The sequence below is a fragment of the Acidovorax sp. Root219 genome, assembly GCF_001428665.1.
GTDB lineage: Bacteria > Pseudomonadota > Gammaproteobacteria > Burkholderiales > Burkholderiaceae_C > Acidovorax.
This window is the reverse complement of record NZ_LMIJ01000024.1, coordinates 1-56,686: the sequence shown is the minus strand read 5'-3', so window position 1 is coordinate 56,686 and position 56,686 is coordinate 1. Positions and strand designations below refer to the sequence as shown.

The following is a 56,686-nucleotide window of genomic DNA, read 5'->3' as shown; positions in this document are numbered from 1 at the left end:
ATGCGTCCATGCGCGATATCCGCTTTGAAGACATGCACCTCTTTGTCCGCGTAGCGGACCTGGGCTCACTCTCGGCCGTGGCGCGCGAGCGCGATGTGCCGGTGAGCCAGGTCTCGCGCACCCTGGCGCGCATCGAGAAGGCCTGCAATGCGCGGCTGATCCACCGCTCGACGCATGGCCTCACGCCCACGGCCGAAGGGCTCACCTTCCTCGAGTACTGCCGACGCCTGACCAGCACCATGGACGAGCTCGAAGGCGAGTTCGCCAGCCAGAGCGGCCAGGCCAGCGGCTCAGTGCGCGTGGCCGCCAGCTCGGTGTTGGCCGAGCACCTGCTGATCCCCAGCTTCGACAGCCTGCAGCAGGCACACCCACTGCTGCGCGTGGAGCTGGTGGTGGACGACCGCATGGCCGACATGGCGCGCGACGGCATCGACATCGCCATCCGCACCGGGCCGCCCACCAGCGATACCGTGGTGGCGCGCCCGCTGGGCACCCTGGTGCGCAGGCTGTATGCCACGCCGGCCTACCTGCAGGCCCATGGCGAGCCGCAGCACCCGGATGAGCTGCACCGCCACCGGCTCATCACCAACAGCGCGATGGCCCAGCTCAACCGCTGGCCCTTCATGGTCGATGGCGAGCCCCACGTGGTGGTGGCCGACGGGCATTGGCGCTCCGGCAGCACCGGCATCACGGCGCGCCTGGCGCTGCAGGGCCTGGGCATTGCCCGGCTGGCCACCCTGGTGGCCGAACCGCTGGTGCAGCAGGGCGTGCTGGCACCCGTGCTGCGCGACTGGGTGGACGAGGAGCCCTCGCCCATCCACGCCATCACGCTCACGCGCAGGCACCGCCTGCCCAAGATCAAGGCCTGCATCGACCACTGGGCGCTGTGGTTCGGCAGTGGCGGCAGCGCCCTGGGCTGAAGCGGCCAGGGCGCGCTCTGGTCACAGAAACACGGCAGCGTCCAGCGGCTGGATCACGCCCACCAGCTCGGCCAGGCCCTCCGTGGCGATCGGCAGCTTGGCCACCGCCGCCAGGAAGGCGCCTTGCGTGGCATAGGCCTTGCCGGGGCCGATCATCGACGAGAACTCCTGCACCTGCTGGGCCGTGGGGGCCACGCCCGTAACACGCTCGAAGAGGAAGTTCACCAGACCATCGTTGCCGATGCCGGGGGCGAGCATATCGATGAAGGACTGGGCCAGCGCGTCCAGGCCCGTCATGCTGTCGGCCTTGTGCACCCACTGGCTCAGGGCGGCGGTGTCCGGCTTCTGGCCGAAGATGGTGTAGGCCAGGGCCAGCATCTGGCCGGTCTTGCCGCCCTCGCTGGTCGCCGAGGGCAGCGCCACGTCGAAGGCAAACAGGCTGCCCTGCAGCTCCACGCGTTCTACGCCGCTCAGGGTGACAGGGCCCGTGGGGGTGTTGATCACCACCTTGCCGCTGCTGTCCTGGCTGATGCCCAGGCGCAATACATCGGCCAGCGTGGCCGAGACCACGACCGTGTCCACGCCACCGCCACCCGTCACCGTGTCGGCGCCGCCACCCGTGACCACACGGGTCAGGGGCAGGTCGGGCACGACGATGGTGTCGTTGCCGCCGGAGCCCTGCAACGTGGCGGGCGCGCCAGGCGCCGTGGGGGGAATGACAGGGATGGTCGGCGTGGTGGGCGTGCCACCACCACCGCCGCCGGCCGCAGGCGTGCTGCTGAGGTTCAGACCGATCAGGATCGGGTTGTGGTCGCTGGAGCGGTAGGGGTCGGCATTGAAATAGCTCGCGTCCTGCGCGTCGTTCTTGTTCTCCATGTTGTAGTCGAGCACGGCGGGCTCTTCGGCATTGATGCCCCACTTGTAGGTGCCGCTCACCTGGCCCGCCAGGCTGCCGCTGGCCAGCGCATGGTCGAGCGATCCCCACAGGCCGTCGAACGAGTAGGAGTTGCCCGTGGACACCTTGCTGTAGCCGTTGGCGGCGAGCTTGGTGATCGGGTCTTCCTTGCCGTAGGCGTTGAAGTCGCCGACCAGCAGCACGTCGCTGTCGGTGGTGCCAGTGGGCTTGGTGGCCAGCCAGGCCGACAGGTCTTCGGCGGCCTTCACGCGCGCCAGGTTATTGGCGCCCTGGCCGTCGCCGATGTCCGGGTCGTTCACGCTGCCCTTGGACTTGAAGTGGTTCACCACCACGGTGAACTCCTCGTTGTCGGCATTCGATTTGAAGGTCTGCGCCACCGGCACGCGACTGCCAAAGGCCGCCGAGAAGGCGGTGTACACCGTCGGATCGGCCACGGCGGCCTGGCCCACGGGGGTAACCTTGGCGGGCTTGTAGAGGATGGCCACCATGATGGCGTCCGTGCCTGCGGTCGCCGCATCGCCCGGGGCCGCGCCGTTGTTGTACGGCGCCTTGATGTAGGCATAGGTGCCGGCACCGGCCTTGGCGTTGAGGGCGTCCACCAGCGAATCGAAGGCACTGGTGCCGTCGCCAAAGCCGTTGTTCTGCACTTCCATCAGGCCCAGCACATCGGCATCCATGCCCACCAGGTTCTCGACCACCTTGGCCTGCTGGCGCGCCAGCTCGGCGGGGTTGGTGGCGCCACGGCCGGACTGGGCCACGCCGTCGGGCGTGGTGAAGCTGCCGGTGCCCAGCGTGGTGAAGTAGTTGAGCACATTGGCAGAACCGACCTTGATCTCGGCGTTGCGGATGCTGGCCGGGATGTCAGCGGCGGTGGGGCGTGCATCGCCCGTGAAGTTCACGGCCTGCGTGGGCTGTATGCGGTAGCTGGTTTCGTGCGGGGCCGCCGCCGCGTCCACCAGTTGGTCCACGATGCCGGTCACGCTTGCCACACCATCGCCCGCGCGCAACGTGTTGCTGGCCGACAGCGGCTGGCCGCCGCGGCCGAGGTGGCTCGTGGGGTTCTGCGTGCTGCTCAGGTCATCCAGGATGATCTGGTCCTTCTTGAGATCGGCCAGGTAGTCGGTGTTGCCACTGATGCTGGGCGCGTTGTGCTCGGTGTACTGCCCCTGGATGGCATCCGAGGTCAGCGTGACCTGGCCGTACTGGCCCAGGTTGTAGTTGTCGGTGACCACCAGTTGGCCGCCAGCCGTGCCGGACTGCACGGTCACCAGCATGCCTTCATATGCCTCCCATTGGATGGCGCTGGCCACGGGCAAAGTCACCGCGGTGGCAGCGGGCAGGCCGGCGTTGTCCTGCACCAGCGTGAAGCCCGACAGGCCCGTCAGCTGGGTCTGGCCCTTGAAGTCGGCCACCGTACCCTTGATGCGGACCTTGTCGCCCACGCTGTTCGCGTCCAGGCCGGCGATGGGCGCGCCGCCGTAGTAGACGAAAATGCCTTCGGAGGTGCTGGCATTGCCATCCTGGTCGGCCGTCTCTTCCTGCACATAGAAGCCCTGCAGGTTGGGTGCGTAGCCCGTCACGATGCCTTCGATGGTGACCGCGTTGCCCATGAGCAGTGCGGTGTCGTTGCTGCCCTGGATCTCATGGATCCTGGTGATCGGCGCTTCGTCGGTGCGAACCAGTCCTTGTGCGGTGCCGCCACCGATGATGGTGGTGCCGACGGACGCGCCCGACAGCGTGACGGTGAAGGCCTCGTCCTGCTCAAGGCTGGTGTCGCCTTGCACGCCGATGGTGAGGGTCTTGCTGGTCTCGCCGGCCGCAAAGGCCACGGTGCCCGAGGGCAGCGCACCGCCCACGAAGTCATCGGCCGCCACGGGCGAGCCGCCCGAGCCCGCCACGGCCCATTGCACCGAGGCAGCGGCCGAGGCATCGCCCGCACGCGTCACGGTGAAGGTGTACTCGGTCGTGCCGCTGTTGCCTTCGGGCTTGTCGGCGCTGGTGGCGGCGATGGACACCACCGGGCCCGTGAAGCTCTCCAGCTTGAAGTCGTCCACGCGCCAGCTCGAGGAGCTGTTGCTCGCCGTGCCAGAGGCCTGGTACTGGAAGCCGAAGTGGACGTTGCTGCCCTGGATGGCCGACAGGTCGATCAGGCCCGAGGGCGTGGTCACCTGGCTGTCTGCCGGGGAGTGGGTATAGGACAGCTGCGTCCAGGTGGCGGCCGTGGGGTCGCCCGAGCCGCTGTAGTTGGTGGAGTAATAGAGCTTGACTTCGGGGTCGGCGATGCCGGTGTCGGCAAAGCGCGTCCAGGTGTTGAAGCTCAGGAACTCGGCGCTCGTGCCGTCGAGGTTGAAGGCCTTGGAGACCAGCCAGTCGTTGGCATTGGCGGTGTCACCGAAGCCGTTGACTTCGGCGGTCTTGGTGGCCGTGCTGTAGTACCAGCTGCTGGCCGCATCGGCATCCTTGCTGAACACCGTGAACTCGTTGAAGCCTGCCGCGTTCTCGAACGTCTGCGTGTAGCTGGGGGCGACGCCCGGTGGAATGGCCGGGGCGCTGGTCAGGCCGGGCGAGCCGATGTTGGCCGGGGTGCCGGTCTGCGCAAACGCGCCCAGCTGGCCGACCACGGCGGCCTTGTAGGTCGGGTTGGTGGTGGACAGGCCATCCCACACGGCCGAGGTGGTGGCCGTGCCGCCAAAGGCCACTCCCGCATGCTCGGAGCCGGTCACCGCCCCGCCACCGGTCTTGGCCATGGGCGCCACCACCGTGCTGCCATTGGTGAAGGCCGTGCCGCCGTAGTTGATGGCCGTTGCCACCTGGCCGTTGGCGTCGAGGATCACCACGCCATCGCCCTTGCCCAGGCCGGGGCCGCCCACGGCCACAACGCTGGTGTTGGCGTCGAGCCCCCAGGCTGCCTTCAGGGCGGTGGGGTCGGTGACTTCACCGGCCACCACCAGCTTGCCGCCGGCTGCGATCTTGGTGCCCGCCGCAAACGTACCGAGCTTGGCGGGGTCGGCAGCGGAGTCGGTCCACTTCCAGCCGGAAAGGTCGATCTCCGTGGTGCCGTAGTTGTACAGCTCGAAGAAGTCGCCCGGCGTGGCGTTGGAATTGACCTCGGTGATCAGCAGCTTGGGCTGCGCTACCACCAGCGTTCCGGGGGAGCCGATATTGGCAGGGGTACCGGTCTGCGCAAACGCACCCAGCTCGCCCACCACGGCCGCCTTGTAGGTCGGGTTGGTGGTGGACAGGCCATCCCACACCGCAGACGCGGTGGCCGTACCGCCCACGGCAAGGCCCGCATGCTCCGTCACGCTGACCACCCCGCCGCTGCTTTTGGCCAGCGGGTTCACCGTGGTGCCGCCATTGGTGAAGGCAGCGCCACCATAGTTGATGGCGGTCGCCACCTGGCCGCTGTCGTTGAGGATGACCACGCCATCGCCCTTGCCCAGCCCGGGGCCGCCGACGGCGACGACATTCGTGCCGGCATCCAGGCCCCAGGCCGTCTTCAGGGCGGTGGGATCCGTGGTTTCACCGGCCACCACCAGCTTGCCACCGGCCGCGATCTTGGTGCCGCTGGCAAAGCTTCCCATCGAGCCGACAACGCCTGAGGAATCGGTCCATTTCCAGCCGGTGAGGTCGATCTCCGTGGAGCCGTAGTTGTACAGCTCGAAGAAGTCGCCGGGGGTGGCGTTGGAATTGACCTCGGTGATCAGCAGCTTGGGCAGGGGCGCGGCCGAGGTGGTGAAATTCAGCGCCGCGTTGACCGACAGGCCGGCCCAGTTGTTGCCGTAATGGTCCTTGAGGGTGCCGGCAGCCGCTTCGACGTAGTAGGCCGTGCCCACGTCCAGGTCGCTCGCCGGGTTGATGGTCACCGTGTTGAAGGCCACGGTGACCTTGCTGGTGTCGGTCACGGCGATGGTCGCGACCACGCTGTTGTCGCTGACCTTCTTGATCACAAAATCGCCCGTGCCGCGCGCCACGCCCTCGTTGAAGCGCAGCACGATGTCGGCACCCTTGCCAAAGTTGGCGGCATCGTCGGCAGGCGTGCTGCTGGCCAGCGCCGGGCCGGTGCTGTCGGTGACATTGGCGCCGATCTGCACCCAGTTGCCCACGAACTTCTGCTGCGCTGCAGGCAGGTCCTTGGACGCAGTGGAACCGCCCCAGGTGCTGTCGCCGTTGTCCTGCAGCAACTGCACCAGGGTGCCCTGGGCCGTGCTCTGCACGTCGACGATGGTCTCGAAACTACCGCCCGTGCCGTCACGCAGGGCGTCGAGGTTCACGTCCAGCTCGGCGGGTGTGGTGCTCACGCCATCCCAGCGGAACAGGCGGAAATCATGGGTGACCTCGGTGCTGGCCGAGCCCGAGGGGCCGGCCAGGATCAGGTAGCTGCCGTCGCCGGCCTTCTCGATGGAGCGGATGCCACGGCCGCCCAGGTTGAGTTCGAACACGGCACTGACGTTGGGCGCGCTGCCACCCGTGGCGTCGACGAGCCCGGCCACGTCCAGTGCCAGCACCACGGCCTTGTCGCGCGTGTTGGCGTCTGTCTGTGGCGCGCGGAAGGCCACCAGGAGCTTGCTGCCGTCCTGCGAGGCGGTCATGCCCTCGATGGAGAAGCCGTTGACGTTTTCGGGAATCACCCCGACCGACGAGGCGGCGAAGCCAAAGTAGTTCGCGCCCTTGCCGTGGACGTTGCCCTGGTCCCAGGCCACAAGCTGGTCTTCCAGGCCGCTGTGCTTGCCCAGGTAGGTGAATTGCGTGTCGGCGCCCGTGCCCTCGATCTTCACGGCCAGGATGTATTCGCGGTTGTTCTGCTCCGCGCCGCTCTTGTTGTTGCTGTGCGAGCCGGTGAAATAGAAGGTGTCGCCGATGCGGGTGCCGGCCTCCAGGTCCAGCTCGCCGCCATTGCCCAGTGCGGCGCCGTAGTTCCACTCCTTGACGGCAGCGCCGCCTGCACGGTCGTAGACACGCAGCACGCTGGCTTCATCGTCGCCCACCACCATCCAGTTGGCGTCGAGCGCCAGCGCGGCCGATGCGTCGGAGCTGCCGAGGGTGGTGCCCGCGTTGGGCGTGAAGGTCTGCGCGCTGCCTGCCGCGCCCATGTCGGCGAAATTGACCTTCAGGCTGTTCTGGGTGGCGTTCGCGACACCGGCAGCGGAGCCGCCGGTGAAGGCGCCATCGGCGAACGTGACCGTGAGGTTGCTGACGTCGTTGGCATTGGCATGGCTGGTGGCCGTGCCGGTAAAGCCCAGCTCGGCCGTGGTGGCGCTGGTGCGGGTGAGCACCGCCGTGAGGCCGGCAGGCACGTTGCTGACGGTGGCGGCCGACAGCAGGCTGGCGCCGTCGGTGCCGGTGAAGGTCTCGCCCGTCAGGGTGATGGTGATCTTGGCACCTGGGGCCATGTGGCCGTCGAAGGCCTGGGATTCGTTGAGGGAGCCGCTGTAGGCCAGGCTGGGGCCGACAGGGCCGGCCGCGGTGGAACTCACCACGATGTCGTCGATGCCGGTCCACTCGTCGCTGCTGGCCGCATTGATGGTGATGATGCGCAACTGGATCTGTGCAGCACCGTTGGCGTCGGCCGGCAAGGTGGCCGACACGGCGGTTTCCTTGGTCGCCGTGCCGCCCTCGGACGCATCGGCCACGTAAGCGGCAGGCACATTGGTGAAGTTGCCACTGTTGCCCAACCGGTATTGCAGGGCCACGGGCTGGATGGCGTTGTCTGCCGCGCCATCGACGTCGCGCAGCTTGTAGTTGACAACGATGTCCTTGCGCCCCGTGGCATCGAGGTGGATCACGAGGCCGGGGGCATCGGCCGTGCCCGAGCCCTGCAATGCCACAACGGGGTTGGTGAGATGGAATTCCGCCACCCCGCCCGACGTGTTGGTGCTGGGATTGGTCTGATTGGCGATCACGTCCACGGCACCGCTGCTGGCGCCCAGCACCGTCTGCGGATCACCACCGGCATAGGGGGTGGTGGAGGCCGCATCGATGTCACCCAGGTAGCCGACGACGGAGGGCACGCCATCCCAGTTGTCATTGGCGGTGATCAGCCCGGTATCGGTCCAATCCTGGGTGAAGTTGCTGGTCGACAGGGCGTGGTAGACGGTGGTCATGCTCGTTTCCTCCGCATGCGTGCGGGTGGGGTGTGAAGGGAAGGCGCGGGGGAAAGCCAGTTTTCACCGCGCAGTTGCAAGAGGCCTGCTGGCTCTGGGTCGAGCCGGGCACGAAGCGGTGACTCTAGGCACCGTGTGTTGCAGAGATATGTCACGCTGTCGGTGCCAATGGACACGGGGCACGCCACAATCGACCCATGGGTGAATTCGATCTGATCGCACGCTATTTCACGCGGCCCGTGTACCGCGCCGCGCTGGGCGTGGGGGACGACTGCGCGCTGCTGGCACCTGAGCCGGGCATGCAACTGGCCGTCTCCAGCGACATGCTGGTGGAGGGCCGCCACTTCTTTGCCGAGGTGGCGCCCGAGGCACTGGGCCATAAGGCGCTGGCCGTGAACCTGTCGGACCTGGCGGCCTGCGGAGCCCGGCCCCTGGCCTTCACGCTGGCGCTGGCGCTGCCACGCGTGGACGAGGCTTGGCTGGCCGGCTTCTCGCGCGGGCTGCTGGCCCTGGCCGATACCCATGGCTGCGAGCTGGTCGGTGGTGACACCACCCAGGGTCCGCTCAATATCTGCATCACGGTGTTTGGCGAAGTGCCTGCCGGCCAGGCGCTGCTGCGCAGCGGCGCGCGCGCGGGCGACGATCTCTATGTGAGCGGCACCCTGGGCGATGCCCGGCTGGCGCTGGAGGCGCTGCTGGGCCACACCACGCTGGCACCCGAGGTGCTGGCCGCCGCGCGCCAGCGGCTGGAGCAGCCCACGCCGCGCGTGGCCCTGGGCCTGGCGCTGCGCGGCGTGGCCAGCAGCGCGATGGATGTGAGCGACGGGTTGCTGGGCGACCTGTCCCATATCCTCAAGGCATCCGGCGTGGGGGCACGCATCGACACCTCGCTCACGGGCGCCCTGATGGCCCATGGCAGCACCGTGGCGGATACCGAGCTGCTGCGCCAGTGCACCCTGGCCGGTGGCGACGACTACGAACTGGCCTTCACCGCACCGCCATCGCAGCGTGCGGCTGTGCTGGCTGCTGCGCAGACCAGCCAGACACCGGTGGCACGCATCGGGGGGATCGAGGCGGAACCCGGCCTGCGGCTGGTGGATGGGCAAGGCCGGCCGGTGGACCACCGCTACGCCTCGTTCGACCACTTCGGTTGACAATTTTTTTCTCGCAGCATGAATCCTTTGGCCCCAAGGCCCGCTCTTGTCAGGGAAGGCGCCCCGTGCCGGCGCTTTCTCTTTCAACCCCCAAGGAGCTTTGCCATGCTGTACCGCAAGAACATCACCCGTCCCGAAAGCCTGCTGCGCGTCGTCGCCGGGGTAGCCCTCATCGCCGCCAGCCTCTTCTGGCTGGGTGCCACACCGCTGGGCCTGGTGCTGGCGGCATCGGGCGCCATGGGCATCGTGACCGGCATGTTCGGCTACTGCCCAGCCTGCGCCATAGCGGGCAGAAAGCCGGTGGAATGAGCACTGCCTCGAACACCTTGGCGCAGCTCCTGCCCGCCGCGCGGGCGGGCGACACCGAGGCCATGGAGCGCCTGCTGGCACTGGCGCGGCCCGACATCCGCCGCTATGCGCTGCGCCACTGCGCGGCCACCACCGCAACCGATGATGTGGTGCAGGAGGCGCTGATCATCGTCTACCGCCGCGTGGGCGCGCTGCGCGAGGTGGCAGCCTTTGGCGGCTGGGTGGTGCGCATCGTGCAGCGGCTGTGCATGCGCCCGGCGCTGGCCTGGCTCAGGGGCGAGCCGCTGGCGCAGGTGGAAGATGCGCTGGCCTGGTCGCACCGACCCGACCACGAGCTGCGCCACGACCTGGCCCTGGCCATCGATTCGCTGCCGCCCCTGTACCGCGACGCCCTGCTGCTGCGCGACTTCGAGGAGCTCACCATCGAGGAGATGGCCCAGCGCCTCTCCACCACGCGCGAAGCGGCCAAGAGCCGGTTGCACCGGGCGCGCAGCCTTGTGCGTGAGTACCTGGTGCCCTCGCCGCCCGGCTAATCCCGCAGTAGCTGCGGTTCACTCCGGCTGCAGCCCGGTCTTGCGGACCACGGCGCCCCAGTGGCCCACCTCGTCGCGCATGAAGGAGCGCAACTCGTCTCGGGTGGACCCCTTGAGCTCGATGCCCAGCGTGGTGAGCCGCTCGCGCGTGGCAGGGTGCTCCAGCGCGGCGATGGCCTCCTTGCGCAGGCGCTCGATCACCTCGATGGGCGTGGTGGCCGGCGCCACCAGGGCCCACCACTGGTTGAACTGCATGCCCGCCAGGCCTGCCTCGCGGGCCGTAGGCACCTGGGGCATGGACGCCAAGCGCGCAGGCCCGGTGGTCATGAGCACCGAGATCTTGCCCGCCGAGAGCAGCGATGCACCGCTGGCCAGCGTGGCGAAGTGGCCCGCCACCTGCTCGGCCGCCACGTCGGTGAGCGCCGGGGCCGAGCCCCGGTAGGGAATGGCGTTGACCTTGAGGCCACTGGCCCCGGCCAGCAGTTCGGACGAGAGGTGGCTGATGGAGCCATTGCCGCTGTGGGCCAGGGTAACGGGCGTGGCGCTGGCGCGCCCGTCCTTCAGGAATCCCTTGATGTCGCCAGCCTTGTACCTGCTGCCGTTGACGAACAGCAGCAGCGGCGAGGTGCCGACCATCGAGATCGGCGTGAAGTCCTTGAGCAGGTCGTAAGGCAATTTGGCCGTGACGGCCGGCGCAATGGCATGCGGCAGCTCCACGATGGCGATGGTGTAGCCATCGGGCGCCGCCTTGGCAGCGGCCTCGGTGCCGATTCGCCCGGATGCGCCCGAGCGGTTGTCCACGATAACGCTCTGCCCCAGCGACTCCCCCATGCGCTGGGCGATGGCGCGGGCAATCGCGTCGGTGCTGCCGCCGGGTGCCCACGGCACGATGAGGCGAACGGGTTTGTCGGGGTAGGCGGCAAAGGCGCTGGTGCCAAAGAGGCAGGCGCAGGCCAGCAAGAGGGTGCGGCGAGGCAGGAAAGTCATGGCAGGGTCCTTGGTCAGGCGAAGAGATACGAAAAAAGCGATCAGGCGTCTCGGTCGCCCTTGGCGGTGAGCAACAGCAGCACGTGGTCCTCTGGCGCAATGCGGCCCTGCCGGCGCAGCTGTGCCGCCGCAGCCACGCAGGCGCCTGCACACAATTCCACCCAGAGGCCCTGGGCACCGAGCTCGGCCACGCCACGGGCCGCATCTGCATCGCCCACCACGACAGCGCCACCGCCCGAGCGCTGCACGGCGATCTGCTGCTGCAGGGTGACGGTGCTGCCGGCAATGGAGAACTGCGCAGTGCTGCCGCTGAAATCGGCCTGTGCCGGTGCGCCGGCCAGCACCTGGCTGAGCCGGGCAAAGGGCTCCACGGCCCACAGGCGCGGCATGTGCGTGATCAGCCCTGCGGCCAGCAGGTCGCGCAGGCCGCTGAACAGGCCCCAGAGCAGGTCGCCACGCGCCGTGGGTACGAGCACATGGTCGGGCACGCACCCATCGGCCACGCATTCGAGCGCCACCGCGCGGTAGCCTTCCACGCCGAAGGCCGGGCTGCCCACGGCCGGCACGCTGAAGTTGGTGAGCGCAAAGGCCCCCTCGTCCAGTACCTGCCGGCGCACATGGGTCCAGCGGTCCAGCCCCTGGTCGAACGCAACCCGGCGGGCACCCAGGCGGTCCAGCGCTCGGGCAAAGGACTCCGGCATGTCCCGGTAGGTGGCGATTTCGCACGGCAGACCCGCCGCCGCACAGTAAGCGGCAGCGGACACGGCCGCATTGCCGCTCGATGCCAGCACCACCTTGGAGGCCCCCACCGCCAGCGCGCGGGTCACGGCCTGCGCCGACATGCGGTCCTTGTGCGAACCCGTGGGGTTCATGCCCTCGTGCTTGGCCGTCAGTTCGCGGATGCCCAGCGACCGGGCCAGCCGGGGCAGCGCCAGGCAAGGCGTGTTCCCCTCGCCCAGCGATACCCCATGGGTATAGGGCAGCCACTCGCCCCAGCTATAACCCGAACTACTTGCTACCAGCATGCGGGGCCGGTCGCTGTAGGCCGCCTCCAGGCTGGCGGGTGTGCCTTGTGCCGCACACACAGGGCAGCCGGCGGGCATGTCCTGCACCGGGTAGCGGGCCCCGCAGTGGATGCAGCGCAGGCCCTGGAGCCACGCGTTGGCGCGCAAGGCGGGCGCCTGGGTCGAAGAGGGGTGGTGCAACTGCACACCGAACGGGACATCGGGATTCATGCCTGCATCGTAGCCAGGCACAGGCCGGCGCGGTACCATGCCGCAGCCGTTTCCATTAAGCAAAACTTATATGAAAAGCCCGCAATTGCACGATACCAAGGAGGCCAGCACCCGCCAGATCGAGGTCTTCCGCATGGTGATGCGGCTGGGCTCGGCCAACCGCGCGGCGGCAGCATTGCACGTGAGCCAGCCTGCCGTGACACAGCTGCTGCAGCAGCTGGAGCTGCGCTCGCAACTCACGCTGTTCGACCGGCCCAAGGGCCGCCTGGTGCCCACACCCGAGGCGCATGCGCTGATGGAAGAAGTCGAGCGTGTGTACGAAGGGCTGGAGGCGGTGCAGCGCAAGATCGTGGCGCTGCAGTCGCTGGAAGACCAGGTGCTGCGCATCGGCAGCCTGCACGCCCTGGCCGCGAGCATCATGCCCGGGGTGCTGGCCGGGTTCCAGCGCCACTACCCGCGCACCCGCTGCCTGCTGATGGTCGACAGCTCCAAGCTGCTGCGCGAGGCGCTGTTCCAGGGCGCGGTGGACCTGGCCTTCCTGGGCGATGAGGCGGACACCAGCGGCCTGGTGTCCTCGACGTTCTACGAACTGCCTGCCGTGTGCGCCGTGCCCGCCGCCCACCCGTTGGCGCGCAAGGCAACCCTGGAGCTGGCGGACCTGCGCGATGCTCCGCTGATCGGTCTGTCGGCCACCGACCCGGCCCAGCAGCGGCTGGAGAGGCTGTTTGCCGCCGCAGGGATCGCCCCGCGCTTCGTGATCGAGACCCCCTACAGCGCGACACAGTGCGCGCTGGTGCTGGCGGGTGCAGGGCTGGCCGTGACCAACCCGCTGGTGGCCGCCGAGCATGCGCCCCTGGGCCTGCGCAGCGTGCCCCTGGCCGCCGACGGCCTCTTCTTCCGGGCCTTGCTGGCCTTCAAGCCGCGCCAGGCCCAGTCGCGTGCAGTGCAGGAGTTCGTGGCCCTGTGCCGGCGGCGCCTCATGCACTGACCCGGCCACCGGGCCCCGCAGCGCCAGCGCCCATCACTTGGAGATGATGGTCAGCAGCTCTTCACGCGTGGTCGGGTCGGCCATGTACTTGCTGTACAGCGGCGCCATGCGCCGCACGAAGGGGGAGACGTCCTTGACCCGCACGAACTGCGCCCCCTGTTTGGCCGTGCTCTCCAGCGCCTGGGCCACGCGCTTGTTCCACATCTCGCGCATCAGCAGGGCCGACTGGGCGCCCGCGTCCGAGAAGGCCTTGCGGTCCTCGGGCGAGAGCCTGGCCCACAGTGTGCTGGACACCATCAGTGCCTCGGGAGAGATCACATGGTTGGTCATGTACACGCTCTTGGCCACCTTGAAATGCCCGGTGGACTCGTACGAGGGCATGTTGTTCTCCGCACAATCGATGGCACCCTGCTGGAAGCCCCCCAGCACTTCCTTGAAAGGCAGGGCCACGGGTTTGGCATCGAGCAGCCGGATCATCTCCATGAACACCTCGGACTGCTGCACGCGGATCGACGCCCCCGCCAGATCGCGGATGCTGGCCAGTGCGCGGTTGGCGCAGTAGAAGGAGCGCCCGCCCCCGTCGTACCAGCCCAGCACCACGAAGCCGGCGGATTGCAGGTTGGCGGCAAAGCGCTGCCCCAGCGCACCATCGAGGTGGCGGAACATGTGGGCCGAATCGGTGAACAGGAACGGCAGGTTCAGCACCTTGATGCCGGGTACTGCGTCGGACAACGGCGCGGAGCTGAACTCGGCAATGTCGAGCTCGCCGCTCTTGAGCATCTGCACCGCCTTGGGCTGGTCGCCCAGCGTGGCGTTCGAGAACACATCGATCTGGTAGCGGCCCTGCGTGGCCCGCGCCACCTGGGCGGCAAAGCCCTTCATGGCCTCGGTCACCGGGTAGCCATCGGGGTGGATGTTCCAGGCGCGCAGCCGCATGGGTGCCTGCGCGTGGCTGGCCTCGGCGCACAGCAGGGCCATGCACAGGGCGCCCAGCCATGCCATGCGGGATCGGGTCCATCGGTTCACAGGTCTCCTCCTTTGTTGTAGTGCAGGGCCGCTCGAACCCAAGGTCTCAATGCCAGCCTTTTTTGCGTCAATTCATATGACGTCATATAACCAATTCGCTTTCAATGGTGCCCGCAAAGACATCCGCCCGCCCCATCCGGACGCCGCCAAGTCATTTTGCTGCAACATCTGCACACAAGAAGTTCGGGTAAACGCCAGCACGCCAGCGGGTCGCGTTGCAGAGAATCACGCCCAAGTTGTACGACATCATCTGTCATGGATGCCCCGCAACGGCAGGACAAGAGCCCCACGGGCCAGCCTGCGACGGCAGCACGCCAGGTGCTCGCCAGCCCTGTTCCCAACCTTCGAGGAGACACACCGATGAAGCGCAGAGACTTTGCCATTGCCACCACCTTGACCCCGCTGCTGCTGTCAGCCTGCGGCGGCAGCGACTCCGGGCCTCCACCCCTGACCGGCCCCCAAGCCGAAGCCGCCGCTGGCCTCAAGCGCGCAGCCCAGTACATGGACGAGGTGGTGTCCTACCAGGGCGGCTACGTGTGGTCGTACTCCCCCGACCTCAAGCAGACCTTTGGCGAGATGGAGGCCTACCGCACCATGTGCTGGATCCAGCCGCCCGGCACGCCCTCCGTCGGCCACGTGTACCTGGACGCCTACCACGCCACGGGCGATGAGCGCTACTACCAGGCGGCCGAGCGCACCGCGCTGGCCATCGTCGCGGCGCAGCACCGCTCGGGCGGGTGGAACTACATCCACGACTTCGCGGGCGAGGATTCGCTCAAGCGCTGGTACGACACCATCGGCAAGAACGGCTGGCGGCTCGAGGAGTTCCAGCACTACTACGGCAACGCCACCTTCGACGATGCCGGCACGGCCGTGGCGTCACAATTGCTGCTGCGCATGTTCGTGGAAAAGCGCGACGCGCGCTTCTCCGGCCCGCTGCAGCGCGCCATCGACTTCGTGGTGCAGTCGCAGTTCGGCCCCGAATACGGCATTGCCGATGGCGGCTGGCCACAGCGCTTTCCGCATTTCCCGGGGGCCATCAGCAGCATGCCGCTGCCCAACCCGCAGCAGGTGCCGCCGGGCGCTCGCGTCGGCATGGCCGATGGCGACTACACGCTGCACGTGACCTTCAACGACGACGTGATGGGCGAGAACATCAAGTTCCTCACGCTGTGCGTGACGGCGCTGGGCGAGACGCGCCTGATCGGCAACATCCAGCGCGCCATGGAGTGCATGCGCCTCATGCAGCAGCCCGGCCCCCAGGCCGGCTGGAGCCTGCAGCACCTCTCGCGCCCCACAGGCGGGCGGCCGGCCGGTGCGCCCGCTGGCGCGCGCAGCTACGAGCCACGCTCGCTGGCCACGCACACCACGCAGACCAACATCCGCCAGCTGTTCAACTACTTCCAGCTCACCGGCGACAAGAAGTACCTGGCCCGCATCCCGGAGGCGATTGCCTGGCTCAAGTCCTGCCCGCTGCCGGCGGATGCGGCCACGGTCAATCCGCTGCTCGGCGGCGGGCGCACCCATCCCACCTTCGTGGAGCTGGGCACCAATGACGGCCTGTACATGCACCGCTACGGCTCCAACATCCACAACGGCGCCTACTACGCGGACAAGGACTACACCAACACCATCAGCCACTACTCGGCCGGCCGCCCCATCGACATCGCCGGGCTCGAGTCGACCTACCAGTCGCTCAGCCGCATGGGCGACACGGCGATTGCCGACATGGTGGCGCGCTCGCCGCTCAAGTCCACGGGCGCCACGCGCGCCTTGCCGCGCTACTTCTCGATCCGCGAGGTGGACTTCCCGGACCTGTTCACCGGCGCCGCCATGCCCACCCCGGTGGTGCCCGACAGCGAGGCGCAGACGCTGCTGGCCGAGCTGGGGACGAAGAACTACTGGACCTCGGCAGTGCCCGAGATCGTCAACACCTACCGCGGCGATGGCCCCACCACGCCCTACACCGGCACGGCCTACCGCAGCAGGCATGTGGGCGACGTGTACGACACCTCTCCCTACCCGGCCGACACCCCGCCCGAGATCGAGCCCTACGTGAAGCGCGAGAAACCGCAGTTCATCGTGACCTCGGAATGGATACGCCGCATGGGCCGGTTGATCGCCTACGTGGCCCCGCAGGCCTGAGCCCCGGCACGGTTCAAGTCTGCAGCAGGCGCGCCAGCGGCCGGCGTGGCGTGGCAGGTACCTCGCCCTGCGGATAGCCCAGCCGGCACAGCATCTGCACCGTAGGCTCGCCGGCGCCCTTGGGCGCGCCCCGCCCCAACACCAGCTGGTGCGCACGCTCGTAGTGCGGCGCCATCTCGGCAAACTCCTGCAGGGCCTGGCTCATGGGGTGCATGCCCACGCCCAGCTCGGTGGCCTTGAGCTGCAGGCGCACGTAGGCGCGGCCGGCCGCGATCTGGTCGGCGCGGGTGTTGCCCCCCGTCAGCCACACGAAGCCCATCGCCGTGCGGCTGTGGCCCTCGAAGCGGTCCATCGCGCCCTTGTAGCCTGCACTGCCCTCCTCGGGCGGGGCGGAGCGGTCGAAGAAGCCGAGCGCCGCTGCGGCGCGTATGAACGGTGTGTTCAGCGAGATGCCGTCGCGGTGCTCCAGGATCTCGGAGGGGCCGACACGGGTGAGGCGGATGCTTTCCATCATGGTGCGCGGCGTGCGCAGCTCCACCTGGGCCGACTGCCAGCACAGCGCGCGCAAGGCGTCCAGGCGGGCGGGCTCCACCGTTCCACCCGCCTGCGGGCTGCCCGACCGGGACGCACTGGCCAGCAAGGCCTTGAGCAGATCGGGTGCCACGGGCCGGGCCAGGTCGAAATCCACCTTGGGCGTGCGGCGGCGCAGCACCTGGGTGAACAAAACCTCGGGCTCGCTGCCGGGCCGCAGTACCACGCGGGCCACGGGGCGATCATCCCAGTCACGCAGTTGCGCCGGCAGCGGCCCCTGGGGCCACAGCGTGACTTCGCTGGCCATGCCCTGCTGGGCCAGTGCCAGCACCAGCAGCTCCAGGAAGGCGCCGTGGCCGATCAGGATCTGGCGGCCCAGCGGGTCGGTCTCGGGCAGCACGCGCTCGCGGTCGGTGCGCAGGGTGATCACGCCCTCTTCGCGCAGGTCCACCACCCAGGGCTGCAGGTTGTGCGGGTTGGGCGCGGTGATGGCATAGGCCACGGCGCGGCGGCGCAGGTCGGTTTCGCCCACCGGGCCTTGCCAAGCCTCCACGGCCTGGGCCGGATAGTGCGGACCCGAGCTGCAGGCAGCCAGGGGGGCGATGGCGGCGGCGATAGTGCCACCGCCGGCCAGGCGGATGAAGGTACGGCGTTGCATGGTGAGAATCTCCTTGCGGTTCATGCCAGGGTGGCTTGGGGAAGGGCCGGGGCCAGCAGCCCCAGGTCGTGGAGCGCACGGCGAACCGCCTGCTCGAAAGGGGTGTGCGGCTCCTCGCCGATCAGCGCGGCGAGGCGCGTGTTGTCCAGCCGGTGCGGCGTGCTCCAGAGGTAGCGCATGTCTGCCAGGGCCGCCAGATGGGGCACCACCAGGCCGGCCATGCGCAGCAGCGGCCAGGGCAACCGGCCCACGCGCAGGGCCTGGGCGTCTGCTGCCCAGCCCTGCTCGGCCGCCACCACGGAGAGCACCTGCACCCACTGGTGCGCCGTGACCTGGTGGCCGGCGAAATGCAGCGTGTCGAACGCGGACAGGCGGTGGCGCGCATCGGCCACTCGCACCAGGGTGCGGGCCAGGTCAGGCAGATAGGCCCAGGGCCGGCTGATATCCAACGGGCCGGGCCAGGTGACACGGCCTTTGGGCAGGTCCTTGGCGATGGACTGGTCCAGCCAGCTGCCCACGCCACTGCCGAAATAATCGCCTGCGCGCAGCACCACGGCGCGCATGGTGCCATCGCGCGTGGCGGCCTGCAGGCGCTGCTCCAGGTGGATGCGCATCAGTCCCTTGAAGTCCAGCGCAGTCTGCGGCGTGTCTTCGCGCAGCACCGGCGGCATGGCACGGCCATAGTTGTAGACACTGCCGGGCAGCATGAGCGTGGCGCCCAGGGTGCGGGTGACTTCGATGGCTGCGTCCATCAGCATCGGCGCCTCCTTGCGCCAGGCCTTGTGCGTGTAGGCCGGGTTCATGGCATGCACCACCACCTGCGCGCCCTGCGCGGCGGCGGCAAGGGCTGGAGTGTCCTGCGGTGCGATGGCGACCCACTGCACGCCAGGCACAGCGGGGCCGCTGGCACCCGGCCGTACCTGGGCACGCACCTGCCAGCCCGCCTGGGCGAAAGCGCGGGCGGCAGCAAGGCCCAGGCGCCCGCGGGCCCCGAGGATGAGAACGGTGGATGCAGCGATCGACATGGCAGGGCTCCTGAACAAAGAGGGAATGGAGCGATTGTGGAAATGCGGCCGCCGTTACACAATTGGCTAACTGTCGATAGCAGCAATGCAAAAATGAATACCTGTGCCGGCCATGAAACAACGCTTTGACTGGAGCCTCATCCAATCCTTCCTGGCTGCCCTGGACCAGGGCAGCCTGCTGGGCGCCGCGCGCGTGCTGAACGCGAGCCAGCCCACCATCGGGCGCCACATCGCCGAGCTGGAGGCCCAGCTCGGCGTGGTGCTGTTCGAGCGCACGGGACGCGGCCTGCTGCCCACGGCGACCGCACTGCGCCTGGCCGAATCGGCCCGCGCCATGGAGACGGGTGCCGACCAGCTGGCACGCAGCGTCTCGGGCGGCGAGGCCGGGGTCAGCGGCACCGTGCGCATCACCGCCAGCCAGCCGGTGGCCTGCATGCTGCTGCCACCCCTGCTGGCGCGCATGCGCCTGGAACTGCCCGAGGTGCAGGTGGAACTGGTCTCCAGCAACGAGGTCACCAACCTGCTGCGCCGCGAGGCCGACATCGCCCTGCGCATGGTGCAGCCCACGCAGGCCAGCCTGGTGGCCAAGCGCATCGGCAAGGTCACGCTGGGCACGTACGCCCACCGCGATTACCTGCGCCGCCGGGGCACGCCGCGCCAGCCGCCCGACCTGCTGCAGCACGACCTGGTAGGCAACGACCGCTATGGCGACATCGCGCGCGGCTTTGCCGCCATGGGCTACCCGGTGGAGCGCCAGCACTTCGCGCTGCGCACCGATGACCTCATGGCGTACTGGCAGGTGGTGCGCAACGGCCTGGGCATCGGCTTCGTGGCCGACCACATGGCCCGCACAGACCCGAACCTGGTGGCGCTGCTGCCCATGCTCAAGCTGCCCGAGCTGCCCATCTGGCTCACGGTGCACCGCGAGATACGCACCAGCCAGCGCATCCGCGCGGTGTACGATTTTCTGGCCGAGGCCGTTCCCGACGCGCTGTAAAAAACTTCCCACCATGACCATGCCATTCACCTGTCTGTCACGGCTTGTGGCGACCCTCCTGGTCTGCATGCAAGGGGTCGCCCTGGCCGCCGACACGGCGACCTTCGAGCCCGCGACCGCCACGCTGCGCCTGCCTACACTGCAGCTCGACGCGGGCGACCGCTACCGCGACGTGGTGGTGCGCCTGCTCGACCCGGGCCAACTGCGCGTGGACGACCCAGCCGTGGGCACTGAGCTGCAGTACCTGACCACGGGCAGTGTGCTGCGCCTGCCGCAGGTGGTGATCGGCACTGCCACCTACCCCCGGGTGAGCCTGACCCGGCCGGGGCTGGAGCTGCTGGGCGCGGGCGGCCTGGTGGGCCCTGCCAGCGCGGCGGACGCGAGCGTGCCCGGCGCCGTCACCACGCCCTTCCCCACGCTGGAGAACATCACGGTGGAATGGGACTTCACGGGCGATGCCAACCGCAATGCGGTGGTCGGAGTGCGCTACCGTGCGCAGGGCAGCAGCGCCTGGCTCACCGGCATGCCGCTGCGCCGCATCCACAATGAGACCTCGGGCCAGGGCCGCACCTGGCCGCTGCGCCATTCGGGCAGCATCTTCGACGTGGTGCCCGGCACCACCTACGAGATCGAGCTCACACTCACCGACCCCGATGGCGGCAGCACCGTGCGCACGACCACGGCCACGACCCGCAGCGTGCCCACGCCTGCGCCTGGCGCGGTGGTCAAGCCCGCCACGCCGGCCACGCTTGCCAGCGTGCTGGCCGGCGCGAATGCCGGTGAGGTCGTGGAACTGGGGGCCGGGCACTACAGCGGCTTCAGCGTGGCGCGCAGCGGCGCTTCGGGACGGCCGCTGGTGATCCGGGGCACCCCGGGCGCGGTGGTCGAAGGAGAGATCAACGTCTTCAACCAGCGCCATGTGATGCTGACCGAGATGACCCTGAACGGCCGCGTGCGCTTCAACGGCAGCAACGACTTCAGCATGACGCGCAGCACCGTCAACGCCACGGCGGCACTGGGCGGGCACGGCATCATCACCTTCACGCGCGCGGAGAACGCCTACATCGCCGACAACACGGTCACCGGCACGGTGGTCTGGTCCGAAGCGGCCCTCGGTGCATCGGGCGGCAACGCGGGCGAGGGCATCGTCATCACGGGCCCCGGCCATGTGCTCATGAACAACCGCGTGGCGCGTTTTCGCGACAACATCTCGCTGCTCGAAGACGAAGAGGCGGTGGACCAGTACAGCATCGACATCCTGAACAACGACCTTTCGGAGGCTGCGGACGACGGCGTGGAGGCCGACTTCTGCATGCACAACTGCCGCATCATGCGCAACCGGTTGACCAATGTGTTCATCGCGCTGTCATCGCAGCCGGGCCTGGGCGGGCCCACCTACTTCGTGCGCAATGTCGTCTACAACGCCGTGCACGTGGCCTTCAAGCTGTACCGCAGCAGCTACGGCGACGTGCTGCTGCACAACACCGTGGTGAAGAACGGCGACGCACTCGGCATCTATGCCGGCGCTACGGTGGGGCGGCTGTATGCACGCAACAACCTGTTCATCGGCGGGCCGGGTGGTACCTATGGCGCTTATTCCAGCGGCACCGGGCGCGTGCTGTCGATTGCCGACCTGGATGCCGCCAGCGCCGACCTCGACTTCGATGCCTATGGTTCCACCGTGGGCAGCTTCACCGGCCGCTGGGGCGCCACCAGCTTTTCCAGCCTGGCCGAGCTGCGGGCCCGCACCACCGAGCGCGCCGCCGTGCAGGTGGGCATGGACTCGTTCGCCTCCGTTCCCGTTTTTCCTGGCTCGCCCATCACGCTGTACACCGTGCCCGACCTGCGCCTGCAACCCGGCTCGGCCGCAGTCGATGCAGGGCAGGCCATTCCCAACATCAGCCAGGGTTTCCAGGGCCGAGCCCCTGATGCAGGAGCCTATGAACTCGGCCAGGCCCTGCCCGTGTACGGCCCCCGCTGAGCAGGATCAGAACAGCGGAGATATCGGCTTCACCACATACAGCATATTGCTGTCGGGCTTGCCGTCGTACAGGTACTTCTGCTTGATGCCGCCCAGGTTGTCCGGGGCGATCACGAAGTCGGCATCGTTGATGATGGCCAGCCGGTTCGCGTCGATGACCCACATGCCTTCGAGCTTGTCGTGCGGGTACTTCTGCGAGGCAATGGCGTCATACGCCAGCACCTTGGTGATGGGCTTGATGCCCAGCGCCGCCAGTTGCGCCCAGCCGGCGGCGTAGTTGTCGGCGGTGCCGCCGTCCTTGACCACCAGCTCCAGGGTCTTGCCGTCCACCAGCAGGCCGTTGGCGGCATTCACCGTGAGCGATGCGTTGGCGCTGCGCAGGGCGGTGCTGGAGCGGTCCACATTGGTCGCCTGGCCGATGTCGATCTTGTAGATGTTCTTGCGGACCACCCCGGTGTCGATGCCGTAGAACTTGGTATCGCGCTCGACCGCCAGGAAGCTGGTGGCGGAGAGGGCCACGATCTCGGAGTTGGCCAGGCCCGCCGCATCCTGGCGGTACAGGTACTGCGCCGTGGCACCGGTTTCGATGTTCACCGTGACGAGGCGAACCAGGTTGATGCTGCCAACGGCGCTGGTGGGGTTGTAGAGGTTCGATTGCATCATGCCCACCAGCGTCTTGCCGTCGGGCGTGATGGTCAGGCCTTCCATGCCCCGGTTGGGCCAGCGCGTGGACAGCTCGGCCGGCAGGGTGCGCCCGGCCTTGTTGCGCGGGTCGGCCGCAAAGGGGTTGATGCGCTCGATCTCCTTGCCCGTGGCGTCGAAGTGCACGATGTGCGGGCCGTACTCGTCGCTGATCCAGAACGTGCCATCCTTCATCGCCACCAGGCCTTCGGAATCGAGCCCGCTTTCATCGAAGCCCTTGATGCCATCGCCGTCCGGGTCCAGCGACACGACGCTGCCGTCCAGGTTGTAGGGCGTCTCGCCGGTGCCGCCGAATTGGCGGTTGGGCAGGCCGGTGATCGGGCGGCCCTTGGGGTCCTTGAGCAGGATGGTGCTCACCAGTTCGGCCTTGCCTTCAGACGTGAGCTTGAACAGGCCGATGCGCGGGGTGTAGTCCGGCTTGACGAAGATGATGCTAGGCGGCGAGCGGGTGGCCTCGGTAGCGGCGTTCGGGCCGCGGTCGCTCAGGGCATAGAAGTACCCTTCCTGGGTGGGGTGCGGCGCCATGGACGAGCCGTAGCTGCCGTTGCGCAGCTCGGTCTTTTCGGCATTGTCCACCCGGCCCATCACCTCGTAGGGCAGGCTGGTCCCGTTGGCGCCGGGGTACTGGAACCCGTCGTCGGAGCCGCCGCAGGCGATCACACCTACTCCCAGGGCAAGGAGGGACAGGGCGCGGGGAACGAAATGCTTCATGGTTTGTTGGGGGGTGAGAATGGAAGACTTTTCGAGGGTATGAAGGTTGCGTGACAATCCCATGAATCCACCCAGGTTGGCGCCGCCGATCGCCCATGCGCCGCCGCACGACGGCCTGCATTTGCGCTACAAACGCTGAAACGATTCCTGCGCTGCCGCCTTCGGCGCGCCCCGAACCACACCAGGAGGCATCCTTGACCCCTACCATCGGTTTCGCCACCCGGCTCGCCGTCTGCGCCAGCCTGTTGCTGTGCGCAGCGGGCACCTCGCTCGCGCAGGACAGCAGCGCCAACTCGCGCATTGCCCGCGTCACCGTCTATTCAGGCACCGCCACCGTCGAGCGCGTGGCCAAGGTCGCGATGGGTGCGCGCAGCTTCACCTTCAGCTGCCTGCCGGCCTCCCTGGATGCGCAGAGCCTGCAGATCAGTGCCGATGCCAGCGTGCGCGTGGGCGAATTCAACGTGCTCACCGAAGACCGCGACGTGGCCCCGGCATGCGCCAGCCCGCTGGACGGCCGCATACGCGACCTGGAAGACCAGATCGCTGGCGTGAAGGCCGAATCCGGCGCGCTGGGCCTGGTGGACAGCTACCTCAAGGGTGTGGCTGGCGGCCGAGGCACTGGCGACGAGACGCCCGGCGGCCGTCTACAGAGCCCCACGCCAGCGCAGATTACGGCCATGGCCGACGTGCTGCGCAAGTCGGGCCAGGACGCACTGGCCCGCACGCACCAGCTGCAGCGCAAGCAAGAGGCGCTGGAACTGGCCTTGAAGCCCCTGGTGGCCGAGCGCAACCGTGTGGCCAGCCAGCGCGCGCGCGTGGTGTCGGTCAGCATCAACCTCGCGGCCGAGCGCGAGGGCGAGCTGCGCCTGTCCTACCAGGTGCGCGGCCCCGGCTGGCAGCCCACCTACCGCGCCACGCTGGACCCGGCCAAGGCCACCGTGCTGCTGGAACGCCAGGCCCTGGTCGCACAGAACAGCGGCGAGGACTGGAGCAATGTGCAGCTCGTGCTCTCCACCGGCCAGCCGGGACGCGCCACCCAGGGCCGCCTGCCGCGCCCGTGGACGCTGGATGTGGCGCCGCCACCGCAGCCCATGACCATGGCGGCTCCGGCGATGGCCATGGCCCCTGCCGCGCCTCCCGCCCCTGTGGCTCGGGAGCGGTCCATGGCCGAAGAGGCCATGCCCAGCTTCGACGTGAGCACCACCGACAGGGGCTTTGCCACCGAGTTCGCCGTGCCCCAGCGCATCACCGTGCCCTCCAGCGGCCAGCGCGTGACCCTGGCGCTGGGCAACCACAGCGCAGCGGCCACGCTGCTCACGCGCACCGCGCCGGCGGTGGAGGATGTCGCTTACCTGGTGGCCGAAGTCGCCACGCCGCCCGGCGTGTGGCCTGCAGGCGCCGTGGGGCTGTACCGCGACGGCGCCTTCGTGGGCACCGGGCGGCTGGACTTCGGCGCGCCCAGCACCGCACCTGCGGGCAGCACCAGCCTGTCGTTCGGCAAGGATGACCTGGTCACCGTGCGCGCCGAGGCGCCGCAGGACCTGACCAGCGCCGCGGGCTTCACGGGCTCGCGCACCGAGCGCCGCACCCGCCGCGCCTACAGCGTGGAAAACCGCCACCGGAGCGGCATCACGCTGCAGGTGCTGCATGCGGCCCCCGTCTCGCGCAACGAGAAGATCGAGGTCGAGTCGCGCTACCAGCCGCAGCCCGCCGAGATGGCCTTCAACCGCACACCGGGCACCGTGGCATGGCAGCAGCCCTTGGCGGCGGGCGCCACGGCGCAGTTCAGCGCCGAGCACACGATCCGCTACGCCAAGGAACTCCAGCTGCAGGAGCGCCAGTGACAGCCCCCACCATGGATCCGACATCCCCCAACACTCCGTCTGCGACGCGCCGCGCCACGGCGGCCTTCATGCTCTCGCACCCGGCCCACTGCATTGCGCTGGGCTTTGGCGCAGGGCTCTCGCGCATCGCCCCCGGCACCGTGGGCACGCTCTGGGCCTGGCTCGCCTTCCTGGCGCTGCAGCAGTGGCTGAGCCCCCTTGCCATGGGCCTGCTGATCGCCGCCAGTACCGTGGTCGGCTGGTGGGCGTGCACGGTAGCCGCGCGCAACCTGGGCATCGCTGATCCCGGCAACATCGTCTGGGACGAAGTGGTGGCCTTCTGGCTGGTGCTGTGGCTGGCCATGCCCATGGGCTGGTGGGGGCAACTCGCTGCGTTTGCGCTGTTCCGCTTCTTCGATGCCGCCAAGCCCGGCCCCGTGGCCTGGGCCGACAGCCTGTTCAAGGGCTTTGGCTGGCGCGGTGGCTGGGGCATCCTGTGGGACGACTTCGTTGCCGCCTTCTGCACGCTGCTGGTGATTGCGCTGTGGAGGTTCTGGGCATGAGCGACCCGGCAAACCAGGCCCGGCTGCTGGCCGACATCGCGGCCCAACTGCTCGCGCGCGGGCAGATGCTGGCCACGGCCGAGAGCTGCACAGGCGGCATGATCGCTGCGGCCTGCACCGACCTCTCCGGGTCGAGCCAGTGGTTCGAACGCGGCTTCGTGAGCTACTCCAACGAGGCCAAGGCCGAGCTGCTGGGCGTGCCGCCCGCACTGATCGACGCCCACGGCGCCGTGAGCGAGCCAGTGGCCCGCGCCATGGCCGCAGGCGCGGTGGCGCATTCGCGCGCGCAGGTGGCAGTGGCCGTCACCGGCGTGGCCGGGCCCACGGGCGGCAGCCCGGCCAAGCCCGTCGGCACGGTGTGGTTCGGCTGGGCCGTGGGTGGCGCCGTGCACACCGAACTGCAGCAATTCCCAGGCGATCGCGCCGCGGTGCGCCATGCCACCGTGGCGCACGCGCTGCAGCGGCTGCACCACTACCTGGGTTGACGCGGCAAGCGCGTCGCCCAGGCGCCAGCGGGCCTGCACAGCGCCGGTGTAGCATCCTCCGCCCGGGCTCCAGAGCCCGCATTGCCCCTACCGGAGCCTCCATGCACCCCAACGCCCAGACCCTGCAGCGCTTTTACACCGCCTTCGGCCAGCTCGACCATGCCACCATGCAGGCCTGCTACGCGCCCGACGCCAGCTTCGACGACGAGGCCTTCTCGCTCAAGGGCCGCGAGCAGATCGGCGGCATGTGGCGCATGCTTGCCACCGCCACGCGCAAGAACGGCGCCGAGCACTGGAAGCTCGAATCGAGCGGCATCGAGGCCGATGACAAGGGCGGACGCGCCCACTGGGAGGCACACTACCTTTTCAGCGCCACGGGGCGCAAGGTGCACAACATCATCGACGGCACGTTCACCTTCACGCCCGAAGGGCTGATCGCCACGCACCGCGACCGTTTCAATTTCTGGCGCTGGTCGCGCCAGGCCCTGGGCACTCCCGGGCTGCTGCTGGGCTGGTCGCCCTCGCTCAAGCGCAAGGTGCGCAGCACGGCGGCGGGCAACCTGGCCAAATTCCTCGCGCAGGAAAAGAAGTAAGCCAGCGCAGGCTGCGGCAGCAGCCCGACCTCAGCCGCTGCGCGGCGCCGAACCCATCCGGTCGATCAGCACCGCGCTGGCCTGGTTGAGCCCCAGCACCTGCACCGTGCAGCCATGGTGCTGCAGGCGCTGCACCACCTTGTCGAGCGCAGCCACGGCGGTGACGTCCCAGAAATGCGCGCCCGAGACGTCGATGCACACGGGCCGGCCTTCGGCGCCCAGGATGTCGAAGGCGTCGATGAAGGCATCGGCCGAGGCAAAGAACACCTGGCCCGTGACCTGCCAGGTGCGCAGGCCGCTGGCTTCATCATCCGTTGCGCGCACCTGCAGCATGCGCGCCACCTTGAAGGCAAAGAACACGCCGCTGAGCAGCACCCCCACCGCCACGCCGGCTGCCAGGTTGTGCGTGGAGAGGGTCATGGCCACTGTGGCCAGCACCACGGCGCTGGACATGCGCGGGTGGCGCACCAAGGTGCCGAGCGACTTCCAGTCGAAGGTGGAAGCCGACACCATGACCATGATGGCCACCAGGGCGATCACCGGCACCTGCGACACCCACGGCTTGAGCACCACCATGAGGATCAGCAGGAACACGCCGGCGAACAGCGTGGACAGTCGCCCGCGCCCGCCGTATTTCACGTTGCCCACCGCTTGGCCGATCATGCCGCAGCCGGCAATGCCGCCGAACAGGCTGGCTGCCACGTTGGCCACGCCCAGGCCGGCGCATTCGCGGTTCTTGGAGCTCGGCGTATCCGTCATCTCGTCTACCACGGCAGCGGTCAGCACCGATTCCAGCAGGCCCACCATGGCGATGGCCAGCGCGGGCAGCGCAATGATGCGCAGCGTGTCGAACGCCAGCGGCACCTCGGGCAGGCCGAACAGGGGCAGGGAATCGGGCAACTGGCCCAGGTCGGCCACGGTGGGCAGCGGCAGGCCCATGCCAGAGGCCACGAGCGTGAGTGCCACCACGCAGATCAGCGGCGAAGGGATGGCCGTGAGCGCGCGCCAGCCCAGGCGCTGGCCCAGCGCAGGCAGTCCGTAGATGATGGCCAGCCCCAGGCCCAGCATGGCCCAGGTGGCCGTACCCGCGCCGGCAAGGTGCGGCAGTTGGGCCGAGAAGATCAGGATGGCCAGGGCGTTCACGAAGCCGGTGCGCACCGAGCTGGAAACGAATCGCACCAGCACCCCCAGGCGCAGCAGCCCGAAGGCCAGTTGCACCAGGCCTGCCAGAATGCCTGCAGCCAAAAGGTACTGCAGCCCATGCGACTGCACCAGCGGCGCCGCCACCAGGGCAACGGAGCCAGCCGCCGCCGAGACCATGGCCGGGCGCCCGCCCACGAAGGCGATCACCAGGCTGATGACGAACGAGGCAAAGAGCCCCACCGACGGGTTCACCCCCGCGACAAAGGAAAAGGCGATGACCTCGGGGATCAGTGCAAAGGTGGCAACGGCACCGGCCAGCAGTTCGCGCGGAATGCTGACCGGCGCCCATTCGGCGCGCAGGCGGGACAGGGTGGAGGCGTTCATGGGACAGGCGCACGCCGCAGGCGCGCTCGGTCAACGGGGACAGGATAGAGGAAGCAGGAAACACACCCACGGGCGCCGCGCCCGTGGAAACGGCGCACCGCAACCGCGTGCGCCGCAGGACAAGGGCTCAACCGCCGCTCAGTTGGCGCCGTGGCACTTCTTGTACTTCTTGCCGCTGCCGCAGTGGCAGGGGTCGTTGCGGCCAGGCTCGGGCGCCTTGCGGATGGTTTCCACGCGCGGGCCCATGCTCTTCCAAATCTGGCGCAGGTCGTACACGGCCCAGATGGCCTCGCCGAAGGCCTCTACCCGGGCCTGGCTGGTGCTGGGCGGGCCGTTCTCGTCGAACATGCAGACTTCGGGCTTGCCGGTGTCGTCCTCGGTCAGGGCGACGATGCTGTCCAGCGCGTCGTTGAGCCATTGGGCGGCCTCCTTGTCGCGCGGGGCCGCCCAGTCCTCGGGCCAGTTTTCCACCGCGAACATGAAACCCAGCGCCCAGACCTGGCCGAACGAGGGGATGTCCTGCTCGTCCGAGTCCATCTCGGCGCGCTGCTCTTCGGTCAGGCTGGCCACCGCGCCGCGCATGTCCATGGCCTCGGGCTGGAAGGTCTGATCGTCGTCCAGGCGGTCGACCTTGGCATCGAGCTGGCGCACCACCTCGTCCCAGCGGCGTGTCCACAACTCCAGGAACCGCGCCTGCTGCGCTGCGTCGGCAAACGCCGGCAGCAGCGGCAGGGGCTCGCCCTCGGCCACTTCGAGCTCGGCGCCATCGCCCAGCAGCATGGGCAGGTACTCGGCCGGCGCGATGGGGCGGCGGTTGCAGATGACGGCGGTCATGAAGCCATCGCAGAACTCCCACTGGGGAATCTCGTCGCCGCGCGTGCGCAGGTCGTCAAGGAGGTTGTCGATCTCTTCGAGCTCGTCAGGGCCCAGGGCCGGGGCCAAGGCAGCGGTTTCGGGATCGGTTTCGGGCTTTTCAATGGGGTCGGTCATGGCGGGGCTCCGTGGTGCGGCTGCTGGAAGCAAAGTTTTACTTTTATGATGCGCAAGGCCTGCGCCCGAGCGCAACACCCGGGCACAGTGCGGTGGGCGGCAACGCCACCCGCGCAAAGGCGGCCAGTGTAGCCCTCCCGCTTCGCCCGCAAAAGAACCAGGACACCCGATGATCCACCAACTCAACTCCCTGTACCCGGTGCGCTACACGGCCTTTGCACTGTGCGTGCTGGGCCTGCTGGCGGCGCTCTGCGCCCTCGTGGCCTTCGGCCCGGGCCTGGCGCTGGTGCTGGCCGTGGGAGCGCTGGGGGCGCTGGTGGCCGTGGGCGTGTACGACCTGCGCCAGACGCGCCATGCCATCCTGCGCAACTACCCGGTCATCGGGCACATCCGATTCATGCTCGAATACGTGCGCCCCGAGGTGCGCCAGTACTTCATCGAGAGCGACAGCGAGGCCGCCCCCTTCTCGCGCGCCCAGCGCTCCCTGGTCTACCAGCGCGCCAAGGGCGAGCCCGACAACCGGCCCTTCGGCACGCACCTGGACGTGGGCGCACGCGGCTACGAGTGGGTGAACCACTCCATGGCGCCTTCGCACCTCACGTCGAGCGACTTTCGCGTATGGATCGGCGGCAGCCCCGATGCGCCCTCGCCCTCCGTGTCGCCGTGCACCCAGCCCTACCACGCCAGCGTGTTCAACATCTCGGCCATGAGCTTTGGCGCGCTGTCGGCCAACGCGGTGCTGGCGCTGAACAAGGGCGCGCAGTTGGGTGGCTTTGCCCACGACACGGGCGAAGGCTCCATCTCGCAGCACCACCGCGTGCACGGAGGCGACCTGATCTGGGAAATCGGTTCGGGCTACTTCGGCTGCCGCAACGACGATGGCAGCTTCAGCCCCGAGCGCTTTGCCACGAATGCGCAGGACCCGCAGGTGAAGATGATCGAGCTCAAGCTGAGCCAGGGCGCCAAGCCCGGGCACGGTGGGGTGCTGCCCGCGGCCAAGGTCACCATCGAGATCGCGGCCGCACGCGGCGTGCCCGTGGGCAAGGACTGCATCTCGCCCTCGCGCCACAGCGCGTTCGCGAGCCCGGTGGAGATGATGCAGTTCATTGCCCGCCTGCGCGAGCTCTCGGGCGGCAAGCCCACGGGTTTCAAATTCTGCCTGGGCCATCCCTGGGAGTGGTTTGCCATCGTCAAGGCCATGCTGGTCACGGGCATCACGCCCGACTTCATCGTGGTGGACGGGGCCGAGGGCGGCACGGGCGCAGCCCCCGTGGAGTTCAGCGACCATGTGGGCGCGCCGCTGCAGGAGGGCCTGCTGCTGGTGCACAACACGCTGGTGGGCGTGAACCTGCGCGAGCGCGTGCGCATCGGCTGCGCTGGCAAGGTGATCACCGCCTTCGACATCGCGCGCATGATGGCGCTGGGTGCCGACTGGTGCAACGCCGGGCGCGGCTTCATGATGGCGCTGGGCTGCATCCAGGCGCAAAGCTGCCACACCGGCCATTGCCCCACCGGCGTGACCACGCAGGACGCGCAGCGCCAGCAGGCCCTGGTGGTGCCCGACAAGGCCTCGCGCGTGGCGCAGTTCCACCACAGTACCCTGCATGCGCTGCAGGAGCTGGTGCAGGCCGCCGGCCTGCAGCACCCCAAGGACATCACAGCCCACCACATCGTGCGCCGCATCAGCGATACCGAGGTACGTCTTCTGTCCAACCTGATCACGCGCATGCAGCCCGGCGCCTTGCTGGGCCCGCTGGAGGCGCAGCACAACGTGTTCCGCCTGTACTGGCCGCTGTCCAGCGCGCACAGCTTTGCCGCCAGCGAACCGGCGCTGGAACCGTCGGTGCCCCACCATGTGGAAGTGGCCCACGCGGCCGTGGCCGCCGTCAGCGATCTGCCCGCCAACGCCGCCGTATGACGATGGAGGCAGGCAAGGTCCCTGACAGCAACCCCGGCAGCAACACCGTCGATTACGCGGCCTATCTGCGCCAGCAGCTCGTGCAGCAGCAGTTCAACGTGGCCAGCTACCGGCTCGGCGAGGAGCAGGTATGGCTCAAGAAGGCCGGTGCACCCCACGGCCCAGGCCGCTACCGTGCCATGGCGGCAATGGCTGCGGTGCTGCGGCTGGAAGTGCTGCGCCCGGTGCCCAACCGGGGCGGGCGCGAAGCCATCGCCACCGAGGTACGGCGCCTGCGCGACCTGCAGGCGCGCGGCCTGCGCGTGCCCACCGTGCTGGCGGCGCAGGAGGATGGCTTCTTGATGCGCCACCTGGGGCGGCCCGCGCAGCAAACGCCCTCGTTGGGCAATGAAATCGACCATGCCGTGTCCGCCGGGCCCGCCGCCGTGCTGGCGCTGTGGCAGCAGGGCCTGGTGGCCATTGCGCAGGTGCACGCCAGCGGCACCTGCCTGAGCCAGGCGTTCGCGCGCAACCTGGTGCGCTGCCCCGATCGCGTGGTGGGCTACATCGATTTCGAGGACGACCCGGCTGCCGTGCTGCCGCTGCCGGTATGCCACGCGCGCGATGCGCTGTGCTACGCGCACTCCACGGCCATCTACCTGCGCCTGGTGGGCGCGCTCGACGACGCCCGCGCGATGTGGACCGCCTGGATCGCGTCAGGCAGCCCGGAGCTGCAGGCCATGCTGGCCACCAGCATCGGGCGCATGGGCTGGATGCAGCACCTGCCGCAGAACCGCAAGCTCGGCCGCGACATGCAGCGCGTGCGCGCGGCCTACGACCTGCTGCGGCCTTGAACCATGCGCGTGGGCATGGGCTGCGCGCAAAGCGGGCCCGTCCTTAGCGGGCTGTAGGCATTGGCTGACAGCGGCAGATCGGGCGCCCGCCTATCGTGCAGGCGGTGCTCCCGTTTGCCTCCTTTTGCCTCTGCCCAATGTCTACTCCTGCCGCCACCCTTTCAGCACCACCCGCTCCCGCATCGCCGCCGCCGGCCGCGAAGAAGCCCCGTCGCCGCCGCCCTCCCACCCTATCGCTCTCGGCATGGAAGCAGTTCATGAGCGTGGCCCGCCCCTACTGGATGGGCGAGAAAAAAAGAACCGCCTGGGGCCTGCTCGCGCTGCTCATCGGCCTGATGGTCTGCGAGACACAGCTGGCCGTGATGCTGATCGACAAGACCGGCGAGATGACCTCGGCCCTGGCGGCCAAGCAGGCCGATCGCTTTTGGGACGCGGTGCGCGCCAGCCTCATCGTGCTGGCCTTCGCGGTGCCGGTGTACGCCTTCTACTACTACATGCGCGACGCGTTTTCCAACCACTGGCGGCGCTGGCTCACGCACCGCTTTCTGGATGGCTACCTGGGTGAGCGCAAGTACTACGAACTCGGTACCGGCAGCGACATCGACAACCCCGACCAGCGCATCAGCGAAGACATCAACACCTTCACCGGCCGGTCCACGCACTTCCTGCTGATCTTTCTGGGCTCGCTGATGCAGCTCGTGGCCTTCAGCGCGGTGCTGTGGTCCATTTCCAAGGTGCTGGTGGCCTTTCTGGCGGTGTATGCACTGCTGGGAACCTTCGGCGCGCTGTACCTGTTTGGCGCACCGCTGATCCGGCTCAATTTCTGGCAGATCCGGCGCGAGGCGGACTTCCGCTTCGGGCTGATGCGGCTGCGCGAGAACGCCGAGTCCATCGCCTTCTACCGCGGCGAGCCGCAGGAGCGTGCGCAGATCGACCACCGCTTCGAGGCGGCCTTCACCAACTATGCGCGGCTCATCAAGAAGCAGCGTTCGCTCAACCTGTTCCAGCGCTCGTTCAGCCAGCTCACGCTGGTGCTGCCGAGCATCATCCTGGCCAATGGCGTGCTTTCGGGCGAACTCGAGGTGGGGCGCGCGATCCAGGCGGCGGGCGCCTTTGCTGCGGTGCTGGGCGCGGTGTCGCTCATCGTGGACAACTTCGAGAGCCTGAGCCGCTTCGTGGCCGGCATCGACCGGCTGCATGCGCTGTCGCAGATGGTCCTCAAGACCCCTGCAGCACCCACCCCCTGGGCCGAACCTGCCGCCGCACCGCGCACCGACAGTCCGCAGGATCCCCCTGCAGAACCCGCGCCGCAGATCTCCTCGCGCATTGGCGAGGCCATGGCCATCGAGGGGCTCACCCTCTACACCCCGCAGTTCGGCCGCCTGCTGGTGCAGGACCTGTCACTGCAGCTGCAAACCGGCGATGCCCTGCTGATCACCGGCCCCAGCGGCTGCGGCAAAAGCTCGCTGCTGCGGGCCATTGCAGGCCTGTGGCGCACCGGCAGCGGTGCCGTACAGCACCCGCCGATGGAGGACGTGTTCTTTCTGCCCCAGCGCCCGTACATGCAGATGGGTACGCTGCGCAGCCAGATCATCTACCCCATGAAGGAGACCGACCTGGCGGACGAACGCTTGCTGGAGCTGTTGCAGGAAGTGCAGCTCGAATCGCTGGCCGAACGCGTGGGCGGGCTCGACGCCTCGCACGACTGGGAAAAGCAGCTGTCCATCGGCGAGCAGCAGCGCCTGGCCTTTGCCCGGGTGCTGGCGCGTGCGCCGCGCATCGTGATCCTGGACGAAGCCACCAGCGCCCTCGACAGCGCCAACGAGGCGGCGCTTTACGAGCGCCTGCGCGCCAACGGCACCACGCTGATCAGCATTGCCCACCGCCCGGCCGTGCTCAAGCACCACACCCATGTGCTGGAGCTCAAGGGCGAGGGCGCGTGGCAGGTGCACGCGGCGGGCGATTTCAGCTTCGACCGCTGACGGGAATATCAGGCGCCAGCGCTGGCGGGTTCGGCCGCCACCTCCCACACCAGCGCTGTCGCCACGTGAGCGTCCAGCGTCAGCAGGCGCTTGCGCATGCAGATCACGGCCTTGTCCTTGCTCAACAGGATGGCGCGGTGCGCGGCGGCCAGGTCGATGAACTTCTGGTCGTCGGTGTCCTTGCAGACGTAGGCCACGCGCGGGGCAATCGCCACCAGGCGGGCCTGGGCGTCGAAGGCAGCCAGCACCTGCGCCGCGTCCACACGGTAGTAGTCCATGCGGCCGACGATGTGCGGGTAGGCCAGCACGCGCTCGAGTTCGTCGCGCATGACCTGCGTGGCGATCCAGGCCAGGCGCCCTTCGGCGAGCAGTTGGCGCAGCGGCACGGTGGCCGGGTCCGAGAAGATCAGCAAGTCCAGCGCGACGTTGGTGTCGACGACCACAGGGCGCACGGGTTCACCCGCCGGCGCCTGGGCCGGCAGCGCCAACTCAACCCGCATCGCGCGGGCCGGCCGGTGGCGTATCGGACGATGGCTTGGTGCGCACCGATCCCTTGACCATGTCGAAGCGGAACATGCGGCACTCGATGGGGCCGTTCCACATGGGCACGCGGCGCGACTCCTTCAGGCGCATCTTGCCGGGCAGCTTGAGGTCGGGGGTCAGCATCCAGGCCGTCCAGCCCGCATAGTTCTTCTTCCAGTGGGTGGCCAGCTGGCTGAAGAACTCGCCGCCGTCGTCGGTGTGCGCGGCCTCGCGGCCCACGCTGGCGCCCAGGGCCCGCTCGGCCGCGCGCTCATTGGCGTTCTGGCCGGCGGAGCCGGCGGCGGCAATGCGCTCGCCGTAGGGCGGGTTGAGCAGCATCAGGCCCGGCTGTTCGCTCGGCGGCATGCGCTGCAATGCGTCGCCACCGCGCAACTGCACGGCGTCGGCCACGCCCGCGCGCTCGGCATTGCGCTCGGCAAAATCGACCATTCGGTGGGCCACGTCGCTGCCGAAGATGGGCACGGGGCTCGCCTGGATGGCGCTCTCGGCCTCGGCCTGGATGGCCGACCACACATGGCCCTGGAAGGGCAGCAGCTTTTCAAACGCAAATCGGCGCAGCATGCCGGCCGGGATACGGCAGGCGATCTGCGCGGCCTCGATGGCGATGGTGCCGCTGCCGCAGCAGGGGTCGTACAGCGGCACGGGCGCATCACCGAGCGGGTCCCAGCCGCTGGCGGCGATCATGGCGGCGGCCAGGGTTTCCTTGAGCGGGGCGTCGCCCTTGTCCTCGCGCCAGCCGCGCTTGAACAGCGGCTCGCCCGAGGTGTCGATGTAGACCGTGGCCTCTTCGGTGGTCAGGTGCAGGTGGATGCGCACGTCGGGCCACTGCGTGTTCACGTCGGGGCGCACGCCGGACTTGGCGCGAAAACGGTCGGCCACCGCGTCCTTCACGCGCAGGCCGGCAAAGTTCAGGCTCTGCAGCGGGCTGTGCTGGGCCGTGACCTCGACCTTGAAAGTCTGGCGCGTGGTGAACCAGATTTCCCAGGCCACCTCGCTGGCGATGCCGTAGAGGTCGTTCTCGGAGCGGTAGGGCCGGTGCGCCAGTTGCACCAGCACGCGCTGCGCCAGCCGGCTGTGCAGGTTGAGCAGCAGCGCCTGGCGCCACGAGGCGCGCAGCAGCACGCCGCCCCGGCCCATGAGCAGGTCCTGGCCCGTGAGGCCGGTGATGGCGTGCACCTCGTCGGCGAGGTAGCCCTCGACACCGGCGGCGCAGGGGAGAAAGAGTTGGAGTTGGTTCATGGCACTGGGCGACAGGATACGCGCTTAAACGCCGACTGCGTCGGTCGCTGCGCGCGCCAGCAGCAGTTGGCGGATGGATTCAGGGATGGGCGCCACCTTGCGGTCGCTGCGGCCGATGAAGACGATGCCGACCTTGCCGCGCGCCACTTCACGCCCCGTGGTTTTCTCGGTCATGCGAAAGACGAGGTCGAAGCCGTAGCGGTTGAGGTCCTCGGGCGCCATCTCCACGCACATGGTCTCGCCATGGAAGCCTTCGGACTTGTACTGGGCCACGATGTCGCCCACCACGGTGGACAGGCCGCCCACATCCGCCTCGGGGTAACCGAGCGACTGGAAGAAGCGCACGCGCGCCTCGGACACCAGGGTCAGCAGTTGCGCATTGTCCAGGTGCCCGCCCTGGTTGACGTGGCTGATGTAGATCTGCAGCTCGGTGGCAAAGCCGAAGTGCGTGGGGAGGTCGAAAACAATGCGGGCCATGGGGCAGGGAAACAGAGGGTCGAGAAAAGACAGCGAAACGGGGGCAAGACGCCCCCGAAAAAGCCCGCAACGGGCATCGAAAAGCTGCATGCCGGACGGCAAGGATGGCCCATACGGGTGAGGCCTTGCCCCAGCGGGCCTCGGGGCGGCAGAAGTCTCTTATGCTCCCGGGATAACCGATTTTACCCGGAGCCCCCATGCACACCCTGCGCTGCAGCATGATCCTCGCCCTGATTGCGGCCGCGCTCACAGGCACGGCGCATGCCCAGACGCTCTACAAATCCGTGGATGCAAGTGGAAAGGTCGTCTACAGCGACCAGCCGCCCGCGTCCGGCGCGGTGCAAAAGACCCTGAAGCTCGAGAGCCTGCCCGTCAGCGTGGTCCCCGGCAACCCGCTGCCGCCCGCCACGCCCGGCCAGGGGCCTGCAGAAGCCCAGAAGGCGGCCCAGCCCCGGGGCGAGGTCACGCTCTACATGGCCACCTGGTGCGGCTACTGCAAGGCCGCCAAGGCCTACCTGGGAGGCAAGGGCATCGCGTACCGGGAGTTCGACGTGGACACGCCCACCGGCAAGGCCGCCTTTGCGCAGCTCGGGGCCCGTGGCGTGCCGGTGCTGCTCACCAATGGCCAGCGGGTGGCGGGCTTCAGCACGCAGTCGTATGACGCCGTCTTCACCAGCCGCAAGTAAGCCACCACCTCACTCACTCCGTTCCACCGCTCCATGCTCCGCACTGCCCTCACGCTGCTCACCTTCGCCCTGTGCCTGCCCGTTCTTGCCGAAGAACTGCGCGTTCCGCTGCCCGGGCGCGACGACCTCGTCATCGACCTGCCCGCCCAATGGCGCGCCCAGGTGCGCCGCCCCCATGCCGAGCTACCGCCCTCGGTCGCCATCAGCGGCCCCGATGCCACGGCCCTGCAGATGATCCTCACGCCCATCTGGCCCGCAGGCAGCTCCGCCAAGGCCCCCACGGCCGATGAGCTGCGGGCGCAGGTCCAGTCGGGCGCGACCCAGGCCAAGCCCAGGGCCGTCGAAGCCGAGCTGCCGCTCAAGGACCTGAGCGCCTCGGGCAAGACGGGCTACTACTTTTCGGCCACCGACCGCGCCCCCGAGCCGGGCGGCTACAAGCACCTGACCCAGGGCGTGCTGGGCATGAACGAACTGCGCGTGGCCTTCACCGTGCTGGCCAATGGCCAGTCGCAGGAGCCGACCGCACAGGCGCTGGAGCTGCTGCGCTCGCTGCGGCGCGCACCGGCCTCGAAGTCGCCTTGATGGCGGATGGCCCACCCACCATGCACCCCATGCTCGGCACCATCATGGTCTACGCGCGCGACATGCAGCGCAGCGCTGCGTTCTACGGCACGCATTTCGGCCTGCAGACCACGGGAGAGGTGGTGGAGGGCCTGATCGAACTCAAGGCCCCGGACGGCGGCGCCAGCATCCTCATCCACCAGGCGGCCAAGAGCGTGAAGCTCGGCCAGGCCGGGGTGAAGCTGTGCTTTCATGTGCACGACGTGGAGGCCTTCAAGGCCTATGCGCTGACGCAGGGCCTGGCATTCGGCAGCACGCACCAGGCCAATGGCTATGCGTTTGCCAATGTGAAGGACCCGGACGGCAACGCCGTCAGCATCTCCAGCCGGGCGTTCAGAACAGCGGCCTGATCAGAGCGCCTTGCGCAGGTTGGCTGGCGCGATCCGGAGCGCCTCGCGGTACTTGGCCACGGTGCGGCGCGCGCACTCGATGCCCTGCTCCTTGAGCATCTCGGCGATCTGGCTGTCCGACAGCGGCTTGGCGGGGCTTTCGGCCGCCACGAACTGCTTGATGAGGGCGCGCACGGCCGTGCTCGATGCGTTGCCGCCGGTCTCGGTGCCCAGGCCCGAGCCGAAGAAGTACTTGAGCTCGTAGGTGCCGATGGGCGTGGACATGTACTTGGCCGTGGTCACGCGGCTGATGGTGGACTCGTGCAAACCCAGCTCATCGGCGATGTCGCGCAGCACCAGCGGGCGCATGGCCAGCTCGCCATGGGTGAAGAAGCTCTTTTGCCGCTCGACGATGGCCCGCGAGACGCGCAGGATGGTGTCAAAGCGCTGCTGGATGTTCTTGATGAACCAGCGCGCCTCCTGCAACCGCTGCTGCATGGCCTGGTGGCCCTCGCCGCCCTTGTGGCCGCGCAGGGCACCGGCATAGATGTCGTGCACGCGCAGGCGCGGCATCACGTCGGGGTTCAGGGCCACGATGAAGTTGTGCTGGCCATCTCGGCCATTCGCCCGCCCGGCCTTGCGCACGATGACGTCGGGCACGATGATGTTGCGCTCCACGTCCACGAACTTGCGCCCGGGGCGAGGCTCCAGCCGCGCGATCAGGGCCATGGCGGCGCGCGTGCGCTCCTCGCCATCGCCACACAGCTGCGTGAGGCGGCGGATGTCGCGGCGCGCCAGCATCTCCAGCGGCTGCTGGCACACACGCAACGCGGTCTGCACGGTGTCGGGGTCGATTTCGCTGTCTTCATCGGCGGCCAGCGCGGTAAGCTGCAGCGTGAGGCATTCACCCAGGCCACGTGCACCCACGCCCACAGGCTCCAGGCTCTGCAGCAGGCGCAGGGCGACGGTGAAGCGGTGCACCAGCTCCTCGATCTGCTCCAGGTCGTCGGGGCCGGCCAGGCCCACGGCCAGCTCTTCCAGCGGGTCTTCGAGGTAGCCGTCGTCGTTGAGCGATTCGATCAAAAAGCGCAGGGCGGCCCGGTCCACCTCGGACAGGCGCAGCGACAGGGCCTGGCGGTGTAAAAACGCGGTGAGCGATTCGTGCGTACGCGCCAGTTCGGTGGCATCGGCCTCGTCGCCTTCGGAATCATTGCGGTTGCGGGCCGGCGCATCGCCGCCCCACTCGGCATCGTTGGGGGACACGTCCACGGTGCCATCGCCACTCCAGTCGGGCTCGTCGCCCGCACTGCTGCCCACTTCCGCATCGCCCTGCGGGCTGTCGGCCGAGGTCTCGGTCGACGTGCTGGTGCCCGGGGCGCTGGAATAGACCGCGTCGTCGGAACTGTAATCGTCTGGCTGCACCGGCGCATCGGCCGTTTCCACGCCGAACTCCTCGCGCGGCGCCTCGTCGGCATTGCGTTCGAGAAAGGGGTTTTCGTCGAGCATCTGCTCGACCTCCTGCCCCAGCTCCAGCGTGGACAGCTGCAGCAGCCGGATGGACTGCTGCAATTGCGGCGTGAGCGCCAGGTGCTGCGATACGCGCAGTGACAGGCCGGGCTTCATCGCACAGCCCCCCGGGGCTGCCGCAAAGGCAGGTGCATGGCGAACGGGTGGTCCATCGGTCTGCTACATGCGGAAGTGTTCACCCAGGTACACCCGGCGCACTTCGGCGTTGTCGACGATTTCGGAGGGGGTTCCCTGGGCCAGCACATGGCCATCGCTGATGATGAAGGCGTGGTCGCAGATGCCCAGCGTCTCGCGCACGTTGTGGTCGGTGATGAGCACGCCGATGCCGCGCGCCTTGAGGAAGCCGATGATGCGCTGGATCTCGATCACGGCGATGGGGTCGATGCCGGCAAAGGGCTCGTCCAGCAGGATGAAGCGCGGCTGCGTGGCCAGCGCGCGGGCGATCTCCACGCGGCGGCGCTCGCCGCCGGACAGGGCCAGCGCGGGCGAGGCGCGCAGGTGCTCCACGCGCAGTTCCGTGAGCAGCGCGGTCAGGCGCTCTTCGATGGCCTGGCGCGGCAGCGGCTGGCCGTCCTCGCCGCGCTGCAATTCGAGCACGGCGCGCACGTTCTCCTCGACCGTGAGCTTGCGGAAGATCGAGGCTTCCTGCGGCAGGTAGGACAGCCCCAGGCGCGAACGGCGGTGGATGGGCATGTGGGCCACCGAGTGGCCGTCGATGCGGATGTCGCCGGCATCGCTGCGCACCAGGCCCACGATCATGTAGAACGAGGTGGTCTTGCCCGCGCCGTTGGGGCCGAGCAGCCCGACGACCTCGCCCTTTTGCACGACCAGCGATACGTCCTTGACGACCTTGCGGCTGCCATAGGATTTTTCGAGGTGGTGCACCTCCAGCCGGCTGTCCGCCGGGGAATCGGCGGCGGTACTCACGTGCTGCCCACTCACTTGGCGCCGCCGCTCAGGGTGCTGCTGGGGCGCAAGGGGGTGCCCGGTGCCGCTGCGGCAGGGGCGGCCGCGCTGGCGGGTGTTTCCTTGGGCGACAGGATGGCGCGCACGCGGCCACCGGGCGCCGGGGTGTCGCCCGCCGCATTGGTGCTGCCGCGCGGCTTGGCGTCCACGGTGAACACGTCGGTCAGGTTGTTGTAGACGATGACCTGCCCGGTGATCTCGTCGGTCAGCGTGGATTCGCGGTAGCGCCGCAGCTCGGCGCGGGTGATGAACTTCACGTTGTCGGCCCGGCCGTCGTACTCGATGACCTCGCTCTCGCCTTCGATGAACTCGTCGGGCGCGCCCGCCAGCGTGTCGCGCTTCTGGCGAAAGAAGGCGCGCTTGCCCGGCTCGGCCGTGACCACGCCGAACTGGTAGCCGTCCGCGTCCTGGCGCACGTCCAGGCGCGCGCCACGCAGCACGATGGTGCCCTTGGTCATGACCACGCGGCCGGTGAACACGCTGGTCTGCTTGAGCTCATCGTGGCGCAGTGCGTCGGCCTCGATGTTCATGGGCTTGTTGCGGTCGGCCTTTTCGGCGTGGGCCGCCGTCTGGACCATGGCCAGGGCCGAGAGGAGGAGTAGGGTCGGGAGGATGCGGTAGTTCATAGGGCACGAATCTTGCAGATCATTGTAGCCACCCGTGGCGACATGCCATGAAAAAAGCCCGCATCCGCGGGCTTTTGGTACACACAGGCGCCAGTCCTGCCAAGAAATGGTCAGCCTTTGCGGACCGCGCCCACCAGATGCTCTACCACCTGCAGCACGACAGGCATGCTGCCGGCCATGGTGCCATCGGTGTAGAAGCGGCCGGCCACACCCATCGAGGGCACGCCTTCCACACCGTACGCATCCTGCAGCTGCGACGCGCGGCGCACCTGGTTGGAGACGGTGAACGAGCTGTAGATTTCCTTGAACTTGGCCACGTCCACGCCCTGCGTGGCGATCCAGGCCATGATTTCATCGTCCTTGGCGAGCTTGGCCTTCTCCACGTGGATGGCACGGAAGACCTTGGCATGCAGCGCATCGAGCTTGCCCATGCCTTCGAGCGTGAAATACAGCTTTTGCTGTGGCACGAAGCTGGGATTGAACGCCACCGGGATGCGGCGGATGCTCAGGTCCTTGGGGGCTGCCTTGACCCATGCGTCGAGCGTGGGCTCGAAGGCATTGCAGTGGGGGCAGCTGTACCAGAAGAATTCGATCACATCGACCTTGCCCGCCGGCGCGTCGGGCGTGACAGGCTTGTCGAGCTTGCGGTAGTCCTTGCCCTCCTTGAACTGGCGCGGTTGCGCCAGCGCGGGGGCGGCCACGGGCAGGGTCAGGGCTGATGCGGCCACTGCGGAAGCGGCAGACAGGGAAAACTCGCGGCGTTTCATGAAAGTGGCACTCCTTGGTCTGGTATTGGGGTGTGTGAGCCACGCCCCCGGAAAAAGTTCAGGCAGGCATGCCCTCAGCGCTGCACCCGCACCAGGGCGGACTCGACGCCCGTGGTGTCGAGCTTGTCCTTGAGCTGGGCGGCGTCATCTCGCTTGGTGAACGGGCCGACGCGCACGCGGAACACGGTGCGGCCATTCTGCTCGCGCTCGCTCACGCGGGCCTCCCAGCCCAGCATGGCCAGCTTGGCGCGCTGCGCATCGGCATCGGCCTGGGTGCGGAAGGCACCGGCCTGCACGAAGTAGTCGAAGGGGTCGGCACTGTTGCCGGGCGCCGCAGCGGCCTTGGCAGCGGCCAGATCCCCCAACGGGTCGGCACTGCCGGGCTTGGTGGCTGCGGCGGCAGGCTTGGCCGACGAGGCGGCGGCACGCGGGTCCGCTGCTGCCACGGCAGGTGCCGAGGCAGCAGGCGCAGGCGCCGGTGCCACCCCTGCCGTGGCGGGAGCCGACGCTGCGGCCGCAGGAGGCCGCGCGGGGTTCTTGCCATACAGCGGCGAGTTCGGGTCCCAGTTCTTGTTCTTCTGCGCTTCGGCCGCGTCCTGGTCGGTGCCGCGTGCGCCACCCTTGTTCAGGAAAGGCACGGGCACCTTGGTCACGTAGACGGCGACCGCCAGCGCGGCCCCCAGGCCGAAGATCACGCCCACGATAAAGCCGATGATGGTTCCGCCCAGTTGCTTGTTCTTCATAGGTAGTGGTCGCTTACATTCTGGCCGGAGCCGATACGCCCAGCACAGCCAGGCCATTGTGCAATACCTGCGCGGTGGCGGCGACGAGGGCCAGGCGCGCGCGCTTGACGGCCTCGTCGTCCACCAGGATGCGCTCGGCATCGTAGTAGCTGTGGTAGCTGGCGGCCAGGTCGCGCAGGTAGAAGGTGACGTCGTGCGGGGCTTCTCCGTCGGCCGCAGCGGTGAGCATTTCGGGGTACTTGGCCAGCTGCAGCATCAGTGCCTGGGCTTGCGGGCCTTCGAGCGGGGACAGGTCCACGCCCTGGAGAGAAGCCACGTCGCCACCGCCCTGCTCGGCCCAGCTGCGCAGCACCGAGCAGATGCGCGCATGCGCATACTGCACGTAGTACACCGGGTTGTCGTTGTTCTGCGCCACGGCCAGGTCCACGTCGAAGGTGTACTCGGTGTCGGGCTTGCGGCTGAGCAGGAAGAAGCGCACCGCGTCCTTGCTGGTCCATTCGATCAGGTCGCGCAAGGTGACGTAGCTGCCCGCGCGCTTGCTGATCTTGACCTCTTCGCCGCCCTTGACCACGCGCACCATGGTGTGCAGCACGTAGTCGGGGTAGCCGTGCGGGATGCCCACTTCGGCCGCCTGCAGGCCAGCGCGCACGCGCGCGATGGTGCCGTGGTGGTCGGTGCCCTGGATGTTGACCACCTTGGTGTAGCCGCGCTCCCACTTGGCGATATGGTAGGCCACGTCGGGCACGAAGTAGGTGTAGGTACCGTCCTGCTTGCGCATCACGCGGTCTTTGTCGTCGCCGTAGTCCGTGCTCTTGAGCCACAGGGCGCCGTCCTGCTCGTAGGTCTTGCCGTTGGCCACGAGCTTGCCCACCGTGGCCTCCACGCGGCCGCTGGTGTACAGGCTCGACTCAAGGTAGTACTCGTCGAACTTCAGGTTGAAGGCCTGCAGGTCCTTGTCCTGCTCGTTGCGCAGGTAGGCCACGGCGAACTGGCGGATCGATTCCACGTCGTCCACGTCGCCGCTGGCTGTGTACTCGCGGTCATCGGCCTTGACGGTCTTCTTCGCCAGGAAGTCGTTGGCGATGTCCTGGATGTAGTCGCCGTTGTAGAAGGCCTTGCTGGCCGGGTTCTCGGAATCCGTAGGCCAGCACTCGTCGCCGGGCTTGAAGCCTTTGGCGCGCAGCTGCGTGCTGTTCGTCAGCGTCTGGATCTGCACGCCCGCATCGTTGTAATAGAACTCGCGGTGCACACCCCACCCCTGGGTGGCGAACAGGTTGCAGATGGCATCGCCCAGGGCGGCCTGGCGGCCGTGGCCCACATGCAGCGGGCCCGTGGGGTTGGCCGAGACGAACTCGACCAGCACCTTGGCGCCCCGGTCGGCCTGGTAGCCGAAGCGCTCGCCGGCAAACAGCACCTCGCGCACCACCTCCTGCTTGGCAGCGGGCTTCAAACGGATGTTCAGGAAGCCCGGGCCCGCGATCTCGATGGCATCGACCCAGCGCCTGAAGGCGGGCGTGGCCTCCAGCGCCGCCTTGAGCTGCTCGCCCAGCGCGCGCGGGTTGAGCTTGAGCGGCTTGGCCAGTTGCATGGCCGCCGTGCAGGCGAAATCGCCATGCGCGGCCACCTTGGGGGATTCGAACGCCGCCTTGGCGCCCGCGCCAGGGGAAAGGGTGTCCAGCTCGGCCGCGAGAGCGGCCAGCAGATCGTGTTTGACAGAGAGCATCCCGGGATTTTACGGGGCGGGCCGTGACTGCCCTGACAGGGTGTGTTGCCCACGCCACCAAATGCGCGCACAGGCCTGCACGACAGGCACAAAAAAAGCGCTGCGCAGCTGCAACAGATTGCAAACAATCCTGTCATCCCGCGAACCGTGTCAGCGCAGCCCGGGGGCGGTACGTTGTAATCGGGCAATCCGATGCGGATTGCATCGGATGCCCTTACCACCGGAGCACTATATGAAAAAGCTTCTCTCCCTGACGGCCCTGAGCCTGGTCCTCTCTTTCGGTGCAGCACACGCTGCCGACGCCCCTGCGGCCAAGGCCTCCGCGCCCGCAGCTGCGGCTGCAGCCGCCCCGGCGGCGACTGCAGCATCGGCCGCAGCACCCACCAAGCAGCAGTCCAAGATGGCCACCTGCAACACCGAGGCAGCCGACAAGAAGGGTGACGAGCGCAAGGCCTTCATGAAGACCTGCCTGTCCAACAAGCCTGCCACGCAGCAGGACAAGATGAAGACCTGCAACGCCGACGCAAAGGGCAAGAAGGGCGACGAGCGCAAGGCCTTCATGAGCGATTGCCTCAAGAAGTGATCTGCCGTGCCGGCCTGCCTGGCCGGCATTCGCCAGCAACCCGCCCGGCCCCGTGCCCGGCGGGTTTTTTCATGGCCTGGGGCCTGTGCTTACCAGCCCCGCGCCCAGAACACCGCGATCACGGCCACCACCGGGATCGCATGGGCCTGCAGCATCACCAGGCGGCGCACCCTGGCGACTTCTCTCTTATCCGGCAGGGTGCCATCGGCGCGCAGCTGGCGCAGCCAGCGCCGGAAGGCGATGGTAGGGAAGATGGAGACGATGGCAATCGCCACCACCAGTGTGATCTTGAAGTGGAACATGGGCTGGGATACGTACCAGGACATGCCCTTGACCCCGAAGAACACCCGCGCCAGCCCCGTGGCCACCAGCGCCATGGCCGAGGCGGCATAGATGGCGTCGAGCCGCGCCAGGCGCTCCACCACCGCGGCATTGAGCCATTCGATGCGGCACAGCGCGGCCTGGCTTGACAGAAAGACCACCAGGGTCAGGATGGCCACTATGTGCAGGGCGGCCAATACGGCTTCGAGGGTCATCGCGGATCCTTGTTTGGGGCAGTTCGCGGCGATTGTGCGCGAGGAACGGCCCCGCAGAGGTAGGCGCCCTTCCTGACCCGTCCCTCGGCCGGCAGTTGCATGCGAAAAAGGAGCGTGCCCATGCAGGCACACCCCTTCTTGTGAAACCATGGCCCCGCAACGGGCCTGCCAGCGATCAGGCGGCCGTGCGCGCCACGGCGGCCACATCGGCCGGCACCACGGGTGCTGACACGGGGACTGCCACGTCCGGCAGCGGGTGACCGTCCAGGGCGGCGTGCAGGCGGGTGTAGTCGAGCGCATTTTCCCAGCGCGAGACCACTACGGTGGCGACGGCGTTGCCGATGAAGTTGGTCAGCGAGCGGCATTCGCTCATGAAGCGGTCCACGCCCAGGATCAAGGCCATGCCGGCCACGGGCACTTCGGGCACCACGGCCAGGGTGGCGGCCAGGGTGATGAAGCCCGCGCCCGTCACACCGGCCGCGCCCTTGGAGCTGAGCATGGCCACCAGCAGCAGGGCGACCTGGTGGCCCAGCGTGAGTTCGGTATTGGTGGCCTGGGCGATGAACAGCGCGGCCAGCGTCATGTAGATGTTGGTGCCGTCCAGGTTGAAGGAGTAGCCCGTGGGCACCACCAGGCCGACCACCGACTTGCTGCAACCGGCCTTTTCCATCTTTTCCATCAGTGAAGGCAGGGCCGATTCGGAGGACGAGGTGCCCAGCACCAGCATCAGCTCGGCCTTGAGGTAGCGGCACAGCTTGAGCACCGAGAAGCCGCACAGGCGCGCCACGAAGCCCAGCACCACCAGCACGAAGAGCAAGGAGGTGATGTAGAACGAACCGACCAGCCAGGCCAGGTTGACCAGCGAGCCCAGGCCGAACTTGCCGATGGTGAACGCCATGGCACCGAAGGCCCCCAGGGGCGCGGCCTTCATCACCAGGCCCACCACCTTGAACACGGGGGTCGTCAGCGCTTCGAGAAAGTTCTGCACGGGGCGACCGGCCTCACCCACCATGGCCAGCGCCACGCCGAACAGCACGGCCACCAGCAGCACCTGCAGGATGTTGTCGCCCACGAAGGGGCTGATCAGCGTCTTGGGGATGATGTCCATGGCAAAGCCGGTGAGCGTCATCTCGTGCGACTTGGCCACGTAGGTCTTGACGGCCGTCTGGTCCAGGTCGGCCGGGTTGATGTTCATGCCCGCGCCGGGCTGCACCACGTTGGCCACGATCATGCCGATGACCAGCGCCAGCGTGGAGAAGAACAAGAAGTACGCCATGGCCTTGCCGAACACCCGACCGACGGAGCTGAGCTGGGACATGCCCGCGATGCCGGTGACGATGGTCAGGAAGATCACCGGGGCGATGATCATCTTCACCAGCTTGATGAAGGCATCGCCCAACGGCTTGAGGGCCTCGCCGTACGCCGGCTCGAAATGGCCCAGCAGCACGCCCAGGACGATGGCGAGCACCACCTGGAAGTACAGTTGGCGGTAGAACGGCAGGTGCACCGGTTGGGCGGCCTGGGCAGGAATGGCGTGCATGGGAGACTCCAGAAGTCACGGGAACTGCACCACCGGGGTGCTTCGAGGGTGCTGTTTGTACCGCTGCCCGCTGTTTCCGCAGATAGCTAATTGGTAGTAGTCGGCGGCGCCCCCATAGGAGGCCCATCGGCAAATCCTAGGGAAAACACCTAGCCTCCCAGAAAGGTGCGGCACACTCCCACGCGCACCAAACACGCGCTTGTGAGCGCCTTCCACGAACCGCCTCGTCCATGACCACCTCCCACCGCCGCAAGTTCTGGACTGTGCTGATCCTGCTCGCAGGCATGGCGGCCAGCATGTTCGCGGCCGGCCAGTGGGCCTGGCAGCATTCGCTCGACGAAGAGAGCGACAGCGTACAGCGCCAGCTGGCCCTGTACGGGCAGACGCTGGGCCAGCGCATCGACCGCTACCGCACCCTGCCCGAGGTGCTGGCGCTGGATGCGCAGCTGTACGACGCGCTGAGCCGCCCCCAGAGCACGGCGCAGGTGGAGCAGCTCAACCTCAAGCTGGAGCGGGCCAACGGCGCCAGCCAATCGTCCACCCTGACCCTGATCAACCGCGAGGGCCTGGCCGTGGCAGCCAGCAACTGGCGCAGCGCCACCAGCAACGTGGGCGTGGACTACAGCTTTCGCCCCTACGTACAGCAGGCGCTGGCGCAAGGCAGCGGCAGCTTCTATGGCATCGGGGTGACGACGGGGGAGCCGGGCTACTTCCTGTCGCAGGCCATCCGCGATGACCAGGGCGAGCCGCTCGGCCTGGTGGTGATCAAGATCGCACTGCAGGAGCTGGAGCGCGAATGGCTGCAGACGGAGGACATCGTGCTGGCGTCCGACGCGCACGGCGTGGTCTTTCTCGCCAGCCAGGATGCCTGGCGCTACCGGCTGCTGGAACCGCTGACCGAAGCGGAGCGCCGCGAGCTGGCCGCCACGCGCCAGTATTCGGACCAACCGCTGCGCCCCCTGGACTACCGGGTGGACGACCACATGGACAACGGCGGCCGCCTGGTGCGCATGCAGACAGCCGACCTGCCGGGCCTGCCCGGCCGCCTGCTGTGGCAGACCCAGCCCCTGCCCGGCACGCCCTGGCAGTTGCACCTGGTGCACGCAACCCACAGCAGCGTGGCGGACAGCCGCTGGGCTGCTGCGGCGGGCGGCGGCGGCTGGCTGGCGCTGGCGCTGCTGGTGCTGTTCGTGCGCCAGCGCCAGCGCCTGGCCCACCTGCGCCAGCGCAGCCGCCAGGAGCTGGAGACCGTGCTGCAGCAGCACGCCCAGGAACTGCGCACCGCGCAGGACGGCATCGTGCAGGCGGCGCAGCAGGCCGCGCAACAGACGGATACGGGACTGTCGCGCAGCCTGGAGCACCTGCCGCAGGGCGTGGTCATCATCGACGCCGACCTGCGCCTCGTGGCCTGGAACTCGCGCTATGTGCAGCTGTTCCGCTACCCCTCCGACCTGATGCAGGTGGGCCAGCCCATCGAGGGCCTGCTGCGCCACAACGCACGCCGCGGCCTGCTGGGCCCTGGCCCGGTCGACGAATCCGTCGAGCGGCGCCTGTCGCACCTGCGCAGCGGCCTGCCCCACCTGCACGAAAGCGCCAAGGACGACGGCACGGTGCTGGAGATCCGCGGCACCCCCCTGCCCGAGGGCGGGTTCGTGACCAGCTACGCCGACATCACCAGCTACAAGAACGCCGCGCGCGAGCTGCGTTCGCTGGCCGATGCGCTGGAGCAGCGCGTGGCCGACCGCACGCGCGACCTGGACGCCGCCCGTCGCGAGGCCGAGCAGGCCAACCGCTACAAGACCCGGTTCGTCGCGGCGGCCGTGCACGACCTGCTGCAGCCGCTGAACGCTGCACGCATGTTCAGCTCGCTGCTGCGCAGCCACCTGCACGACGATGCCGGCCGGCATGCGGCCGACAGCATCGACGGGGCCCTGGCTGCGCAGGACGCGATCCTCAACAGCCTGCTCGATATCTCGCGCATGGAGTCTGGTCAGCTCGACGTGCGCATCCACGACGTGGCCCTGGGCCCGCTGCTGCAGGTGCTGGCCCACAATTTCGGTGTACTGGCCGAGAACCAGGGCCTGAAGCTCTCGTGTGTGGCCACGCGCCAGGTGGTGCGCACCGACGAGAACCTGCTGCGCCGCATCCTGCAGAACTTCGTCTCCAACGCCATCCGCTACAGCAGGCACGGGCGCATCGTGGTGGGTTGCCGCCGCGTGGGCAACGGCCACCTGCGCATCGAGGTGCATGACCAGGGGCCAGGCATTCCCGAGGCGCTGCAGCGCGAGATCTTCGAGGAGTTCCGCCGTCTGGACGAGGGCCGGGCCCACGACCGGGGCGCCGGCCTGGGCCTGGCCATCGTGGAGCGCCTGGGCCGCCTGCTGGGCCACCCCATCGGGCTGCGCTCGCAACTGGGGCGCGGCAGTGTGTTCTGGGTCTGTGTGCCGCTGGGTGATCCGACCGCCCTGCAGCAGCAGATCGCAGCCCCCGCCACGGCCCAGCCAGCGCTCGAGGACGCCCCGCTGCACGGCAGCAGTGCCTGGGTGATCGAGGACGATGGTCCGACCTGCGCTGCCACGAAGGCCCTGCTGGAGCGCTGGGGCTGCCAGGTGCCGCTGGCCGGTGACGCGAAGGAGGCGTTGGCGCAGGCCCAGCCGGGCCAGGCACCGCAGCTGGTGCTGCTGGACGTGCACTTGGGTGGCGGCCAGCACGGTCCTGACGTCTATACCGAACTGTGCCGCCGTTGGGGCCAGGCTCCGGCCGTGATCCTGGTGACCGCCGAGCGCGACGCCACGCTGCGCCGCCAGGCCGCCGAACGCGGCTGGGGCTTTCTGGCCAAGCCGGTGCGCGCACCCGCGCTGCGGGCACTGATGAGCCAGACCTTGCTGCGCCTGCGGGAAAGATAGCGCCGCAGCAGGCTCAGGCGGATGCCGCGTCCTCGGTCTCCAGGCTCTTGACCAGCACGGCTGCCTGGGTGCGGCTGTGGCAGGCGAGCTTTTTCAGGATGGCGGTGACATGCACCTTGACGGTGTTCTCGGCCAGGCCCAACTCACCCGCAATCTGCTTGTTGAGCAGGCCGTCGGCCAGGCACAGCAGCACGCGGAACTGCTGGGGGGTGAGCTGCGCCAGGCGGGCGGCCAGCTCGGCGTCGGCCTCGGAGCGCTCGGCCGCCATGGGCGGGAACCAGCTGTCGCCGGCCAGCACCGCCTCGATGGCCTCGCCCATGGCTTCGGCGGGCGCGGACTTGGGGATGAAGCCCACCGCGCCGAACTGCTGGGCGCGGCGGATGACGCGCGGGTGGTCATTGGACGAGATGATCACCACGGGCAGCTCCGGGTACTCACCACGCACATGCAGCAGGACCGAGAAGCCGCGCGCGCCCGGCATGCTCAGGTCCAGCAGCACCAGTTCCACCTCGGGATGCTCCTGCAGCGCCGTGCCCAGCGTGGCCGCACTGGCGGCCTCCAGCGTGCGGAACTGGGGCAGGCGCCCGTGCAGCACGTGCAGCACGGCAGCGCGGAACAAGGGGTGGTCGTCAGCGACCAGGAGCGTGGGCTCGGACATGGAGTCTGCAGTCTGCCACGGGCCCGATCAATGGGCCGGTATGCCCCGCCAGAAGGCAGGCTGCGCGTAATGGTGCTTGAGGAAGTCGATCCACAGCCGCACGCGCAGCGGCATGTGCTTGCGCTGGGGGAAGACCACGTAGATGCCGTTGGGCGGTGCAGCAAACTCTTCCAGCACCTCCACCAGGCGGCCGGCGGCGATCTCGGCCTCCACCTCCCAGGTACTGCGCCAGGCGATGCCGTAGCCGGCCAGGCACCAGTCGTGCAGCACCTGCCCGTCGGAGCAGTCGAGCGGCCCGCCGGGCTTGAGGTGGACCACCTCGGTGCCGCCGCCCTCCAGCGGCATGCGGAACGCCCAGCCACGCGTCTGCGAGGCTTCGCTCGACAGGGTCAGGCAATCGTGAGAGGGCAGTTCGCCCGGGTGGCGCGGGGCCGGGTGGTTTTTCAGGTACCCGGGCGTGGCCACGCACAGGCGCCGGTTGTCGGCAATGCGCACACTCACCAGGGACGAATCGGGCAGGTCGCCCACGCGCACGGCGCAGTCGAAGCCTTCACCGGCGAGGTCGACCACCCGGTCACTGAGGTTGAGTGAAATCGTCACGTCCGGGTGTTCGCTGCGAAAGCGCGGCACCAGCGGCGCCACATGCCTGCGGCCAAAGCCTGCTGGCGCCGTGATGCGCAGGTGCCCTGTGGCCTTGACGCCGCCCTCGGACACGCTGGCCTCGGCATTGGCCACGTCGGACAGCAGGCGCTGGCAGTCCTCCAGGAAGGCGCTGCCTTCATGCGTCAAGCTGATGCGCCGCGTGGTGCGAACCAGCAGCTTCACGCCCAGGTGCTCTTCGAGCGCATCGAGCCGGCGGCCCATGATGGCGGGCGCCACGCCCTCGGCCTTGGCGGCGGCGGTGAGGCTGCCACGCGTGGCAACCGAGACGAAGGATTCGAAGGCCTTGAGCTTGTCCATGGGGCTGATTATGGTGAAGGAGCGCGCCCACCGCACCCTAACTTGTGCGTAAAAGTCATTGGTTTACAGCTTTTGAGCATATTTATACCGACAAACATTTGCAATACAGTCTGTCCATGGCCTGCAGTGGCGGGCTCCGCATTTGTTCACATCCAACGCCTGAGGCACTCCCATGACCGACCGCACTTCCATCCACGGCCTCCAAGTGGCCACGTCCTTGTTCCGCTTCGTCGAAGACAAGGTGCTGCCCGGCACCGGCGTGGACAGCGCCGCCTTCTGGAAGGGCTTTGACGGCATCGTCGCCGACCTGGCGCCGCGCAACATCGCCCTGCTGGCCGAGCGCGACCGCCTGCAGACCGAGCTCGACACCTGGCACCAGGCCAACCCCGGCCCCATCACGGACATGGTGGCCTACCGCGGCTTCCTCGAAAAAATCGGCTACCTGGTGCCCCAGCCTGCCGACGTGCAGGCCACCACCACCAACGTGGACGACGAGCTGGCCACCCAGGCCGGCCCGCAGCTGGTGGTGCCCATCCTGAACGCCCGCTATGCCCTGAACGCGGCCAACGCGCGCTGGGGTAGCCTGTACGACGCTCTGTACGGCACCGATGCCATCCCCGAGACCGATGGTGCGGACAAGGGCAAGGGCTACAACCCCGTGCGCGGCGCCAAGGTGATCGCCTTCGCGCGCCAGGTACTGGACGACACGGCGCCCCTGGCCACCGGCTCGCACAAGGATTCGACCGGCTACCGCGTGGAAGACGGCCAGCTGGTGGTGGCGCTCTCCAACGGCGGCACCACGGGCCTGAAGGATCCCTCCCAATTCAAGGGCTACCAGGGCGACGCAGCAGCGCCTTCCTCGGTGCTGCTGCAGCACAACGGCCTGCACCTCGATATCCAGATCAACCGCAACACCCCCATCGGCCAGAGCGATGCGGCCGGCGTGAGTGATCTGGTGCTGGAGGCTGCGCTCTCCACGATTCTCGACCTCGAAGATTCCGTGGCCGCCGTGGACGCCGAAGACAAGGTACTGGGCTACAGCAACTGGCTGGGCATCATCCAGGCCACGCTGACCGAACAGGTCGCCAAGGGCGGCAAGACCATCACGCGCGGGCTCAATCCCGACCGGGTGTACACCGCCCCCTCCGGTGCAGCCGGTGCGGTGCGCCTGCACGGCCGTTCGCTGATGTTCCTGCGCAATGTGGGCCACCTGATGACCAACCCGGCCATCCTGTACACCGACGCCCAGGGCAAGGAGCGCGAGATCCCCGAAGGCATCATGGACGCCGTGGTCACGACCACCATCGCGCTGCACGACCTGCAGGGCCATGGCGCCAACGACATCCGCAACTCGCGCAAGGGCAGTGTCTACATCGTCAAGCCCAAGATGCACGGCCCCGCCGAAGTGGGCTTTGCCAGCGACCTGTTCGGCCGCGTGGAGCAGTTGTTGGGCCTGCCAACCAACACCGTGAAGCTGGGCATCATGGACGAAGAGCGCCGCACCAGCGTGAACCTCAAGGCCTGCATCGCCGCCGCCGCCAGCCGCGTGGCCTTCATCAACACCGGCTTCCTGGACCGCACGGGCGACGAGATGCACACCGCCATGCTGGCCGGCCCCATGATCCGCAAGGGCGACATGAAGACCAGCGCCTGGATCCAGTCGTACGAGAAGAACAACGTGCTGGTGGGTCTGTCGTGCGGCCTGCGCGGCAAGGCGCAGATCGGCAAGGGCATGTGGGCCATGCCCGACCTGATGGCCGAAATGCTCAAGCAAAAGGTCGCCCACCCCAAGGCCGGCGCCAACACCGCCTGGGTGCCCAGCCCCACGGGCGCCACCCTGCATGCGCTGCACTACCACCAGGTCAACGTGGCCGATATCCAGATAGGCCTGGAAAAGACCGACGTGAACGCCGAGCGCGACAACCTGCTGACCGGCCTGCTGACGGTGCCCGTGACCGCCACCCCGAACTGGACCGATGCCGAGAAGCAGCAGGAGCTGGACAACAACGCCCAGGGCATCCTGGGCTACGTGGTGCGCTGGGTCGACCAGGGCGTGGGCTGCTCCAAGGTGCCCGACATCCACAACGTGGGCCTGATGGAAGACCGCGCCACCTTGCGAATCAGCAGCCAGCACATGGCCAACTGGCTGCGCCACGGCGTGGTAACCGAAGCCCAGGTGAAGGAGACCTTCGAGCGCATGGCCGCCGTGGTGGACGGCCAGAACGCCGGCGACCCGCTGTACCAGCCCATGGCCGGCCATTTCGGCACCAGCATGGCCTACCAGGCGGCCTGCGACCTGGTCTTCAAGGGCATGGCCCAGCCCAGCGGCTACACCGAGCCACTGCTGCACGCCTGGCGCCTGAAGCTCAAGGCCGCAGCCTGACCGCCGAGAGGCCCCGCGGCCCCCCTGCACAGAGGGGTCCCCCGGATCCCTCCTCCAACGGCACCTTCGGGTGCCTTTTTTTTCGGCATGGCCCCACACCGGTGACCCCACAAAGGCCCTCACCCTGGCCCCTGGGCCCGGGAGGCGGCACAATGGGCCGGGCACGCCAGCCAGGCAGCGCGCGAGGCATGGCGCGCTCTGCTGCACCCACCCCACGATGACTCCCTCACCGATTTCTACCGCCTCGCAGTGCCCTTTGTGCGGGCAGGCGAACCAGTGCGCCATGGCGGCCGGACAGCCGCCCGAAACCTGCTGGTGCATGGTCACCACCGTGGCGCCCGAGGCCCTGGCCGAAATTCCTGCGGCGGCCCGTGGCAAGGTCTGCATCTGCCCGCTGTGCGCCCGGCCTCGTCCGGCTCTGGACGCATTGGACCCGGCGGCCCCGATATGATTTCCTCTTTTCTTTTCGTTCATTGACCATTACCCCAAGGAGTCCTGCATGCCCACTTACCACGTCGAGATGATGGAAGGCCGCACCATCGAGCAAAAGAAGAAGCTCGTGGAAGAAATCACCCGCGTGTCCGTCGAAGTGCTCGGCGGCTCGCCCGAGTCGGTCGACATCCTGATCACCGACATCAAGCGCGAGAACTGGGCCACCGGCGGCAAGCTCTGGTCCGAGCGCACCTGATACCCCTCTGACCACGATCCCCCGCCCATGAGCGCACAGCCATCCTCCAGCTCCCTCGCCGCACTGCGCGAACGCCATGGCGAGCGCTACCGCTGGCTGCTGCTGCTGACGGTCATGGTCGGCACGATGGCGTCGATCATGTCCTCGACCATCGTCAACGTCGCCATCCCGGACATGAGCCACTACTTCACCCTGGGGCAGGAACGTGCCCAGTGGGTGACCTCGGGCTTCATGGTGGCCACCACGGTGTCCATGCTCACCACGCCGTGGCTGCTGTCGCGCTACGGCTACCGCGCCACCTACGTGGGGGCCATGCTGCTATTGCTGGCGGGCGGCATCGGGGGTGGCCTGGCGCGCGATTTCGGCCTGGTGCTGGTGGCGCGTGTGGCCGAGGGCCTTGCGGCCGGGGTGGTGCAACCCATTCCTGCCGTCATCATCCTGTACGCATTCCAACCCCATGAACAGGGCCGCGCGAGCGGCATCTTCGGCATGGGCGTGGTGCTGGCACCGGCGATCGGCCCCAGCATCGGCGGGCTGCTGGTCGACTGGTTCGGCTGGCGCTCCATCTTCTTCATGGTGGTGCCGCTGTGCCTGGCCTCCATCTGGCTGGCCTACAAGTTCGTACCGGTCACGGCGCCGGGCGGCGTGGCGGCCAACCGCAATGGCGAGGCGCTCGACTGGCGCGGTCTGGCGCTGGGTACCGCCGGCACGCTGTGCCTGCTCAATGGGCTGGTGGCCTTGCATGGGGGCACCGCCACGGAGGCCATCCTCCTGCTGGCGGGCGCCGTGGTGGCCACAGGCCTGTTCATCGGCTGGCAGCGCCGGCAACTGCGGCAGGGCCGCAAGCCGCTGATGGACCTGCGGCTCTTTCAGTACCGGCAATTCGCCATGGGCAGTATCGTGGCCTTCATCTACGGCACGGCGCTGTTCGGATCCACCTACCTGCTGCCCGTGTTCATGCAGCTCGGCATGCAGCTGTCGGCCTCGCACGTGGGCACCATCATGCTGCCCGCAGGCTTCGTGCTGGCCATCACCATCGCCATGGTGGGCCGGCTGGCCGACCGGCAGCCCACGCACTTGCTGGTGAGCATCGGGCTGGCCCTTCTGGCCCTGTCCTTCGGGCTCATGGTGCTGGTGGGCCTGGGCTCGGCGCTGTGGATGCTGGTGGCCTTTGCCATCCTCGGCCGCATCGGCCTCGGTTTCATCCTGCCATCGCTGAACCTCGGGGCCATGCGGCCGCTGGACAAGTCGCTGATCTCGCAGGGATCGAGCGCCATCGGCTTTCTGCGCATGCTCGGCGGTGCTGCGGGTGTGAGCCTGTGCGGTATCGTGCTCGAATGGCGCCTGGGTGCGCATGGTGCATCGCTGACCTCGGGCGCGAGCAACGCCGCCCGCATCGATGCCTTTGGCGAAACCTTTCTGATGCTGACCGCGCTGTGCGTGCTGGCCCTGGTGGCCGCCTGGCAACTGCGCGAAGCGCCTGCGGCGCCGGCCGATACCCCCTCCTCTTCACCCCAGGCCTGATGGCCGACTGATCCGGACTTCTCGCGACCATGTGCCAACTGCTGGGTATGAACTGCAACACGCCGACCGACGTGACCTTCAGCTTCACCGGGTTCGCACAGCGCGGCGGCAACACGGCCGACCATGCCGACGGCTGGGGCATCGCCTTTTTCGAGGACCGGGGGTTGCGGCACTTCGTGGACCATCTGCCCGCCGTGGATTCGCCCGTGGCAGAGCTCATCCGCCGCTACCCCATCAAAAGCCAGAATGTGATTGCGCACATCCGCAAGGCCACCCAGGGCCTGGTGAGCCTGCAGAACTGCCACCCCTTCGTGCGCGAATTGTGGGGGCGCTACTGGGTGTTTGCCCACAACGGCGACCTCAAGGACTTCCGGCCCCGCCTGCATTCAACCTTCCACCCGGTGGGCGATACCGACAGCGAACACGCGTTCTGCTGGATCATGCAGGAGCTGGCGAAGTCCCATGCCAGCGTGCCCAGCATTGCCGAGCTGACCATCACCTTGAAGGAACTGGCCGCGCGCATCGCGCCGCACGGCACCTTCAACTTCCTGCTCTCCAATGGGCAGGCGCTGTGGGCCCATGCCTCCACTGGCCTGTACTACGTCGAGCGCAAGCACCCGTTCAGCGAGGCGCAACTGTCCGACGAGGACGTGCGCATCGACTTCGCCACCCAGACCACAGCCACCGACCGCGTGGCCGTGATCGTGACCGCACCACTCACCACCAATGAGGAGTGGACGGCATTTGGCAAGCAAGAACTGCTGGTGTTTGTGGACGGCCAGCGGCAAGGCGGCTGAACCGCTGGGTGCGGGCCTGGATCGCGAGAAGACTTGCCGGACCGGCCCACCAACCTCTGAACGCTCTGCGGAAAATCGCAAAGGCCGTGCGGTCATGGCAGCACGTGCCGCGCGGCTATGTGTCTTCTGCAGCCATCACGACCATCGGGCCGGAGGCATTTCGCCCGCCCAAACGCAAAACCCCCCAGTCCTTTGGAGACTGAGGGGATTTGGGGCTATAAGAGCCTG

At 68.2% G+C, this 56,686-nt stretch carries 47 protein-coding genes; 25 read left to right on the top strand and 22 right to left on the bottom strand.

Annotated features, from left to right (window positions below; genetic code table 11):
* Positions 1–8 precede the first annotated feature (8 nt).
* Positions 9–920, top strand: coding sequence for a LysR family transcriptional regulator (locus ASE28_RS22300; RefSeq protein WP_057268524.1), 912 nt, complete (start codon positions 9–11; stop codon positions 918–920).
* Positions 921–941: 21 nt separating this feature from the next.
* On the opposite strand, the gene ASE28_RS22295 is transcribed toward ASE28_RS22300, so the two are convergent.
* Entirely contained in the window at positions 942–7,940 is a 6,999-nt protein-coding gene (locus ASE28_RS22295) for an ExeM/NucH family extracellular endonuclease (protein ID WP_057268523.1), read from the bottom strand.
* A 197-nt stretch (positions 7,941–8,137) separates the two neighbouring features.
* Between ASE28_RS22295 and thiL the strand changes: the two genes are divergently transcribed.
* The 3 genes from thiL (at position 8,138) to ASE28_RS22280 (ending at position 9,936) form a co-directional block, all read left to right on the top strand.
* Positions 8,138–9,094 (top strand): thiamine-phosphate kinase, encoded by a 957-nt coding sequence (thiL, locus tag ASE28_RS22290; protein WP_057268522.1) that lies wholly within the window; start codon positions 8,138–8,140, stop codon positions 9,092–9,094.
* A gap of 105 nt (positions 9,095–9,199) precedes the next feature.
* Positions 9,200–9,403 (top strand): DUF2892 domain-containing protein, encoded by a 204-nt coding sequence (locus ASE28_RS22285; RefSeq protein ID WP_057268521.1) that lies wholly within the window; start codon positions 9,200–9,202, stop codon positions 9,401–9,403.
* Complete coding sequence (locus tag ASE28_RS22280) at positions 9,400–9,936, top strand: RNA polymerase sigma factor (RefSeq protein ID WP_057268520.1); 537 nt, start codon at positions 9,400–9,402, stop codon at positions 9,934–9,936. Before ASE28_RS22285 ends, ASE28_RS22280 begins: the two co-directional genes overlap by 4 nt.
* An 18-nt stretch (positions 9,937–9,954) precedes the next feature.
* On the opposite strand, the gene ASE28_RS22275 is transcribed toward ASE28_RS22280, so the two are convergent.
* Both ASE28_RS22275 and ASE28_RS22270 read right to left on the bottom strand, forming a co-directional pair.
* On the bottom strand, positions 9,955–10,923 hold the full coding sequence (locus tag ASE28_RS22275) for a tripartite tricarboxylate transporter substrate binding protein (RefSeq protein ID WP_057268519.1): 969 nt from the start codon (positions 10,921–10,923) through the stop codon (positions 9,955–9,957).
* 41 nt (positions 10,924–10,964) lie between these two features.
* Complete coding sequence (locus tag ASE28_RS22270; RefSeq protein ID WP_082608212.1) at positions 10,965–12,158, bottom strand: pyridoxal-phosphate dependent enzyme; 1,194 nt, start codon at positions 12,156–12,158, stop codon at positions 10,965–10,967.
* A 70-nt stretch (positions 12,159–12,228) separates the two neighbouring features.
* On the opposite strand from ASE28_RS22270, the gene ASE28_RS22265 reads away from it, so the two are divergent.
* The gene (locus ASE28_RS22265; protein ID WP_057268518.1) at positions 12,229–13,146 is read left to right on the top strand and encodes a LysR substrate-binding domain-containing protein; all 918 of its coding nucleotides are present in this window, start codon (positions 12,229–12,231) and stop codon (positions 13,144–13,146) included.
* Between the two features lie 33 nt (positions 13,147–13,179).
* Here the strand turns inward: ASE28_RS22265 and ASE28_RS22260 are convergent, their stop codons facing one another.
* Positions 13,180–14,124: a TRAP transporter substrate-binding protein gene (locus ASE28_RS22260; RefSeq protein WP_057268677.1), complete on the bottom strand. Its 945-nt coding sequence runs from the start codon at positions 14,122–14,124 to the stop codon at positions 13,180–13,182.
* 408 nt (positions 14,125–14,532) lie between these two features.
* On the opposite strand from ASE28_RS22260, the gene ASE28_RS22255 reads away from it, so the two are divergent.
* Positions 14,533–16,317, top strand: coding sequence for a pectate lyase (locus ASE28_RS22255; RefSeq protein ID WP_057268517.1), 1,785 nt, complete (start codon positions 14,533–14,535; stop codon positions 16,315–16,317).
* Between the two features lie 13 nt (positions 16,318–16,330).
* On the opposite strand, the gene ASE28_RS22250 is transcribed toward ASE28_RS22255, so the two are convergent.
* Positions 16,331–17,506, bottom strand: coding sequence for a hypothetical protein (locus ASE28_RS22250; RefSeq protein ID WP_057268676.1), 1,176 nt, complete (start codon positions 17,504–17,506; stop codon positions 16,331–16,333).
* Positions 17,507–17,526: 20 nt separating this feature from the next.
* Positions 17,527–18,531, bottom strand: a complete 1,005-nt coding sequence (locus ASE28_RS22245) for an NAD-dependent epimerase/dehydratase family protein (protein ID WP_057268516.1) — start codon at positions 18,529–18,531, stop codon at positions 17,527–17,529.
* 112 nt (positions 18,532–18,643) lie between these two features.
* Here ASE28_RS22245 and ASE28_RS22240 point away from each other — a divergent pair, with 112 nt between their 5' ends.
* Positions 18,644–19,528, top strand: a complete 885-nt coding sequence (locus ASE28_RS22240) for a LysR family transcriptional regulator (protein WP_057203906.1) — start codon at positions 18,644–18,646, stop codon at positions 19,526–19,528.
* A gap of 67 nt (positions 19,529–19,595) precedes the next feature.
* Positions 19,596–21,509 (top strand): right-handed parallel beta-helix repeat-containing protein, encoded by a 1,914-nt coding sequence (locus ASE28_RS22235; protein WP_235516192.1) that lies wholly within the window; start codon positions 19,596–19,598, stop codon positions 21,507–21,509.
* 6 nt (positions 21,510–21,515) lie between these two features.
* On the opposite strand, the gene ASE28_RS22230 is transcribed toward ASE28_RS22235, so the two are convergent.
* A complete protein-coding gene (locus ASE28_RS22230; protein ID WP_057268515.1) occupies positions 21,516–22,922 on the bottom strand; it encodes an esterase-like activity of phytase family protein in 1,407 nt (468 codons plus the stop codon).
* A 95-nt stretch (positions 22,923–23,017) separates the two neighbouring features.
* Here ASE28_RS22230 and ASE28_RS22225 point away from each other — a divergent pair, with 95 nt between their 5' ends.
* The 4 genes from ASE28_RS22225 to ASE28_RS22210 all read left to right on the top strand — a co-directional run bounded on the left by ASE28_RS22225 (position 23,018) and on the right by ASE28_RS22210 (position 26,386).
* Entirely contained in the window at positions 23,018–24,766 is a 1,749-nt protein-coding gene (locus tag ASE28_RS22225) for a DUF4139 domain-containing protein (protein ID WP_369818258.1), read from the top strand.
* 11 nt (positions 24,767–24,777) lie between these two features.
* Complete coding sequence (locus ASE28_RS22220; protein WP_057268513.1) at positions 24,778–25,308, top strand: phosphatidylglycerophosphatase A; 531 nt, start codon at positions 24,778–24,780, stop codon at positions 25,306–25,308.
* Positions 25,305–25,793 (top strand): CinA family protein, encoded by a 489-nt coding sequence (locus ASE28_RS22215; RefSeq protein WP_057268512.1) that lies wholly within the window; start codon positions 25,305–25,307, stop codon positions 25,791–25,793. The genes ASE28_RS22220 and ASE28_RS22215 overlap by 4 nt, the downstream gene beginning before the upstream one ends.
* Positions 25,794–25,894: 101 nt before the next feature.
* Positions 25,895–26,386, top strand: a complete 492-nt coding sequence (locus tag ASE28_RS22210) for a nuclear transport factor 2 family protein (protein ID WP_057268511.1) — start codon at positions 25,895–25,897, stop codon at positions 26,384–26,386.
* A 30-nt stretch (positions 26,387–26,416) separates the two neighbouring features.
* Here ASE28_RS22210 and ASE28_RS22205 read toward each other — a convergent pair whose 3' ends face one another.
* Entirely contained in the window at positions 26,417–27,913 is a 1,497-nt protein-coding gene (locus tag ASE28_RS22205; RefSeq protein ID WP_057268510.1) for a SulP family inorganic anion transporter, read from the bottom strand.
* A gap of 138 nt (positions 27,914–28,051) precedes the next feature.
* On the bottom strand, positions 28,052–28,903 hold the full coding sequence (locus tag ASE28_RS22200) for a YecA family protein (protein ID WP_057203898.1): 852 nt from the start codon (positions 28,901–28,903) through the stop codon (positions 28,052–28,054).
* A 169-nt stretch (positions 28,904–29,072) separates the two neighbouring features.
* Between ASE28_RS22200 and ASE28_RS22195 the strand changes: the two genes are divergently transcribed.
* From ASE28_RS22195 to ASE28_RS22185, 3 genes are all read left to right on the top strand, one after another.
* Positions 29,073–30,821: an FMN-binding glutamate synthase family protein gene (locus ASE28_RS22195; RefSeq protein ID WP_057268509.1), complete on the top strand. Its 1,749-nt coding sequence runs from the start codon at positions 29,073–29,075 to the stop codon at positions 30,819–30,821.
* Positions 30,818–31,654 (top strand): hypothetical protein, encoded by an 837-nt coding sequence (locus ASE28_RS22190; RefSeq protein WP_057268508.1) that lies wholly within the window; start codon positions 30,818–30,820, stop codon positions 31,652–31,654. The genes ASE28_RS22195 and ASE28_RS22190 overlap by 4 nt, the downstream gene beginning before the upstream one ends.
* Before the next feature lie 257 nt (positions 31,655–31,911).
* Positions 31,912–33,636 carry an ABC transporter ATP-binding protein/permease gene (locus tag ASE28_RS22185; protein WP_057203895.1) on the top strand — a complete coding sequence of 575 codons (1,725 nt, stop codon included), beginning with the start codon at positions 31,912–31,914 and terminating at the stop codon, positions 33,634–33,636.
* A gap of 8 nt (positions 33,637–33,644) precedes the next feature.
* On the opposite strand, the gene ASE28_RS22180 is transcribed toward ASE28_RS22185, so the two are convergent.
* Genes ASE28_RS22180 through ASE28_RS22170 form a run of 3 tightly spaced genes read right to left on the bottom strand, consistent with a single transcriptional unit; the run spans position 33,645 to position 35,895 of the window.
* A complete protein-coding gene (locus tag ASE28_RS22180; RefSeq protein WP_057203894.1) occupies positions 33,645–34,136 on the bottom strand; it encodes a putative toxin-antitoxin system toxin component, PIN family in 492 nt (163 codons plus the stop codon).
* A complete protein-coding gene (locus tag ASE28_RS22175; RefSeq protein WP_057203893.1) occupies positions 34,126–35,418 on the bottom strand; it encodes a class I SAM-dependent RNA methyltransferase in 1,293 nt (430 codons plus the stop codon). Before ASE28_RS22175 ends, ASE28_RS22180 begins: the two co-directional genes overlap by 11 nt.
* A gap of 24 nt (positions 35,419–35,442) precedes the next feature.
* Complete coding sequence (locus ASE28_RS22170; RefSeq protein ID WP_057203892.1) at positions 35,443–35,895, bottom strand: thioesterase family protein; 453 nt, start codon at positions 35,893–35,895, stop codon at positions 35,443–35,445.
* Positions 35,896–36,092: 197 nt separating this feature from the next.
* Between ASE28_RS22170 and ASE28_RS22165 the strand changes: the two genes are divergently transcribed.
* From ASE28_RS22165 to ASE28_RS22155, 3 genes are read left to right on the top strand one after another with little or no spacing between them, the layout of a single operon-like run.
* A complete protein-coding gene (locus ASE28_RS22165) occupies positions 36,093–36,581 on the top strand; it encodes a glutaredoxin domain-containing protein (RefSeq protein WP_057268507.1) in 489 nt (162 codons plus the stop codon).
* 33 nt (positions 36,582–36,614) lie between these two features.
* Positions 36,615–37,163: a hypothetical protein gene (locus ASE28_RS22160; protein WP_057203890.1), complete on the top strand. Its 549-nt coding sequence runs from the start codon at positions 36,615–36,617 to the stop codon at positions 37,161–37,163.
* 29 nt (positions 37,164–37,192) lie between these two features.
* Complete coding sequence (locus tag ASE28_RS22155) at positions 37,193–37,552, top strand: VOC family protein (RefSeq protein ID WP_369818257.1); 360 nt, start codon at positions 37,193–37,195, stop codon at positions 37,550–37,552.
* Here ASE28_RS22155 and ASE28_RS22150 read toward each other — a convergent pair whose 3' ends face one another.
* The 6 genes from ASE28_RS22150 to argS all read right to left on the bottom strand — a co-directional run bounded on the left by ASE28_RS22150 (position 37,553) and on the right by argS (position 43,883).
* The gene (locus ASE28_RS22150; protein ID WP_057203888.1) at positions 37,553–39,154 is read right to left on the bottom strand and encodes an RNA polymerase factor sigma-54; all 1,602 of its coding nucleotides are present in this window, start codon (positions 39,152–39,154) and stop codon (positions 37,553–37,555) included.
* A 63-nt stretch (positions 39,155–39,217) separates the two neighbouring features.
* Positions 39,218–40,000, bottom strand: coding sequence for an LPS export ABC transporter ATP-binding protein (gene lptB / locus ASE28_RS22145; RefSeq protein ID WP_057203887.1), 783 nt, complete (start codon positions 39,998–40,000; stop codon positions 39,218–39,220).
* Positions 39,997–40,650 (bottom strand): lipopolysaccharide transport periplasmic protein LptA, encoded by a 654-nt coding sequence (gene lptA, locus ASE28_RS22140; protein ID WP_057268506.1) that lies wholly within the window; start codon positions 40,648–40,650, stop codon positions 39,997–39,999. Before lptA ends, lptB begins: the two co-directional genes overlap by 4 nt.
* A 110-nt stretch (positions 40,651–40,760) precedes the next feature.
* The gene (locus ASE28_RS22135) at positions 40,761–41,417 is read right to left on the bottom strand and encodes a thiol:disulfide interchange protein DsbA/DsbL (RefSeq protein ID WP_057268505.1); all 657 of its coding nucleotides are present in this window, start codon (positions 41,415–41,417) and stop codon (positions 40,761–40,763) included.
* 74 nt (positions 41,418–41,491) lie between these two features.
* Positions 41,492–42,160, bottom strand: a complete 669-nt coding sequence (locus tag ASE28_RS22130) for an SPOR domain-containing protein (protein WP_057203884.1) — start codon at positions 42,158–42,160, stop codon at positions 41,492–41,494.
* A gap of 13 nt (positions 42,161–42,173) precedes the next feature.
* Positions 42,174–43,883 (bottom strand): arginine--tRNA ligase, encoded by a 1,710-nt coding sequence (gene argS, locus ASE28_RS22125; RefSeq protein ID WP_057203883.1) that lies wholly within the window; start codon positions 43,881–43,883, stop codon positions 42,174–42,176.
* Positions 43,884–44,115: 232 nt separating this feature from the next.
* Between argS and ASE28_RS22120 the strand changes: the two genes are divergently transcribed.
* The gene (locus tag ASE28_RS22120) at positions 44,116–44,466 is read left to right on the top strand and encodes a PsiF family protein (RefSeq protein ID WP_057203882.1); all 351 of its coding nucleotides are present in this window, start codon (positions 44,116–44,118) and stop codon (positions 44,464–44,466) included.
* Between the two features lie 89 nt (positions 44,467–44,555).
* Here the strand turns inward: ASE28_RS22120 and ASE28_RS22115 are convergent, their stop codons facing one another.
* Both ASE28_RS22115 and ASE28_RS22110 read right to left on the bottom strand, forming a co-directional pair.
* Entirely contained in the window at positions 44,556–45,002 is a 447-nt protein-coding gene (locus tag ASE28_RS22115; RefSeq protein ID WP_057203881.1) for a DUF2214 family protein, read from the bottom strand.
* Between the two features lie 175 nt (positions 45,003–45,177).
* Entirely contained in the window at positions 45,178–46,542 is a 1,365-nt protein-coding gene (locus ASE28_RS22110; protein ID WP_057268504.1) for a dicarboxylate/amino acid:cation symporter, read from the bottom strand.
* 230 nt (positions 46,543–46,772) lie between these two features.
* Here ASE28_RS22110 and ASE28_RS22105 point away from each other — a divergent pair, with 230 nt between their 5' ends.
* A complete protein-coding gene (locus tag ASE28_RS22105; protein WP_057268503.1) occupies positions 46,773–49,448 on the top strand; it encodes a PAS-domain containing protein in 2,676 nt (891 codons plus the stop codon).
* Between the two features lie 13 nt (positions 49,449–49,461).
* Here ASE28_RS22105 and ASE28_RS22100 read toward each other — a convergent pair whose 3' ends face one another.
* Complete coding sequence (locus tag ASE28_RS22100; protein WP_057268502.1) at positions 49,462–50,106, bottom strand: response regulator transcription factor; 645 nt, start codon at positions 50,104–50,106, stop codon at positions 49,462–49,464.
* A 27-nt stretch (positions 50,107–50,133) separates the two neighbouring features.
* Positions 50,134–51,066 carry a LysR family transcriptional regulator gene (locus tag ASE28_RS22095; RefSeq protein WP_057203877.1) on the bottom strand — a complete coding sequence of 311 codons (933 nt, stop codon included), beginning with the start codon at positions 51,064–51,066 and terminating at the stop codon, positions 50,134–50,136.
* Between the two features lie 172 nt (positions 51,067–51,238).
* On the opposite strand from ASE28_RS22095, the gene ASE28_RS22090 reads away from it, so the two are divergent.
* From ASE28_RS22090 to ASE28_RS22075, 5 genes are all read left to right on the top strand, one after another.
* Complete coding sequence (locus ASE28_RS22090) at positions 51,239–53,449, top strand: malate synthase G (RefSeq protein WP_057268501.1); 2,211 nt, start codon at positions 51,239–51,241, stop codon at positions 53,447–53,449.
* 217 nt (positions 53,450–53,666) lie between these two features.
* A complete protein-coding gene (locus tag ASE28_RS31605) occupies positions 53,667–53,900 on the top strand; it encodes a cysteine-rich CWC family protein (protein ID WP_082608201.1) in 234 nt (77 codons plus the stop codon).
* 48 nt (positions 53,901–53,948) lie between these two features.
* The gene (locus tag ASE28_RS22085; RefSeq protein ID WP_057203875.1) at positions 53,949–54,137 is read left to right on the top strand and encodes a 4-oxalocrotonate tautomerase; all 189 of its coding nucleotides are present in this window, start codon (positions 53,949–53,951) and stop codon (positions 54,135–54,137) included.
* 27 nt (positions 54,138–54,164) lie between these two features.
* Positions 54,165–55,661, top strand: a complete 1,497-nt coding sequence (locus ASE28_RS22080; protein WP_057203874.1) for an MFS transporter — start codon at positions 54,165–54,167, stop codon at positions 55,659–55,661.
* 29 nt (positions 55,662–55,690) lie between these two features.
* Entirely contained in the window at positions 55,691–56,458 is a 768-nt protein-coding gene (locus ASE28_RS22075; RefSeq protein WP_057203873.1) for a class II glutamine amidotransferase, read from the top strand.
* Positions 56,459–56,686: the final 228 nt, after the last annotated feature.

Coding starts and splice junctions, on each gene's coding strand:
- ASE28_RS22300 (WP_057268524.1), top strand. CDS start 9: ATGCGCGATATCCGCTTTGAAGACATGCACCTCTTTGTCCGCGTAGCG.
- ASE28_RS22295 (WP_057268523.1), bottom strand. CDS start 7,940: ATGACCACCGTCTACCACGCCCTGTCGACCAGCAACTTCACCCAGGAT.
- thiL (WP_057268522.1), top strand. CDS start 8,138: ATGGGTGAATTCGATCTGATCGCACGCTATTTCACGCGGCCCGTGTAC.
- ASE28_RS22285 (WP_057268521.1), top strand. CDS start 9,200: ATGCTGTACCGCAAGAACATCACCCGTCCCGAAAGCCTGCTGCGCGTC.
- ASE28_RS22280 (WP_057268520.1), top strand. CDS start 9,400: ATGAGCACTGCCTCGAACACCTTGGCGCAGCTCCTGCCCGCCGCGCGG.
- ASE28_RS22275 (WP_057268519.1), bottom strand. CDS start 10,923: ATGACTTTCCTGCCTCGCCGCACCCTCTTGCTGGCCTGCGCCTGCCTC.
- ASE28_RS22270 (WP_082608212.1), bottom strand. CDS start 12,158: ATGAATCCCGATGTCCCGTTCGGTGTGCAGTTGCACCACCCCTCTTCG.
- ASE28_RS22265 (WP_057268518.1), top strand. CDS start 12,229: ATGAAAAGCCCGCAATTGCACGATACCAAGGAGGCCAGCACCCGCCAG.
- ASE28_RS22260 (WP_057268677.1), bottom strand. CDS start 14,124: ATGGCCCTGCTGTGCGCCGAGGCCAGCCACGCGCAGGCACCCATGCGG.
- ASE28_RS22255 (WP_057268517.1), top strand. CDS start 14,533: ATGAAGCGCAGAGACTTTGCCATTGCCACCACCTTGACCCCGCTGCTG.
- ASE28_RS22250 (WP_057268676.1), bottom strand. CDS start 17,506: ATGCAACGCCGTACCTTCATCCGCCTGGCCGGCGGTGGCACTATCGCC.
- ASE28_RS22245 (WP_057268516.1), bottom strand. CDS start 18,531: ATGTCGATCGCTGCATCCACCGTTCTCATCCTCGGGGCCCGCGGGCGC.
- ASE28_RS22240 (WP_057203906.1), top strand. CDS start 18,644: ATGAAACAACGCTTTGACTGGAGCCTCATCCAATCCTTCCTGGCTGCC.
- ASE28_RS22235 (WP_235516192.1), top strand. CDS start 19,596: ATGCAAGGGGTCGCCCTGGCCGCCGACACGGCGACCTTCGAGCCCGCG.
- ASE28_RS22230 (WP_057268515.1), bottom strand. CDS start 22,922: ATGAAGCATTTCGTTCCCCGCGCCCTGTCCCTCCTTGCCCTGGGAGTA.
- ASE28_RS22225 (WP_369818258.1), top strand. CDS start 23,018: ATGCGCCGCCGCACGACGGCCTGCATTTGCGCTACAAACGCTGAAACG.
- ASE28_RS22220 (WP_057268513.1), top strand. CDS start 24,778: ATGGATCCGACATCCCCCAACACTCCGTCTGCGACGCGCCGCGCCACG.
- ASE28_RS22215 (WP_057268512.1), top strand. CDS start 25,305: ATGAGCGACCCGGCAAACCAGGCCCGGCTGCTGGCCGACATCGCGGCC.
- ASE28_RS22210 (WP_057268511.1), top strand. CDS start 25,895: ATGCACCCCAACGCCCAGACCCTGCAGCGCTTTTACACCGCCTTCGGC.
- ASE28_RS22205 (WP_057268510.1), bottom strand. CDS start 27,913: ATGAACGCCTCCACCCTGTCCCGCCTGCGCGCCGAATGGGCGCCGGTC.
- ASE28_RS22200 (WP_057203898.1), bottom strand. CDS start 28,903: ATGACCGACCCCATTGAAAAGCCCGAAACCGATCCCGAAACCGCTGCC.
- ASE28_RS22195 (WP_057268509.1), top strand. CDS start 29,073: ATGATCCACCAACTCAACTCCCTGTACCCGGTGCGCTACACGGCCTTT.
- ASE28_RS22190 (WP_057268508.1), top strand. CDS start 30,818: ATGACGATGGAGGCAGGCAAGGTCCCTGACAGCAACCCCGGCAGCAAC.
- ASE28_RS22185 (WP_057203895.1), top strand. CDS start 31,912: ATGAGCGTGGCCCGCCCCTACTGGATGGGCGAGAAAAAAAGAACCGCC.
- ASE28_RS22180 (WP_057203894.1), bottom strand. CDS start 34,136: ATGCGGGTTGAGTTGGCGCTGCCGGCCCAGGCGCCGGCGGGTGAACCC.
- ASE28_RS22175 (WP_057203893.1), bottom strand. CDS start 35,418: ATGAACCAACTCCAACTCTTTCTCCCCTGCGCCGCCGGTGTCGAGGGC.
- ASE28_RS22170 (WP_057203892.1), bottom strand. CDS start 35,895: ATGGCCCGCATTGTTTTCGACCTCCCCACGCACTTCGGCTTTGCCACC.
- ASE28_RS22165 (WP_057268507.1), top strand. CDS start 36,093: ATGCACACCCTGCGCTGCAGCATGATCCTCGCCCTGATTGCGGCCGCG.
- ASE28_RS22160 (WP_057203890.1), top strand. CDS start 36,615: ATGCTCCGCACTGCCCTCACGCTGCTCACCTTCGCCCTGTGCCTGCCC.
- ASE28_RS22155 (WP_369818257.1), top strand. CDS start 37,193: ATGCTCGGCACCATCATGGTCTACGCGCGCGACATGCAGCGCAGCGCT.
- ASE28_RS22150 (WP_057203888.1), bottom strand. CDS start 39,154: ATGAAGCCCGGCCTGTCACTGCGCGTATCGCAGCACCTGGCGCTCACG.
- lptA (WP_057268506.1), bottom strand. CDS start 40,650: ATGAACTACCGCATCCTCCCGACCCTACTCCTCCTCTCGGCCCTGGCC.
- ASE28_RS22135 (WP_057268505.1), bottom strand. CDS start 41,417: ATGAAACGCCGCGAGTTTTCCCTGTCTGCCGCTTCCGCAGTGGCCGCA.
- ASE28_RS22130 (WP_057203884.1), bottom strand. CDS start 42,160: ATGAAGAACAAGCAACTGGGCGGAACCATCATCGGCTTTATCGTGGGC.
- argS (WP_057203883.1), bottom strand. CDS start 43,883: ATGCTCTCTGTCAAACACGATCTGCTGGCCGCTCTCGCGGCCGAGCTG.
- ASE28_RS22120 (WP_057203882.1), top strand. CDS start 44,116: ATGAAAAAGCTTCTCTCCCTGACGGCCCTGAGCCTGGTCCTCTCTTTC.
- ASE28_RS22115 (WP_057203881.1), bottom strand. CDS start 45,002: ATGACCCTCGAAGCCGTATTGGCCGCCCTGCACATAGTGGCCATCCTG.
- ASE28_RS22110 (WP_057268504.1), bottom strand. CDS start 46,542: ATGCACGCCATTCCTGCCCAGGCCGCCCAACCGGTGCACCTGCCGTTC.
- ASE28_RS22105 (WP_057268503.1), top strand. CDS start 46,773: ATGACCACCTCCCACCGCCGCAAGTTCTGGACTGTGCTGATCCTGCTC.
- ASE28_RS22100 (WP_057268502.1), bottom strand. CDS start 50,106: ATGTCCGAGCCCACGCTCCTGGTCGCTGACGACCACCCCTTGTTCCGC.
- ASE28_RS22095 (WP_057203877.1), bottom strand. CDS start 51,066: ATGGACAAGCTCAAGGCCTTCGAATCCTTCGTCTCGGTTGCCACGCGT.
- ASE28_RS22090 (WP_057268501.1), top strand. CDS start 51,239: ATGACCGACCGCACTTCCATCCACGGCCTCCAAGTGGCCACGTCCTTG.
- ASE28_RS31605 (WP_082608201.1), top strand. CDS start 53,667: ATGACTCCCTCACCGATTTCTACCGCCTCGCAGTGCCCTTTGTGCGGG.
- ASE28_RS22085 (WP_057203875.1), top strand. CDS start 53,949: ATGCCCACTTACCACGTCGAGATGATGGAAGGCCGCACCATCGAGCAA.
- ASE28_RS22080 (WP_057203874.1), top strand. CDS start 54,165: ATGAGCGCACAGCCATCCTCCAGCTCCCTCGCCGCACTGCGCGAACGC.
- ASE28_RS22075 (WP_057203873.1), top strand. CDS start 55,691: ATGTGCCAACTGCTGGGTATGAACTGCAACACGCCGACCGACGTGACC.